Annotated in this window: 50 protein-coding genes, 1 tRNA gene and 1 pseudogene; 31 read left to right on the top strand and 21 right to left on the bottom strand. The window is 72.6% G+C overall.

Features of this window, described 5'->3' with window-relative positions; genetic code table 11:
• Positions 1 to 532: 532 nt before the first annotated feature.
• Positions 533 to 1180, bottom strand: coding sequence for a dTDP-4-dehydrorhamnose 3,5-epimerase family protein (locus ABT232_RS24385; protein ID WP_351843332.1), 648 nt, complete (start codon positions 1178 to 1180; stop codon positions 533 to 535).
• Positions 1181 to 1335: 155 nt separating this feature from the next.
• Here ABT232_RS24385 and ABT232_RS24380 point away from each other — a divergent pair, with 155 nt between their 5' ends.
• The gene (locus ABT232_RS24380; protein ID WP_351843330.1) at positions 1336 to 2754 is read left to right on the top strand and encodes an NDP-hexose 2,3-dehydratase family protein; all 1419 of its coding nucleotides are present in this window, start codon (positions 1336 to 1338) and stop codon (positions 2752 to 2754) included.
• 33 nt (positions 2755 to 2787) lie between these two features.
• Here ABT232_RS24380 and ABT232_RS24375 read toward each other — a convergent pair whose 3' ends face one another.
• The 3 genes from ABT232_RS24375 to ABT232_RS24365 all read right to left on the bottom strand — a co-directional run bounded on the left by ABT232_RS24375 (position 2788) and on the right by ABT232_RS24365 (position 4662).
• Positions 2788 to 3141 (bottom strand): antibiotic biosynthesis monooxygenase family protein, encoded by a 354-nt coding sequence (locus ABT232_RS24375; protein WP_351843328.1) that lies wholly within the window; start codon positions 3139 to 3141, stop codon positions 2788 to 2790.
• Between the two features lie 151 nt (positions 3142 to 3292).
• Positions 3293 to 4219, bottom strand: coding sequence for an NADP-dependent oxidoreductase (locus ABT232_RS24370; protein WP_351843326.1), 927 nt, complete (start codon positions 4217 to 4219; stop codon positions 3293 to 3295).
• The gene (locus tag ABT232_RS24365) at positions 4216 to 4662 is read right to left on the bottom strand and encodes an ester cyclase (protein WP_351843324.1); all 447 of its coding nucleotides are present in this window, start codon (positions 4660 to 4662) and stop codon (positions 4216 to 4218) included. The genes ABT232_RS24370 and ABT232_RS24365 overlap by 4 nt, the downstream gene beginning before the upstream one ends.
• Positions 4663 to 4859: 197 nt before the next feature.
• Between ABT232_RS24365 and ABT232_RS24360 the strand changes: the two genes are divergently transcribed.
• Positions 4860 to 5564, top strand: a complete 705-nt coding sequence (locus tag ABT232_RS24360) for a hemerythrin domain-containing protein (RefSeq protein ID WP_351843322.1) — start codon at positions 4860 to 4862, stop codon at positions 5562 to 5564.
• A gap of 81 nt (positions 5565 to 5645) precedes the next feature.
• Here ABT232_RS24360 and ABT232_RS24355 read toward each other — a convergent pair whose 3' ends face one another.
• Together ABT232_RS24355 and ABT232_RS24350 are read right to left on the bottom strand one after the other, a co-directional pair.
• Entirely contained in the window at positions 5646 to 6827 is a 1182-nt protein-coding gene (locus ABT232_RS24355) for a glycosyltransferase (RefSeq protein ID WP_351843320.1), read from the bottom strand.
• Positions 6828 to 6933: 106 nt separating this feature from the next.
• Positions 6934 to 8424 (bottom strand): DHA2 family efflux MFS transporter permease subunit, encoded by a 1491-nt coding sequence (locus tag ABT232_RS24350; RefSeq protein WP_351843319.1) that lies wholly within the window; start codon positions 8422 to 8424, stop codon positions 6934 to 6936.
• Between the two features lie 350 nt (positions 8425 to 8774).
• Between ABT232_RS24350 and ABT232_RS24345 the strand changes: the two genes are divergently transcribed.
• From ABT232_RS24345 to ABT232_RS24300, 10 genes are all read left to right on the top strand, one after another.
• Positions 8775 to 9770, top strand: coding sequence for an SDR family oxidoreductase (locus ABT232_RS24345; protein ID WP_351843317.1), 996 nt, complete (start codon positions 8775 to 8777; stop codon positions 9768 to 9770).
• A gap of 72 nt (positions 9771 to 9842) precedes the next feature.
• A complete protein-coding gene (locus ABT232_RS24340; protein WP_351843315.1) occupies positions 9843 to 10943 on the top strand; it encodes a DegT/DnrJ/EryC1/StrS family aminotransferase in 1101 nt (366 codons plus the stop codon).
• Positions 10943 to 11548 (top strand): dTDP-4-dehydrorhamnose 3,5-epimerase family protein, encoded by a 606-nt coding sequence (locus tag ABT232_RS24335; protein WP_351843313.1) that lies wholly within the window; start codon positions 10943 to 10945, stop codon positions 11546 to 11548. The genes ABT232_RS24340 and ABT232_RS24335 overlap by 1 nt, the downstream gene beginning before the upstream one ends.
• Position 11549: 1 nt before the next feature.
• Positions 11550 to 12446, top strand: a complete 897-nt coding sequence (gene rfbA / locus ABT232_RS24330) for a glucose-1-phosphate thymidylyltransferase RfbA (RefSeq protein ID WP_351843311.1) — start codon at positions 11550 to 11552, stop codon at positions 12444 to 12446.
• A gap of 174 nt (positions 12447 to 12620) precedes the next feature.
• A complete protein-coding gene (locus ABT232_RS24325; RefSeq protein WP_351843309.1) occupies positions 12621 to 13157 on the top strand; it encodes a GNAT family N-acetyltransferase in 537 nt (178 codons plus the stop codon).
• Positions 13154 to 14158, top strand: coding sequence for a dTDP-glucose 4,6-dehydratase (gene rfbB, locus ABT232_RS24320; protein WP_351843307.1), 1005 nt, complete (start codon positions 13154 to 13156; stop codon positions 14156 to 14158). Before ABT232_RS24325 ends, rfbB begins: the two co-directional genes overlap by 4 nt.
• Positions 14159 to 14330: 172 nt before the next feature.
• Positions 14331 to 14603 (top strand): hypothetical protein, encoded by a 273-nt coding sequence (locus ABT232_RS24315; RefSeq protein WP_351843305.1) that lies wholly within the window; start codon positions 14331 to 14333, stop codon positions 14601 to 14603.
• Entirely contained in the window at positions 14600 to 16909 is a 2310-nt protein-coding gene (locus ABT232_RS24310; RefSeq protein ID WP_351843303.1) for a TOMM precursor leader peptide-binding protein, read from the top strand. Before ABT232_RS24315 ends, ABT232_RS24310 begins: the two co-directional genes overlap by 4 nt.
• 223 nt (positions 16910 to 17132) lie before the next feature.
• On the top strand, positions 17133 to 18311 hold the full coding sequence (locus ABT232_RS24305) for a sensor histidine kinase (protein WP_351843301.1): 1179 nt from the start codon (positions 17133 to 17135) through the stop codon (positions 18309 to 18311).
• Between the two features lie 127 nt (positions 18312 to 18438).
• Entirely contained in the window at positions 18439 to 19047 is a 609-nt protein-coding gene (locus ABT232_RS24300) for a response regulator transcription factor (protein ID WP_351843299.1), read from the top strand.
• 22 nt (positions 19048 to 19069) lie between these two features.
• On the opposite strand, the gene ABT232_RS24295 is transcribed toward ABT232_RS24300, so the two are convergent.
• Positions 19070 to 19708: an NADH oxidase gene (locus ABT232_RS24295; RefSeq protein WP_351843297.1), complete on the bottom strand. Its 639-nt coding sequence runs from the start codon at positions 19706 to 19708 to the stop codon at positions 19070 to 19072.
• Between the two features lie 257 nt (positions 19709 to 19965).
• On the opposite strand from ABT232_RS24295, the gene ABT232_RS24290 reads away from it, so the two are divergent.
• Positions 19966 to 20937: an aromatase/cyclase gene (locus tag ABT232_RS24290; RefSeq protein ID WP_351843295.1), complete on the top strand. Its 972-nt coding sequence runs from the start codon at positions 19966 to 19968 to the stop codon at positions 20935 to 20937.
• A 79-nt stretch (positions 20938 to 21016) separates the two neighbouring features.
• Positions 21017 to 21955 (top strand): MBL fold metallo-hydrolase, encoded by a 939-nt coding sequence (locus ABT232_RS24285; protein WP_351843293.1) that lies wholly within the window; start codon positions 21017 to 21019, stop codon positions 21953 to 21955.
• A gap of 96 nt (positions 21956 to 22051) precedes the next feature.
• On the opposite strand, the gene ABT232_RS24280 is transcribed toward ABT232_RS24285, so the two are convergent.
• A tRNA-Thr gene (locus tag ABT232_RS24280) sits at positions 22052 to 22125 on the bottom strand.
• 214 nt (positions 22126 to 22339) lie between these two features.
• On the opposite strand from ABT232_RS24280, the gene ABT232_RS24275 reads away from it, so the two are divergent.
• The 3 genes from ABT232_RS24275 (at position 22340) to ABT232_RS24265 (ending at position 25010) form a co-directional block, all read left to right on the top strand.
• Entirely contained in the window at positions 22340 to 23428 is a 1089-nt protein-coding gene (locus tag ABT232_RS24275; protein ID WP_351843291.1) for an ABC transporter ATP-binding protein, read from the top strand.
• Positions 23429 to 23637: 209 nt separating this feature from the next.
• Entirely contained in the window at positions 23638 to 24093 is a 456-nt protein-coding gene (locus ABT232_RS24270; RefSeq protein WP_351843289.1) for a hypothetical protein, read from the top strand.
• A gap of 185 nt (positions 24094 to 24278) precedes the next feature.
• Complete coding sequence (locus ABT232_RS24265; RefSeq protein WP_351843287.1) at positions 24279 to 25010, top strand: nucleotidyltransferase family protein; 732 nt, start codon at positions 24279 to 24281, stop codon at positions 25008 to 25010.
• Positions 25011 to 25132: 122 nt separating this feature from the next.
• Here the strand turns inward: ABT232_RS24265 and ABT232_RS24260 are convergent, their stop codons facing one another.
• The 6 genes from ABT232_RS24260 to ABT232_RS24235 form a co-directional block, all read right to left on the bottom strand.
• A complete protein-coding gene (locus tag ABT232_RS24260; RefSeq protein ID WP_351843285.1) occupies positions 25133 to 26794 on the bottom strand; it encodes a DoxX family protein in 1662 nt (553 codons plus the stop codon).
• A gap of 127 nt (positions 26795 to 26921) precedes the next feature.
• The gene (gene rlmB / locus ABT232_RS24255; RefSeq protein WP_351843283.1) at positions 26922 to 27863 is read right to left on the bottom strand and encodes a 23S rRNA (guanosine(2251)-2'-O)-methyltransferase RlmB; all 942 of its coding nucleotides are present in this window, start codon (positions 27861 to 27863) and stop codon (positions 26922 to 26924) included.
• A 106-nt stretch (positions 27864 to 27969) separates the two neighbouring features.
• Entirely contained in the window at positions 27970 to 29370 is a 1401-nt protein-coding gene (gene cysS / locus ABT232_RS24250) for a cysteine--tRNA ligase (RefSeq protein WP_351843281.1), read from the bottom strand.
• Positions 29371 to 29434: 64 nt separating this feature from the next.
• Positions 29435 to 29932 (bottom strand): 2-C-methyl-D-erythritol 2,4-cyclodiphosphate synthase, encoded by a 498-nt coding sequence (gene ispF / locus ABT232_RS24245; protein WP_351843279.1) that lies wholly within the window; start codon positions 29930 to 29932, stop codon positions 29435 to 29437.
• Positions 29922 to 30674 carry a 2-C-methyl-D-erythritol 4-phosphate cytidylyltransferase gene (gene ispD / locus ABT232_RS24240; RefSeq protein ID WP_351843277.1) on the bottom strand — a complete coding sequence of 251 codons (753 nt, stop codon included), beginning with the start codon at positions 30672 to 30674 and terminating at the stop codon, positions 29922 to 29924. Before ispD ends, ispF begins: the two co-directional genes overlap by 11 nt.
• A gap of 333 nt (positions 30675 to 31007) precedes the next feature.
• Positions 31008 to 31490, bottom strand: a complete 483-nt coding sequence (locus ABT232_RS24235) for a CarD family transcriptional regulator (protein ID WP_003953493.1) — start codon at positions 31488 to 31490, stop codon at positions 31008 to 31010.
• A gap of 585 nt (positions 31491 to 32075) precedes the next feature.
• Between ABT232_RS24235 and ABT232_RS24230 the strand changes: the two genes are divergently transcribed.
• Positions 32076 to 32789, top strand: coding sequence for a copper chaperone PCu(A)C domain-containing protein (locus ABT232_RS24230; RefSeq protein WP_351843276.1), 714 nt, complete (start codon positions 32076 to 32078; stop codon positions 32787 to 32789).
• 73 nt (positions 32790 to 32862) lie between these two features.
• Here the strand turns inward: ABT232_RS24230 and phoP are convergent, their stop codons facing one another.
• Positions 32863 to 33534: a two-component system response regulator PhoP gene (gene phoP / locus ABT232_RS24225; protein ID WP_466214042.1), complete on the bottom strand. Its 672-nt coding sequence runs from the start codon at positions 33532 to 33534 to the stop codon at positions 32863 to 32865.
• Positions 33535 to 33539: 5 nt separating this feature from the next.
• A complete protein-coding gene (gene phoR, locus ABT232_RS24220; protein WP_351843275.1) occupies positions 33540 to 34805 on the bottom strand; it encodes a two-component system sensor histidine kinase PhoR in 1266 nt (421 codons plus the stop codon).
• 236 nt (positions 34806 to 35041) lie between these two features.
• Between phoR and phoU the strand changes: the two genes are divergently transcribed.
• From phoU to ABT232_RS24195, 5 genes are all read left to right on the top strand, one after another.
• Complete coding sequence (gene phoU / locus ABT232_RS24215; RefSeq protein ID WP_351843273.1) at positions 35042 to 35743, top strand: phosphate signaling complex protein PhoU; 702 nt, start codon at positions 35042 to 35044, stop codon at positions 35741 to 35743.
• Positions 35744 to 35876: 133 nt separating this feature from the next.
• Positions 35877 to 36032 carry a hypothetical protein gene (locus ABT232_RS24210; RefSeq protein WP_351843271.1) on the top strand — a complete coding sequence of 52 codons (156 nt, stop codon included), beginning with the start codon at positions 35877 to 35879 and terminating at the stop codon, positions 36030 to 36032.
• Positions 36033 to 36132: 100 nt separating this feature from the next.
• Positions 36133 to 36381: an SCO4226 family nickel-binding protein gene (locus ABT232_RS24205; protein WP_351843269.1), complete on the top strand. Its 249-nt coding sequence runs from the start codon at positions 36133 to 36135 to the stop codon at positions 36379 to 36381.
• 122 nt (positions 36382 to 36503) lie between these two features.
• A complete protein-coding gene (locus ABT232_RS24200; protein ID WP_351843267.1) occupies positions 36504 to 37952 on the top strand; it encodes an FG-GAP and VCBS repeat-containing protein in 1449 nt (482 codons plus the stop codon).
• 71 nt (positions 37953 to 38023) lie between these two features.
• The gene (locus ABT232_RS24195) at positions 38024 to 38305 is read left to right on the top strand and encodes a hypothetical protein (protein ID WP_351843265.1); all 282 of its coding nucleotides are present in this window, start codon (positions 38024 to 38026) and stop codon (positions 38303 to 38305) included.
• Positions 38306 to 38350: 45 nt separating this feature from the next.
• Here ABT232_RS24195 and ABT232_RS24190 read toward each other — a convergent pair whose 3' ends face one another.
• Together ABT232_RS24190 and ABT232_RS24185 are read right to left on the bottom strand one after the other, a co-directional pair.
• Positions 38351 to 38893, bottom strand: coding sequence for a flavoprotein (locus tag ABT232_RS24190; RefSeq protein ID WP_351843263.1), 543 nt, complete (start codon positions 38891 to 38893; stop codon positions 38351 to 38353).
• Positions 38890 to 40104 carry a helix-turn-helix domain-containing protein gene (locus ABT232_RS24185; protein WP_351843261.1) on the bottom strand — a complete coding sequence of 405 codons (1215 nt, stop codon included), beginning with the start codon at positions 40102 to 40104 and terminating at the stop codon, positions 38890 to 38892. Before ABT232_RS24185 ends, ABT232_RS24190 begins: the two co-directional genes overlap by 4 nt.
• Positions 40105 to 40987: 883 nt before the next feature.
• On the opposite strand from ABT232_RS24185, the pseudogene ABT232_RS24180 reads away from it, so the two are divergent.
• A pseudogene (locus tag ABT232_RS24180) lies at positions 40988 to 41367 on the top strand (tyrosine-type recombinase/integrase); the annotation flags it as partial.
• 662 nt (positions 41368 to 42029) lie between these two features.
• On the opposite strand, the gene ABT232_RS24175 reads toward ABT232_RS24180, so the two are convergent.
• Entirely contained in the window at positions 42030 to 42791 is a 762-nt protein-coding gene (locus ABT232_RS24175; protein ID WP_351843259.1) for a phosphoglyceromutase, read from the bottom strand.
• A gap of 312 nt (positions 42792 to 43103) precedes the next feature.
• Between ABT232_RS24175 and ABT232_RS24170 the strand changes: the two genes are divergently transcribed.
• The 4 genes from ABT232_RS24170 to fxsT all read left to right on the top strand — a co-directional run bounded on the left by ABT232_RS24170 (position 43104) and on the right by fxsT (position 50981).
• Entirely contained in the window at positions 43104 to 44975 is a 1872-nt protein-coding gene (locus ABT232_RS24170; RefSeq protein WP_351843257.1) for a stealth family protein, read from the top strand.
• 12 nt (positions 44976 to 44987) lie between these two features.
• A complete protein-coding gene (locus ABT232_RS24165; protein WP_351843255.1) occupies positions 44988 to 46772 on the top strand; it encodes a stealth family protein in 1785 nt (594 codons plus the stop codon).
• A gap of 73 nt (positions 46773 to 46845) precedes the next feature.
• Positions 46846 to 48117 carry an MDR family MFS transporter gene (locus ABT232_RS24160; protein ID WP_351843253.1) on the top strand — a complete coding sequence of 424 codons (1272 nt, stop codon included), beginning with the start codon at positions 46846 to 46848 and terminating at the stop codon, positions 48115 to 48117.
• 143 nt (positions 48118 to 48260) lie between these two features.
• A complete protein-coding gene (fxsT, locus tag ABT232_RS24155) occupies positions 48261 to 50981 on the top strand; it encodes an FxSxx-COOH system tetratricopeptide repeat protein (RefSeq protein ID WP_351843251.1) in 2721 nt (906 codons plus the stop codon).
• Positions 50982 to 50985: 4 nt separating this feature from the next.
• Here the strand turns inward: fxsT and ABT232_RS24150 are convergent, their stop codons facing one another.
• Complete coding sequence (locus tag ABT232_RS24150) at positions 50986 to 51486, bottom strand: type III secretion system chaperone family protein (protein WP_351843249.1); 501 nt, start codon at positions 51484 to 51486, stop codon at positions 50986 to 50988.
• Positions 51479 to 52816: a D-inositol-3-phosphate glycosyltransferase gene (mshA, locus tag ABT232_RS24145; protein WP_351843247.1), complete on the bottom strand. Its 1338-nt coding sequence runs from the start codon at positions 52814 to 52816 to the stop codon at positions 51479 to 51481. Before mshA ends, ABT232_RS24150 begins: the two co-directional genes overlap by 8 nt.
• Positions 52817 to 53078: 262 nt before the next feature.
• Between mshA and ABT232_RS24140 the strand changes: the two genes are divergently transcribed.
• From ABT232_RS24140 to ABT232_RS24130, 3 genes are all read left to right on the top strand, one after another.
• Positions 53079 to 53870: a class I SAM-dependent methyltransferase gene (locus tag ABT232_RS24140; protein WP_351843245.1), complete on the top strand. Its 792-nt coding sequence runs from the start codon at positions 53079 to 53081 to the stop codon at positions 53868 to 53870.
• A 247-nt stretch (positions 53871 to 54117) separates the two neighbouring features.
• Positions 54118 to 55200: a C40 family peptidase gene (locus tag ABT232_RS24135; RefSeq protein ID WP_351843243.1), complete on the top strand. Its 1083-nt coding sequence runs from the start codon at positions 54118 to 54120 to the stop codon at positions 55198 to 55200.
• A 277-nt stretch (positions 55201 to 55477) separates the two neighbouring features.
• Positions 55478 to 56815, top strand: coding sequence for a PP2C family protein-serine/threonine phosphatase (locus tag ABT232_RS24130; protein ID WP_351843241.1), 1338 nt, complete (start codon positions 55478 to 55480; stop codon positions 56813 to 56815).
• Positions 56816 to 56905: the final 90 nt, after the last annotated feature.

The raw sequence follows: 56905 nt of genomic DNA, 5'->3' as shown, positions 1-56905 counted from the left end.
CAGGCCCCGGAGCGGCCGGCGACGAGGGCCGGAAGCGACCACGGATGCGGGCCGGGACGCCGTCCGGAGGAACCGGCCGGCTGCGGCCGGGAACGGCCACGGAGCCGGCCCGGAAAGACGACGGACGCGGGCTGCGAGCGCCACGGACCGGGGACCGGAGCGGCCATGAGCGCGGTCCGGGACGCCGTCCGGAAGAGGCTGCGTACCGGGATCCGAAACGGCCACGGGCCCGGTCCGACCGCGGCCACGGACCGGAGGCGTCGGACGCGCTCCGGAAGAACCACGGACGCGGGCACCGGAGCGGACACGGGCGGGGCCCGGACGGGGTGCGGAAGAGGCCGCGGGCGGAGGTCCGGACCCTCCACGGACCCGGGCCGCGAGCGGCCACGCACCAGGAACCGGAGCGGCCACGGGCACGGGCGGGAACCGGGAGCGGGTCCCGGGGGGCCGGTGCGGCGGAGGCCCCGCGTCTCCCTCACAGGACGCGGGGCCTCCTGGTCCGGCCCTGGGGGAAGGGCCGTTCCCGTGGTGGTCAGTCGGACACGGCCGCCGGGCCGTGGCCCACCTCCGTCACGGGAGTCACGGAGCGGCCGTACAGCTCCAGGCAGTCCGCGTAGGACGGCAGGAGCCCCTTGGCCACCGCCTCCTCGGCGGTGGGGGCCGCGAGGTCGCGGTCGGACATCGCGGGGGCCTCGGTGAGCCCCCAGGGCAGCGCCAGCGCCGGGTCGAGGGCGCTGACGGTGTATCCGGCGCCGGCGGTCTGCGGCCGGGAGCCGTGGGCGCTCAGGACGGTGTCGTCGTCGAGGACGAGGACGGCGTGGCCCAGCCCCTCGGAGACGAGGACGGCGGCCGGGGACCGGTGGTCGAGCCAGACCGTCTCGTACCGTCCGAAGGCGGGCGACCCGGTGCGCAGGTCCACGACGGCGAGCAGCGCGGCCCCGCGCGCACAGCTCAGCAGCACGGCGCCGGCGGAGGTGCCGTGGATCCCGCGCAGTACGCCCCGGTCGACCACGGACAGCGCGCTCTCCCGGATCACGAACGGGCGCCCCGCGGCCTCCTCCACCCACTCCTGGCGGAACACCTCGTACCGGGCCCCGGTGCCGTCCGCCAGCCGCCTGGACGTCAGCAGGAACACGTCCGGCAGGGCGAGTTCGCGGATGTCCAGGCTGCGTAGGTCCATGGGCCGACGGTAGGCACCACCGCTCGAGCCCGGCCGGAGCGCGGCGGGGCCCGGCGTCTCAAGGACGTCTCCACCGGCAGCCCATCGCCGCCCGGCATGGTCGTGACTGCCGCGCGCGGACCCGGCGCGCGGGGCCCACCCGAAGGAGCAGACTCATGACGGTCACGGCCCACGCCACGGTCACGCAGGCGGAGCCCTTCCGCGCGGCCGGCGGCGCCGACCCGCGCTTCGCCCGGTCCGCCCGGGCCCTCGACAGCCCCGTCACCCCCAATGCCGTGTTCGACGAGTGGTTCGCCGCGCAGCGCCGCACCAACCGCTACGACGTCCGCCGCATACCGTTCGCCGACCTCGACGGCTGGCGCTTCGACGACGTCACCGGCAACCTCGTGCACGCCAGCGGGAAGTTCTTCTCGGTGGAGGGGCTGGAGGTGCGGACGGCCTGGGACGACCAGGACGCCGGCTGGTCGCAGCCGATCATCAACCAGCCCGAGGTGGGCATCCTGGGCATCGTCGTCAAGGAGTTCGACGGCGTGCTGCACCTGCTGATGCAGGCCAAGATGGAGCCCGGCAACCTCGACACGGTCCAGCTGTCGCCGACCGTGCAGGCCACCCGCAGCAACTTCACCCAAGTGCACCGGGGCGCGGCCGTGCGCCACCTCGAGTACTTCGCGCCGCCGCGCACCAGGAGCCGGCTCCTGTTCGACTCCCTCCAGTCCGAGCAGGGCGCCTGGTTCCTGCGCAAGCGGAACCGGAACATGGTCGTCGAGGCGATCGGGGAGGTGCCGCCGCACGAGGACTTCGTCTGGCTGACCCTGGGCCAGCTGCACCGGCTGCTGCTCCAGGACCACATGGTGAACATGGACGCGCGCACGGTCCTGTCCCTGTTCCCGTCCCTCACGGACCCCGGCGCCCGCTCCCTGCACGGCACCCACGACATCCTCAGCCGCCTCACCGAGGTCAAGGCGCGCCGCGAGCTGGTCCAGCGCACCGTCCCGCTGTCACAGGTCACGCGGTGGCACCGGACGGCCGACGAGATCGCGCACGACACGGGTCGCCACTTCAAGGTGATCGCCGCCGACATCCGCGCCGCCAACCGCGAGGTCACCCACTGGACGCAGCCGCTGCTGGCGCCCGTGGAGACCGGCCTGGCCGCGTTCCTGGTCCGTCGCATCGACGGCGTCCCCCATCTGCTGGCCCACGCCCGCACCGAGGCCGGCGTCCTGGACGTGGCCGAGCTGGCCCCCACGGTCCAGTGCCACCCGGCCCGCGCCCTCTCCCTGCCGGCCGCGCAGCGCCCCCGCTACCTGGACCTGGTCCTCTCCGCCCCCGAGCACCGCGTCCTCCTCGACACCGTGCAGTCCGAGGAGGGCGGCCGCTTCCACCACGCGGGCAACCGCTACGTCCTGGTCGCCGTCGACGACGACTTCCCGGTGACCGTCCCCGACGACTACACCTGGATCACGGAACCCCAGCTCACCGAACTGCTCCGGCACGGCAACTACGTCAACATCGAGGCCCGCACGCTGGTGTCGCTGCTGCGGGCGGCCTGGGGAGTGCGGGGGGAACTGGTCTGAGCCCCGGCCGGCGGCCCGCGCACTCCGCGGGCCCTACGCCCGTCTGAACCCGTGGCTCCGCTCCACCTTCGCCACGTGCAGCGTGTAGCTCTCGTACCACTCCGCCCGGCCGCGCTGCTGCGCCGCGCGGTGCTCGGCGTCGGTGCGCCACTGCGTCAGTGCGTCGGCGTCGCGGAAGTACCCGACGGTGATGCCCAGCCCGCCGGGGGTCTGCGCGTGGTCCATCCCCAGGTATCCGGGTATCTCCCTCACCAGCTCTTCCATGCGGGCGTTGGTCTCGCGGTAGCCGTCCTGCTCCGGGGTGCGCACCGTGCTGAAGACCGCGACGTAGTAGGGGGGTTCGAATGCCTCGACGGGCGCGACAGGCGCCTCGGAGTGATCGCTCATGACGTCACCGTAAGCCGCCGCGCGCCCGGCGCTCCAGCGTTTCGCGCCCGCCCGGCCCCAGGGGAGTCATGGGCCGCCGCGCCCCCCGCGCCGTCCACGGAGCCCGCCTCGCGTCGGGGCCGCGTCCGCCGTGCGCGGGGGGCGCGCCGGGTCAGTCCACCTCCACCACGATCTTCCCCCGCGCGTGCCCCTCCTGGCTCAGCCGGTGTGCCTCCGCCGTCTTCTCCAGCGGGAAGGTCGCCGCGATCGGGACGGTCAGCCGGCCGGTGGCCGCGAGCTCGCACAGGGCGGTGAGGTCGGTGGTGTCGGGCCGGGCGAAGACGTAGGTGCCGCCCTGGTCGGTGACGCTCGTCTCGACGACCGAGACCAGCCGGCCGCCCTCCTTCAGCAGGCCCTTCGACGTGCGCAGGGCCTTCTTTCCCACGGCGTCCAGCAGGACGTCGACGCCGTCCGGCGCCAGGGCCCGTACCCGCTCGTCCAGGCCGCGCCCGTAGGTCACCGGCTCCGCGCCGAGGGAGCGGACGAAGTCGTGGTTGTGCTCGCTCGCCGTGCCGACGACCCGCGCGCCGAGGGACACGGCGATCTGGACGGCGAGCGAGCCGACACCGCCGGCCGCGGCGTGCACCAGGACCGTCTCGCCCGCGGCCACCCGCGCCACCCGCACCAGCGACTGGTACGCCGCCAGCCCGGCCAGCGGCAGGCCGGCCGCCTCCGCCCAGCTCAGCGACGGCGGCTTGCGGGCGAGGAAGCGGACGTTGGCGGCGACCAGTTCGGCGAAGGTGCCGCGCGCCAGGGCGTCCTCGCGGACGTAGCCGACGACCTCGTCGCCGGGCGCGTACTCGGTGACGGCGATGCCCGTGCGCTCCACCACACCGGCCACGTCCCAGCCGGGGACGACCGGGAACCGGGAGTCGATCAGCCCCTCCAGGTAGCCCTCGCGGCCCTTCCAGTCGACCGGGTTGACCGCCGCCGCCCGCACGCGCAGGAGGACGGAGTCCGGGCCGAGGGCGGGGTCGGGCAGGTCGCCGTACTCCAGCACCTCCGCCCCGCCGTGGCGCTCGTAGTAGACCGCCTTCACGCCGCCGCTGCCTCTCCGGAGCTCTGGCCCGGGGTCCACGGGTCGGCGCCGAGCTGGCGGAAGATGTCGGTGAGGTCGATCTGGTCCCAGTGCTCGGCGAGCAGGCCGTCCTCGACCCGCCAGATGTCGATGGACTGGAAGTTCACCGGGCGGCCGGTCGCCGGTATGCCGAGGAAGGTGCCCTGGTGGGTGGCGGAGTACTCGAAGCGGCCGGCCACCCGGTCCTTGTCGACGACGAGGTCGTGCATGACGACCTTCATGTCGGGGAAGGCGGCGAAGACGCCCGTCCAGAACGCCGCGTTGGCCTCGATGCCGTCGGCCACCACCGGGTTGTGGTCGATGTGCCCGGGCGCGGTGTGCTCGGCCATGGTGCTGACGTCATGGTTGTTGATCATGTCGACGAAGTGCTGGATGAGTTCGCGGTGGTCGCTGTTTCCGGACATGTCCTCGGCCTCTCTCGGTAGCGGCTGCTGACAGCAGCATCGCCGCGGCCGGTCGAGCGGCCCTGGAGGCCAACTGACGTGAGCGGCAGCGGAATCCGGCCGCTCGACCGCGGCTCCAGCGGGGCTCGAGCCGTGGGGGGCCAAGCTGGGAACAATCCGGGACACCGGAACCAGGTCCTCCCGAAAGGAACGTGTCCATGGCTTCGACCACGCCTCGCCCGTCACCGGCCCCGCAGGGCGAGTCCGGCGGCTACGGCGGGTTCGATGCCCACGAGATGGTCATCGTGCACCGCGCCTTCCGAAGGGAGATGCGTCTTCTCGGCGAGCTGGTCGCCGCGGTCGCGCCCGGCGACACCGCCCGCGCCGGGATCCTCGCCGGGCACTTCGCGGACGTCCGCACCGGACTGCACAACCACCACCACGGCGAGGACGAGCTGCTGTGGCCGCCGATGCTGGAACGGGCCGGCGGCCGGCAGCGGGAGATCGTCCGGCTGATGGAGGAGCAGCACGAGCGGGTCGCCGCCACCCTCGCCGAGGTGGAGGCGCTGGTCGCCCGCTGGCGCACGACCGCCGCCGCGGCCGACCGGGACGCCCTGGTCGCCGCGCTCGCCGCCCATCACGCCGTACTGGTCGAGCACCTGGACGCCGAGGAGGCCGAACTGCTGCCGCTGGCCGAGCGGTTCCTCACGGCGAAGGAGTGGGCGGCGCAGGGCGAGCACTTCCTCACCTCCACGCCCAAGTCGAAGCTGCTGAAGTTCCTGGGCATGGTCCTGGAGGACGCCGACGAGCGGGAGCGCGCGGTGCTCCTGGGCGGCATGCCCGCCCCGGCCCGGCTGGTCTGGCACGTCGTGGGCCGGCCCCTGTACGCCCGGACGGTGCGCCGGGTCCGCGGGACCACCTGACAGGGACCGCGGACACGCCGCCGCCCCGTGCTCCGAGGAGCGCGGGGCGGCGGCGTGCGTACGGCGTCCCGGTACGGGCGCTCAGCCCGCGTACGTCGCGAACAGCGCGACCGTCTCCGCCGGCTCCGGCATCGCCGCCACCTCCGCGGCGACGGAGCGCGCCGCGTCCCGGTGGGCGTCGTCGGTGAGCAGCCGGCGCACCTCCTCCGTCACCGCGTCCACGGACACCTCCTCGGCGAGCAGCGTCCGGCCGGCGCCCGCGTCCCGCACGGCCGCCGCGTTGCCGGGACCGTCGCCCGGCTGGGGCAGGATCAGCTGGGGCAGGCCGGCGGCCAGCGAGGCGAGCGTGGTGCCCGCGCCGCCGTGGTGGACGACCGCGGTGGCGTGCGCCAGCGCCTCCGGCTGCGGGACCCAGGGCAGCGCGACGACCTGCTCGGGCAGCTCGCCGAGGTCCGCCACGTCGACGACCGGGCCGGTCGCGACCAGCACCCGCACGCCGAGCGGCAGCAGTGCGTCGACGGCGGTGCGCAGCAGCCGCGCGGAGCCGAGCACGGTGCCGAGGCTGACGTAGACCAGCGGGCCCTCGCCGGAGGTGACGGCGGCGGGCAGGTCGCCGGGCTCGGCGAACGGCACGACCCGCTGCGGGATCCGCTCGATGCCGGAGGCCAGGAACTCCGGGTTCTGCACGGCGGGCGGGCAGATGTCGATGTACGGGTTGCCGAAGGTGCGGCCCGCGTTCTCCGGCACGGTCAGGCCCAGTCCGGCCGCCGTGGCGCCGAGCGCCTCGGCGAACGCCGGGTCGTGGGTCTCGTCGTACGACACCCGGCCGATGCCGTGCGCCAGGGCCGGGACGCCGGCGAGGGCGGCGGCGAAGGCGGCGCCCGCGTTGGTGATCTCATGGACGACGAGGTCCGGGCGGACCGACGTCAGGACGGGCGCGAGGTCCGTGGCGACGCTGGTCGGCAGCACCGAGCCGAACGCCTTCACGCCGAGCGCGGCCAGCACCTCCGGCGGGACGTCGCTGGCCTTGACGGAGCCGCCGTTGGCCTCCAGGAAGGCCTGGCCGCCCGCGGCCTCGATGTACGCCCAGGGCACGGGTATGCCGGCGGCGACCGGGCGGACGCCCGCCTTGTCGAGGATGGGGTGGAAGTCCTCCGCGGTGGCGAACCACACGTCGTGGCCGGCGTCCCGCGCGGCCTGCGCGAGCGGCAGCAGGGGGAAGATGTGCCCGTAGTTTCCGAGGCTGGCGAAGAGAATCCTCATGGGTGTCCCACGGCCTTTCGATGGGTGACAGGCGATGCAGGTGGGCGCCGGCCCCGCGGGAGGCGTCCCGTGGGGCCGGCGACAGGCCGGGTGGCCTGGTGGGATGTCAGTGCGCGGCGGTGGTCGCCTCGCGCGGCGCGTTCTCGGCCGGCTCACCGGCGGTCGTGCCGGCCGCCGGGGCGCCGGCCGCGGCGCCCTCCGGCCGCGGCCGCACGGCGAAGGCCATCACGACCGCGGCGAGCGCGACGGCCGCCGAACCGATCCACAGCGCGGGCACGAAGCCGTCGACGAACTGCTGGGGCGAGCCGTAGCCACCCTGGCTGGTGAAGACGCCGGCCAGGGCGGCGACACCGAGCGCGGCGCCGAGTTCACGGGTGGCGGAGGTGGTGCCGGAGGCGATGCCCTGTTCGTGGACGTCGACGGAGGTCATGGTCAGGTTGAGCAGCGGCGCGAAGAAGCAGGCCACGCCGACACCGCCGAGGAGGTAGCCGGGCAGCTGGGCGACGTAGGACACGTCGGGGCTCATGGTGAGCGCCCAGTACCCGAACCCGGCGGACATCAGCGCCAGGCCCAGCACCACCACCGGCCGGCCGCCGATGCGGTCGGAGACGATGCCCGCGACCGGGGCCACCAGCATCGGCATGGCGGTCCAGGCGAGCATCCGCACGCCCGCCTCCGTCGGCGACAGCTGCTGGATGTTCTGCATGAACTGGGTGATGAGGAAGATGACGCCGTACATGCCGACGCTCATCAGCAGACCACCGCTGTTGATGGCGGTGAACGCCCGGTTGCCGAACATCCGCATCGGCAGCATCGGCGCACTGGTGCGCCGCTCCCAGACCACGAACAGCGCGACCACCAGGAGACCCGCGGCCAGCGTCGCCAGCACCGAGCTGTGGCCCCAGCCGTCCTCGGCGGCCTTGATCATGCCGTAGACGAGGCCGAACATACCGAGGCTGACCAGTGCCGTGCCGACCATGTCGAGGCGGTCGTTCGCGCCCTTGCTCTCGGCGAGCCCGCGCAGCGCGACCGGCGCGAGCAGCAGCCCCACCGGCACATTGATCCAGAAGATCCACTGCCAGGACAGCTGCTCCACCACGACCCCGCCTACCAGCGGGCCGCCGGCCACGGCGAGGCCGTTGAGCGCCCCGTAGATGCCGAGCGCGCCACCGCGCTTCTCCGGCGGCACGGCGGCCGTGAGCAGGGTCAGGGACAGCGGCATGACGAGGGCGGCGCCCGCGCCCTGCACCGCGCGGGCCGCGATCAGCTCGCCGACCCCCGGGGCGACGGCCGCGGCGGCGGAGGCCGCGGTGAACAGCAGCAGGCCCGCGACGAACATGCGGCGCCGTCCGAAGCGGTCACCCAGCGCCGCGCCGAGCATCATCAGCACGGCGAAGGACAGGGTGTACGCGTTGATCGTCCACTCCAGGTCCTGGAGGCTGCCGCCCAGCTCCTCGCGGATGGTGGGCAGCGCGGTCACGACGACGAGATTGTCGAGACCGGCCATGAACGCGGTCACGCCGGTGACCAGGATGGCCGTGCCCGGCGACTTCCGGCCCGGGGCCAGGTCGCCTCCGGCCGTGTTGACGGTACTCATGCAGGTTCCTTCCGACTTCACCGTGGGGGGCGGCCCGTTCGTCGCTCGCCTGCCGACCAGCAACCGGCGTAGCGGGGGCACGAGTGCATGGGCCGAGGCTAGGAAATGCCGCTCAAGACCCGGTCGAGCCGCCCGATCCGGTGCGCCCACCGGCGACTTGGGGCCCCGCTCCGCCTCCAGCGCTGCTCCGTCGGCGCCCGATCGGGGCGCAGCATCATCGGCTGGGCGTGCACCGCAGTCGGCTTCCGGCGTGCGAGCCCCGTCGTAAGGAGCGAGTCCATGACGAAGTTGTCCGCCACCCCCGACCCCACCTCCGACCCCACCGCCGTACCGCCGCAGGGAGGCACCGCATGACAGCGAACCCGGACACCGGCCGCCCGCTGGTCGTGATCCTCGGAGCCACCGGCTTCGTCGGCTCGGCGGTGCTCGCCGCGCTGGCCGGCCGGGACCTCGCGGTGCGGGCGGTGGCCCGCCGTCCCGCCGCCGTGCCGGAGGGCGCGCGCGCCCACGTCGAGGTGGTCACCGCCGACCTCACCGACCGGGACGCGCTCGCCGCGGCCGTGAAGGGCGCGGACGCGGTGATCCACGTACTGCTCTGCGAGGGCGGCTGGCGGGCGGCCGAGGAGCCGGGCGGCGAGCGGGTCAACGTAGGAGTGATGCGGGACCTGCTGGAGGTGGCCGGCGACACCGGCCGGCCGCCGCTGGTCGTCTACGCGGGCGCCGCCTCGCAGGTCGGGGTGCCGCCGCGGGAACCGCTGGACGGCACCGAGCCGGACGCGCCGGGCACGGTCTACGACGAGCAGAAGCTGGCCGCCGAGCGGCTGCTGCTCGCGGCGAGCGAGGCCGGCCTGGTGCGCGGGGTGTCGCTGCGGCTGCCGACCGTCTTCGGCGAGGGCACCGTGCCGGGCACCGCGGACCGCGGGGTGGTCGCGGCGATGGTCCGCCGGGCGCTGGCGGGCCAGGAGATCACGCTGTGGCACGACGGCACGGTCCGCCGCGACCTGGTGCACATCGCCGACATCGCCGCCGCGTTCGCCGCCGCCCTCGACCACCCGGAGGAACTGGCCGGACGGGCCTGGCCGCTGGGGGCGGGCCGGGGCGACGCGCTGGGCGACGTGTTCCGCACGGTGGCCCGTCTCGCGGCGGACCGCACCGGCGCCGACCCGGTGCCGGTGGTCTCCGTGACGCCGCCCGCGCACGCGCCGGAGACCGACTTCCGCAGCGTGACCATCGACTCCGCCGCGTTCCGCGCGGCCACCGGCTGGCAGCCCGCGGTCGGCCTCGACGAGGGCCTGGCGCGCACGGTGGCCACCCTCGCGGACGCTCCCGCACGGCACGACCGCTGACCTGACGGTCGGCGCTTTTCCCGGCGACGCTCCCCGGTTCCGGCGGAGCCGACAACACGAGAAGGAACGTGCATGACCACCTACGTATGGGACTACCTGCCCGAATACCACAGCGAGCGCGAGGACATCCTCGACGCCGTGGAGAAGGTCTTCTCCTCCGGCCAGCTGGTGCTGGGCGAGAGCGTCAAGGGGTTCGAGGAGGAGTTCGCCGCCTGGCACGGAGCCGGTCACGCCGTCGGCGTCGACAACGGCACCAACGCCCTCAAGCTCGCCCTCCAGGCGCTGGGCGTCGGCCCCGGCGACGAGGTGATCACGGTGTCCAACACCGCGGCGCCCACCGTCATCGCCATCGACGGCACCGGCGCCACGCCGGTCTTCGTCGACATCGACGAGGACGACTACCTCATCGACGTCTCCCAGGTCGAGGCCGCCATCACGCCGCGCACCAAGGCGCTGCTGCCGGTCCACCTGTACGGCCAGATCGTGGACCTGCCCGCGCTGAAGGCCATCGCCGACAAGCACGGCCTGGCCCTGCTGGAGGACTGCGCCCAGGCGCACGGCGCCCGGCAGCACGGCCGGCTCGCGGGCACCACCGGCGACGCCGCGGCGTTCTCCTTCTACCCGACGAAGGTGCTGGGCGCGTACGGCGACGGCGGCGCGGTCGTCACCTCCCGCGACGACATCGACGCCGCCCTGCGCAAGCTGCGCTACTACGGCATGGAGAAGGTCTACTACACGGTCCAGACGCCGGCCCACAACAGCCGGCTGGACGAGGTGCAGGCCGAGATCCTGCGCCGCAAGCTGACCCGCCTGGACGCCTATGTGGCCGGCCGCCAGGAGGTCGCCCGGCGCTACCAGGAGGGCCTCGGCGACACGGAACTGATCCTGCCGAAGGTCAACGAGGGCAACACCCACGTCTACTACGTGTACGTGGTCCGCCACCCCGAGCGGGACCGCATCATCGAGGCGCTGAAGGCGTACGACATCAGCCTGAACATCAGCTACCCGTGGCCGGTGCACACCATGACGGGCTTCGCGCACCTCGGGTACGGCAAGGGCTCGCTGCCGGTCACCGAGAGGCTGGCCGAGGAGATCTTCTCGCTGCCGATGTACCCGGCCCTCGACCCCGGTCTCCAGGACAAGGTCATCGCCGCCATCCGGGAGGTGCTGTGATGAAGGTGCGCGAACTGGCCGTCGCCGGAGCGCTGGAGTTCACCCCGAACGTCTTCCCCGACGAGCGCGGGCTGTTCCTCTCGCCGTTCCAGGGACCGGCGTTCACCGAGGCCACCGGGCACCGGCAGTTCCCGGTGCAGCAGACCAACCACAGCCGGTCCAGGAGGGGTGTGGTGCGCGGTGTGCACTACACGCTCACCCCGCCCGGCTGCGCCAAGTACGTGTACTGCCCGAAGGGTTCGGCCCTCGACATCGTCGTGGACATCCGCGTCGGCTCGCCCACCTTCGGGCAGTGGGACGCGGTGCTGATGGACCAGAACGACTTCCGCGCGATGTACTTCCCGGTCGGCCTCGGGCACGCCTTCATCGCGCTGGAGGACGACACGGTGATGTCGTACATGGTCACCAGCAGCTATGTCGCCGAGCACGAGCTGGCGATCTCGGTCACCGACCCGGCGCTGGACCTGCCCGTCCCGAAGGACGTCACGCCGATCTACTCCGAGCGCGACACGGTGGCCCCGACCCTCGCCGAGGCGAAGGAGCAGGGTCTGCTCCCCGACTACGCGCTCAGCCTGGAGATCGAGCGCCGGCAGGGCGGTGGCTGAGATGAAGGGCATCATCCTCGCGGGCGGCAGCGGCACCCGGCTGCGTCCGCTGACCGGGGCGCTGTCCAAGCAGATCCTGCCGGTCTACGACAAGCCGATGATCTACTACCCGCTGTCCGTGCTGATGCTGGCCGGCATCCGGGACATCCTGCTGATCTCCTCCCGCGACCACTCCGACAGCTTCCGCACCCTGCTCGGCGACGGCTCCCGGCTCGGCCTGGACATCTCCTACGCCGAGCAGGACGAGCCGCGCGGCATCGCCGAGGCGCTGCTCATCGGGGCGGACTTCATCGGGGACGAGCAGGTCGCGCTGGTGCTCGGCGACAACATCTTCCACGGCCCGCGCTTCTCGGTGCTCCTCGACGACGCGGTGCGGGGCCTCGACGGCTGCGGGCTGTTCGGCTACCGGGTCGGCGATCCGCAGCGGTACGGGATCGGCGAGATCGACGCCGACGGCAGGCTGCTGTCGCTGGAGGAGAAGCCGGCCGCGCCGCGCTCCAACCTCGCGGTGACCGGCCTGTACATGTACGACAGCGACGTCGTCGGCATCGCCAAGAACCTCACGCCGTCGGCGCGTGGCGAGCTGGAGATCACCGACGTCAACAAGGCCTACCTGGAACAGGGCCGGGCCCGGCTGACCGAACTGGGGCGCGGCTTCGCCTGGCTGGACATGGGCACGCACGACTCCCTCCTCCAGGCCGGCCAGTACGTCCAGCTCGTCGAGCAGCGCCAGGGCGAGTGGATCGCCTGTGTGGAGGAGGTGGCCCTCAACCGGGGCTTCATCACCCCCGAGCAGTGCCTGCGCCTGGGCGAGGAGATGGCGGGCACGGCCTACGGCACGTACGTCAAGGAGGTCGCGTCCCGCGCGGCGGGCCTGCCGACGGCCTTCGCGGCCTGACGCGATCCCGCCGGGACCGCCCCGTCCCGAGGCCGCGCTCCCCGGCGGGCCGGCACGCCGCCTGCCCGCCGGGGCCGCGGACCGCGGCACGGACGCCTGCCGGCGCCCGGCCCGGCACCCACCACCGGCACCCCCTCGCGGACGGCGCCCGTACCCCCGGAAGGAGTCCACCCCATGCTGCCGATACGCCCCGCGACCGTCGCCGACGCGGCCGTCCTGACCGAGTTGCGGCGGGTCATGCACGACACGATCAACGGGCCGCACCCCACCGACTGGATGAAGGCCTGCGAGGAGCACACCGCCGAGCGGCTCGCCCACGACCCGGGCTTCCACGCCTATGTGGCGCTGGACGGCGACACCGTGGTGGGCGCGGCGACCGGCGAGGTCCGGCCGCGTTTCCCGAGCCCGGAGTCCCCGGCGACGGTCGCCGGGTACGTCATCGCGGTGTCCACGCTGCCCGAGTACCGCCGCCGCGGCATCGGCGGCGGCCTGACGCACCACATGACCGAGCGTTTCCTCGCCCTGGGCTGCGACCGGGTGAGCCTCTTCGCCTCCCGCCAGGGCGCGCCCCTCTACCGCGAACTGGGCTACGAGGACCTGAGCGAGTCGATCGTCGCGATGAACCGCTACGCCGGACACCCGCTGCCCGGCAACCGCTACACCGCCCGCCCGACCCCCGCCGACCACAGTGAGGTACGGATACCGTCATGACCTCCCCCACCCGCATCCTGGTGACCGGCGGGGCCGGCTTCATCGGCTCCCACTACGTCCGCACCGTGCTGGGCCCCGAGGGCCCCGGCGACGTCACGGTGACCGTGCTGGACAAGCTGACCTACGCCGGCAACCTGGCCAACCTCGACGAGGTCCGCGACCATCCCGGCTTCGCCTTCGTGCGGGGCGACATCTGCGACGCGGAGCTGGTCGCCGGGCTGATGGCCGAGCACGACCAGGTGGTGCACTTCGCGGCCGAGTCCCACGTGGACCGCTCGATCGACGGCGGCGCCGAGTTCGTCCGCACCAACGTCGTCGGCACCCACACCCTGGTCGACGCCGCCCACCGGGCGGGGGTGCAGACCTTCGTGCACATCTCCACCGACGAGGTGTACGGCTCGATCGAGGTGGGCTCCTGGCCGGAGACGGACCCGCTGGCGCCCAACTCGCCGTACTCGGCGGCCAAGGCGTCCAGCGACCTGATCGCGCTGTCCTACCACCGCACCCACGGCCTGGACGTCCGGGTGACCCGCTGCTCCAACAACTACGGGCACCACCACTTCCCGGAGAAGGTCATCCCGCTGTTCATCACCAACCTCCTCGACGGCCGCAAGGTCCCGCTCTACGGCGACGGCGGCAACGTCCGGGACTGGCTGCACATCGACGACCATGTGCGGGGCATCGAGCTGGTGCGCACCGCTGGCCGGCCGGGCGAGATCTACAACATCGGCGGCGGTACGGAACTGTCCAACAAGGAGCTGACCGCGCTGCTGCTGGAGGCCTGCGGCGCGGGCTGGGAGAGCGTCGAGTACGTGACCGACCGTAAGGGTCATGACCGCCGCTACTCGGTGGACTGCTCCAAGATCCGCCGCGAGCTGGGCTACGAGCCCCGCAAGGACTTCGCCGCCGGGCTCGCCGAGACGGTGCGGTGGTACCGGGACAACCGGGCCTGGTGGGAGCCGCTGCGGGAGCGGGCCTCCTGGCGAGAAAGTGGTAGGTGAGAGTCCGCTTTGAGCGGGTACAGTCACACTATCCGACCGTAGGGACCGTTTCCGGATGGCGTGATAACTTCACCCGCCGCCCATGACGCGAACACTGTGCGTGATTCTCTGCCCTGGGAAGAATTCTCGTCGTTGGAGCACCACCCGACACGACGACGGGGGAACGAATCCGATGGGAACCACCCACGCACGTCCCGCAGGTCCGCTCCTCGTGGTCGAGCACCTCGACCACAGCACCGGCAGCACCGCGCTCTTCACCTTCTGCGCCGAGGGCCCGGCCGCCGAGGTGGCCTTCACCTTCTGCGCCGGCCCCGGCGGCGCCGCCCCGGTCACCGTGGACGCCCAGGCCGAGACCGCCTTCACCTTCTGCGCCGGCCCCGGCGGCGCCGCCCCGGCGACCGTCGGCGCCCAGGCCGCCCCCGCCGCGGGAGGCTCCTGGATATGACCGTCAGAGGGAGGCACGACCGGGGCCCCGGCCTCGTCACGCCGGCCGACGACTCGGCGCTCGTGGGCTTCAAGCCCCATCTGCACCCGGCGACCGTTCCCGGCGACGCGACCTACCTGGTGTCGCGGCGCGGAGTCACCGCCCTGCACGGCGCCAGCGCCGAGGTGCTGGTCCCGCTGCTCGACGGCACCCGCTCACTCGCCGAGATCCGCCGCCTGGCCTCCCCCGCCCTCACCGCCGACGAGACGGAAGAGTCCCTGCGGGCCCTCACCCGGGCCGGGCTGCTGCGCTTCCGCCCCCGGCACCCGCGGGACCCCGCCGCCCCCGGCGACCCGGCCGCCGAGGCCTACTGGACCCTCGCGGGCCTCGACGACGCCCGCGCCACCGCCGGCCTCGCCGGCTCCCGGCTGCGCGTCCTGGCCCTGCCCGGAGTGGACGCCGGCCCGGTCCTGCGGGCCGGGCGGGAGTCCGGCCTCACGGTCACCGACACCGCGGCCGACCTCACCCTGGTGCTGTGCGACGACTACCTGAGCCCCGAACTGGCCGAGGTGGACGCCGCCCAGCGCGCCGCGGGCCGGCCCTGGCTGCTCGCCCGGCTGTGCGGCGCCGAACCGTGGATCGGCCCGTTCTTCCAGCCGTCCGACGGCCCCTGCTGGACCTGTCTGGCCTCCCGGCTGCGCCGCCACCGCAGCTACGAGGGCAGCCTGCAGCAGGCCCTCGGCCTGGACCGGCCGCTCAGCCGCCCGGCCGCCTCACTGCCCGCCGGCCGCGCCGTCGCCGTACAGACCGCCGTCCTGGAGGCCGCCAAGTGGCTCGCCGGACTGCGCCACACCGAACAGGGCGCCCTGCACACCCTGGACACCCTCACCCTGCGCACCCACGCGCACGCGGTGGCCCGCGTCCCCCAGTGCCCGTCCTGCGGCGACCCCCAGCTGATGGCCCGCCAGGTGCGCGCCCCGTTCGTCCCCGTCTCCCGGCCCAAGGCCGCTCTGGACGGCGGCGGACACCGCGCGCTCACCGCCGACCAGCTGCTGGAGCGCTACGGCCACCTGGTCAGCCCGGTCACCGGCATCGTGCCCGAACTGCGCCGCGCCCCCGGCTCACCCGACTTCTCGGCCGCCTACCTGTCGGGCCGCAACCTGGCGATGGGCGGACCGGCCGGGACCCGCGCCGGACTGCGCTCGCTCAGCGGCGGCAAGGGCCGCACCGAGGCGGAGGCCCGCACCAGCGCGCTGTGCGAGGCGGTGGAGCGCTACAGCGGCACCCGGCACGGCGACGAACCTGTAGTCGTCGACAGCCACCGCGCGCTCGGCGAGGCGGCGATCCACCCCAACGACTGCCAGCTGTACGCCGAGCGGCAGTTCCGCGAGCGGGACCGCTGGAACCGCTCCGGCTCACCCTTCCACCACGTGCCCGAGCCCTTCGACGAGGACCGGCCGGTGGAGTGGACCCCGGTGTGGTCGCTGACCGGCGGACGCCACCGGCTGCTGCCCACCTCGATGCTGTACTTCCCCTCCGGCGCCCCGGCCCCGCACGGGCCGTACGCCGACTCCAACGGCAACGCGGCCGGCAGCAGCCCGGAGGACGCCCTGCTCCAGGGATTCCTGGAACTGGTCGAGCGGGACGCGGTGGCCCTGTGGTGGTACAACCGCACCGCCCAGCCCGGCATCGACCTGGACTCCTTCGACGAGCCCTACATCGCCCGGCTGCGCGACGGCTACCGCCGGATCGGCCGGGAGATCTGGGCCCTGGACCTGACCACCGACCTCGGCATCCCCGCGGTGGTGGCGCTGTCCCGGCGCACCGAAGGACCGGCCGAGGACATCATCTTCGGCTTCGGCGCCCACTTCGACCCGGCGCTCGCACTGCGCCGGGCGCTGATGGAGATGGGCCAGCTGCTGCCCGCGGTCGGTGGCGCGGACCCCGGCCGCGGCTACGGCATCACCGATCCGCTGCCGGTGCGCTGGTGGCAGCGGGCCACCGTCGCCAACCAGCCCTACCTCGCGCCCGATCCGCGGCTGCCGGCCCGGACTCCCGCCTCCTGGCGGTACGTTGCGCGCGGCGACCTCCGCGACGACGTCACCGCGGTGACCGAACTCGTCCGCGGCAAGGGCATGGAACTGCTGGTGCTCGACCAGACCCGCCCCGACGTCGGGCTCCCGGTGGTCAAGGTGATCGTGCCGGGACTGCGCCACTTCTGGGCCCGGTACGCGCCCGGCCGGCTCTTCGACGTGCCGGTGCGGCTGGGCCGACGGGCCGCTCCGACGCCGTACGAGGAGCTGAACCCGGTCCCGCTCTTCGTGTGAGGCGGAGATTTCCGCCGGGTCCGGCCGAGTCGAATCCCTGCACGGATCTCTCACCGGTGGTCTTGATTCCTGCCTAGTATGGCCGCCGGACGTTCATAACAGTCGCGACACGAGAAGAGGCTCGTGCACGGGGATGGACACGACTGACCAGAGCACGTCTGCTGCGCCTTCCGTACCACCGGACCGCAGTACCGCTGCCACCAGAACCGCCCGCGGCATCCTGGTGGCAGCGCTTCTGTGTTACCTCGGGATCACCGTTCTCAACCTGCTGTCCGCCCGCCCGGACGCCTACCACCTGTCCGTCGGGCTCGGCTGTCTGGTCCTGGTGTTCCTGCTCCAGCTCGTCCACTCGTCACCCTGCGCCCGGGACGCGCCCACCCCCCGCAAGGTGCTCACCCTGACCGCGCAGGGCGTGCTGTCGTATCTGCCGCTGATCTGGTTCGGCCTGTCCTGGGGCGCCATGGCGGGCTTCTTCGCGGGCTCCCTGCTGCTCCTGCTCCCGGCGCGCACGGGCTGGACGCTCTACGGGCTGACCGCGCTCAGCCTGCTGATCCCCGGCATCAGGGACGACCGCGGAGTCATCGACCTGGTGTACATGTGCCAGACCACCGCCCTGACCGGACTGGTCGTCTACGGCCTGACCCGGATGGAGAGCCTGGTCGGCGAGGTCCACCGGGCCCGCGCCGACCTGGCCCGGATGGCCGTCACCAAGGAGCAGCTGCGCTTCTCCCGGGACCTGCACGACCTGCTCGGCTACAGCCTCTCCGCGATCACCCTCAAGAACGAGCTGATCCACCGCCTCATCCCCGCCCATCCCGGCCGGGCCCGCGAGGAGGTCGACGAGGTGCTGCTCATCTCCCGCCAGGCACTGGCCGACGTGCGCCGGGTGGCCAGCGGCTACCGCGAGATGTCGCTCACCGCCGAACTCGCCTCCGCGCAGTCGGTGCTGGCCGCCGCGGAGGTGTCGGTCGAGGTGGACGTCGACGACTCGTTCGGCACGGTCGACTCGGCCGGCCGGCTCGGGGCACAGACCTCCACGGTGCTGGCGACGGTCGTCCGCGAGGGCGTCACCAATCTGCTCCGGCACACCAAGGCGACGTACTGCCGGATCTCCGTGCGGGTCGAGGACAGCTCGCTGCACCTCACGATCCTCAACGACGGCCTGGTCTCCGGCTACCAGGACCGGTCCCCGCACAGCGGCAGCGGACTGGGCAACCTCGGGCTGCGGCTGGAGTCCCTCGGCGGCGAGCTGACCGTGGACCGCTCCGCCGGCCGGCACGGCACCGACCAGTTCCGGCTGAGCGCGCGCGTGCCGATCGTCGAGCGCATCGATCCAGCCGCCACGAAGCTGCTGCGCCGCCCCGACGAGGAACCGTTCCCTCCGTCCGAGAACGTCGCGTGAAGGGCCCGCTGCCTGCTCGGAACCGGATTCCACGGGTCCTCAACTAGCCCATTTGCGGCGGCACTTGGGTAGGATCCGCAGACGGACTCCGCCAGGATTCCGCCATTTCGTGACGGGGGAACGGGAGATGATACGCATCCTGCTGGCCGAGGACATGCACATGGTCCGCGGTGCGCTGGTGGCCCTGCTGGATCTCGAGGACGATCTGAAGGTGGTCGTCGAACTGGAACGCGGTGACCAGATCCTGGCCGCCGCCCGCGAACACCGGCCCGACGTCGCCATCATCGACATCGACCTGCCCGGCCTGGACGGACTCAGCGCGGCGGAACTGCTGCACGAGCGGCTGCCCGAGTGCAGAACGCTCATCCTCACCAGCCTGGGCCGCCCGGGCACCCTGCGCCGCGCCATGGCCGCGCACGTCTCCGGCTACCTCCTCAAGGACGCCCCGCCCGGCGACCTCGCGCACGCCGTCCGCCGGGTCAGCTCCGGCCAGCGGGTCATCGACCCGCAGCTCGCCATGGCCGCCTGGGGCGGCAGCGAGAGCCCGCTGACGACCCGCGAGACCGAGGTGCTGCAACTGGCGGCCCAGGGCACCGAACCCCAGGAGATCGCCGAACGCCTGCACCTGTCGACCGGCACCGTGCGCAACTACCTCACCACGGCGGTCACCAAGCTCAACGCCCGCAACCGGGTCGACGCCATCCGCATCGCCCGGGAGTCCGGCTGGCTGCTGTGACCCGTCTGAGCCCGGCGGTCCGTCACGGCACGGCGACGACGGCCCCCGCGCCCGCGAGATAGCCGAGGATCTCCCGCGTCACCTCGGCGGGCAGCGGCAGCGCCTCCACCACCGCCTGCGGGGTCACCGGCCAGGCCAGCAGCGACACCACCCACATCGCCTCCGGGCGGTGGATCACCACCCGGTACTGCGCGCCCCGCGGCTGCACCGAGAACTCGGCCTCGGCGACCGTGATCGTCGCCCCGGCCGGCAGATGCACCGCCCGCTGCGCCGGCAGCCGCACCAGCGAGAAGCACGCCGTCCGCCCGATCGGCACCACCGACAGCAGGGGGCCGCGCAGATCCTCGAGACCGAGCGTGCGGGTCACCAGATGCGACAGCCGCCGCAGCACCGGCAGCAGCACCACATAGGTGTCACCGCCCTCGGCGCCGTCCGCGTCGGCCGTCTCCAGATTGGCGAGCAGCACCGGCCCCAGCTCCATCCGGCGCAGCGCCTCCGCCACCACCGGGGCCGGATCCTCCACCCGCTCGATGCCCAGCGGGCCGCTCAGCACCAGCGCCCGGCCCTCGTCGTCCCACCGCACGGCCACGTCCTCGCCCAGGGACCACAGGTGATGCACGCGTACGGCGGTCTCGTCCGTGCGGGTCTTCTTCACGGTCAACGGACCTCCTCGGGGCGCAGACAAGGACTCCGGCCATGCGGCTCCGCCCCCGGCCCGTTCGCACGCTGAGCCTGATTATGCGGCCACGGAAAGCGCCTTCGGCAGCGACGCGTTCACACCACACGCGTGAGGAATTCATGCGGCCGGTGAGCCCGCCCGGCCGCGGGCCGGAATCGAGCTTCCCTTGAGGCCGCTCTGGCCGACTGTCCGGCGTCCCGGCCACCGGCGCCCGGACCGTCTTCTCCGAGGAGGTCCCCATGACCACACGCCACGTCGAGCACGACATCACCGTCGCCGCCCCGGCGGCGGCCGTCTACCGGCTGCTCGCCGAGGTCGAGAACTGGCCGCGGATCTTCCCTCCCACGCTCCACGTCGACCACCTGGAACGCGCCGAGGGCGAGGAGCGCATCCGCATCTGGGCCACCGCCGGCGGCGAGGCGAAGAACTGGACCTCGCGCCGCACCCTCGACCCCCGGGGCCTGCGGATCACCTTCCGCCAGGAGGTCTCCGCCCCGCCGATCGCCGCCATGGGCGGCGCCTGGATCGTCGAGCCGCTGTCCGAGACCTCCGCCCGGATCCGGCTGCTGCACGACTACCGGGCCGTCGACGACGACCCGGCGAGCCTCGCCTGGATCGACGAGGCCGTCGACCGCAACTCCCGCACCGAACTGGCCGCCCTGCGCACCGGCGTCGAGCACGCCCACGCCGCCGCTGACCTCACCTTCTCCTTCGAGGACGGCGTGGAGATCGCCGGCTCCGCCAAGGACGCGTACGACTTCGTCGACCAGGCCGACCGCTGGCCGGAGCGGCTGCCGCACGTGGCCTCCGTCCGCTTCTCGGAGGACACCCCGGGACTCCAGACCCTGGAGATGGACAGCAGGGCCAAGGACGGCACCATCCACCTCACCAAGTCGTACCGCGTCACGTTCCCGTCCGACCGGATCGTCTACAAGCAGGTCACGCTGCCCGCGCTGATGACCCTGCACACCGGCGTCTGGACCTTCACCGAGACCCCGACGGGCACCCGGGCCACCTCCCGGCACACCGTCACGGTGGACGCCGCGGCCGTCGCCGGGATCCTGGGCCCCGACGCCACCGTGGCCGACGCCCGCGCACACCTGCGCACGGCACTCGGCACCAACAGCCTGACGACGCTGACCCACGCGAAGGCATACGCGGAGGCACAGGCGAAGGCGCACAGGGCGGCGTACGCGGAGAGCAGGCACTGAACCACCGGCCCGAGCCCCGGCCCGAGCCCCGCATGCACTCGCCGTCCCTGCCGACCGACCCACAGCACCCGGAGGACCCGTGACCACAGCGCCGCCGTCCGCAGCGGCCCGACACCTCGCCCCGCCCGCCCTGGAGGAGATCGCCGACCAGGTCCACGCCTACCTCCAGCCCCCGGGCGGCTGGTGCCTGAACAACGCGGGACTGGTGGCCGGCGCCACCGGCGCGGTCCTGGTGGACACCGCGGCGACCGAGCACCGCTCCCGCGCGCTGCGCGCCGCGGTACGGCGGCACGCGCCGGACGGCCCGGACCACGTCGTCAACACCCACTTCCACGGCGACCACACCTTCGGCAACGCCCTGTTCCTGCCGCGCGCCACGATCGTCGCCCACGAGCGCACCCGCGCGGACGCCGAGGCCGCGGGACTGGCCCTGTGCGGGCTGTGGCCGGACGTCGCCTGGGGCACCGTCGACGTGGCCCTGCCCACCCTGACCTTCCACGACGGCCTGACCCTGCGCACGGGCGGACCGACCGTGGAACTGCTCGCTCTCGCCCCCGCGCACACCGCGGGCGACGTGGTGGCGTGGGTGCCGGAGCGGCGGGTGCTGTTCGCCGGCGACCTCGTGTGGTCGGGGGTCACCCCGTACGTCCTGATGGGCTCGGTGGACGGCTCGCTGCGCGCCCTCGACGAACTGCGCGCCCTGCGCCCCCGGGTGGTCGTACCGGGCCACGGCGCCCCCGGCGGCCCGGAGCTGTTCGACGAGACCGAGGCGTACCTGCGCTGGCTGAAGGACCTCGCCCGACGCGGCCTCGCCGACGGCCGCCCGGCCCGCGAGGTCGCCCGCACCACCGACCCGGGCCCCTTCGCCCGCCTCCTGGACAGCGAACGCCTGGTCGGCAACCTGCACCGGGCCTACGCCGAACTGGAGGGCCTGCCGCCCGGGGCACCGCTGGACGTGATGGCGTCCTTCCGCGAGATGGTCGACCTCCACGGCGGCCTGCCGGCCTGCCACGCCTGACCCGGTGATCCGTGCGGTGGCCCGGTCGGCCGAGACCGGAATGCCGAACGCCCCGGCCGGATCACCGGCCGGGGCGTTCGCGCTGTCCAGCGTCAGAGCCCCCTGTCGGATTCGAACCGACGACCTTCGCTTTACAAGAGCGGCGCTCTGACCAGCTGAGCTAAGGAGGCGAGCCCCGCGCGACGCGGGTGCCCGTGCAGTGTACCCAGCTCTCGCGGGGCCCCGTCGAAAATTTCCGCGAAGTTCACAGCACTCGGAGTACTGACAGATCGGGTGAACGCCAGGTACCGTCCTGACCCAGTTCACTCGTGTGGACTACACCAACCACCTTCCTACAACGGATCGTCCGGCACGTTCCTGCCGGTAGAAGGGGGCCCATTCACCATGGCCACTGTTACGTTCGACAAGGCGACCCGTGTCTACCCGGGTTCGACCAAGCCCGCCGTCGACGCCCTCGACATCGAGATCGCGGACGGCGAGTTCCTCGTCCTGGTCGGCCCGTCCGGCTGCGGCAAGTCCACCTCCCTGCGCATGCTCGCCGGCCTGGAGGACGTCAACGGCGGCGCGATCCGCATCGGCGACCGCGACGTCACTCACCTGCCGCCCAAGGACCGGGACATCGCCATGGTGTTCCAGAACTACGCCCTCTACCCGCACATGACGGTCGCCGACAACATGGGCTTCGCGCTCAAGATCGCCGGCGTCAACAAGGCGGAGATCCGGCAGAAGGTCGAGGAGGCCGCGAAGATCCTCGACCTCACCGAGTACCTGGACCGCAAGCCGAAGGCGCTCTCCGGCGGTCAGCGTCAGCGTGTGGCGATGGGCCGCGCCATCGTGCGTGAGCCGCAGGTCTTCCTCATGGACGAGCCGCTGTCGAACCTCGACGCCAAGCTCCGCGTGTCGACCCGTACGCAGATCGCCTCGCTCCAGCGCCGCCTCGGCATCACCACCGTCTACGTCACCCACGACCAGGTCGAGGCGCTGACGATGGGTGACCGCGTCGCGGTCCTGAAGGACGGTCTGCTCCAGCAGGTCGACACCCCGCGCAACATGTACGACAAGCCCGCGAACCTCTTCGTCGCCGGCTTCATCGGCTCGCCTGCCATGAACCTCATCGAGGTGCCGATCACCGACGGCGGTGTGAAGTTCGGCAACTCGGTCGTGCCGGTCCAGCGTGACGCGCTCTCCGCCGCCACCGACAAGACGGTCACCGTCGGTGTCCGCCCCGAGCACTTCGACGTCGCCGGTCCCGACTCCGACCTCGGTGTCGCGGTCACCGTGAACGTCGTCGAGGAGCTGGGCTCCGACGCGTACGTCTACGGCTCCGCCACGGTCGGCGGCGAGACCAAGGACATCGTGGTCCGCGTCGGCGGCCGTGAGGTCCCGGAGAAGGGCAGCCAGCTGCACGTCGTCCCGCGCTCCGGCGAGACGCACGTCTTCTCCACCTCGACCGGCGCCCGCCTGTCGGACTGAAACACCGGAAACACCCGGAACTCCACCGGTTGACGAAGAGGGCCCCGCGGACCGCCGCGGGGCCCTCTTCGCTGTCCGCGGATACCCCGGCACACCCGCACATTTCGAGCAGCGTGCGTCAACCCGCTACCCCGAAAACGGCACCTTCCCATCCCCCGAACCGGTGACCAAATGTCGCCAAATCATTACCGGGCGCTACCCTCCAGAACGTGAAGCACTCCACCACCCCACAGACGCGACGCGGCCGGGGCCCCGCCCGCCGGATCGGCCGCTCCCTCGCCCTCGTACTGCCCGTCGTCCTGGTGCTCTCCGGGACCCTCGCGGTGACGCACGTCAACTGGTCGGGGAACCCCGAGGGCTCCGTGCTCGCCGCCTCGGACGTCACCGCCGCCGACGCCTCCACCCGCGCCCACCGCAAGGCCGCCCACGAGCTGCTGCGCGACGAGCTGCTGACCGAGCTGCAGCGGAAGAACCCGGGCGTCGCCCTCACCCACCTCCAGGAGGCCGTGAACGAACGCCCCTCGCTCGCCCGGCACTGCGTCTCCATCGCCCGTGCCCTCGGCCGCGCCGCGGTGGCCGCCTACGGCCCGACCCGCGCCCAGTCCTACGCCCGCCCGGTCTGCGACACCTCCTTCGCCTCAGGCGTCCTGGCCGCCCACGGCTGACCCTCCCGTGTCGGGGGAGCCACGGACCCGTCACGGGCCGTCCCCCGTCACGGGCCGTCCCCCGGCACCCCAGCCCCAGCCCCAGCCGCGGAGCCGACGGCACAGAGCCGGCAGCCCAGCGCCCGCGGTCCTGAGCCGGCAGCCGGTCCCGGCGCCCCCGCCGGTGCCCGCGTACAGTGCGACCCATGACTGATCCGAACGCCGCGACCCGCCCCGTCCAGGCGGTCATCCTCGCCGGCGGCCAGGGGTCCCGGCTGCGCCCCTACACCGACGACCGGCCCAAGCCGATGGTCGAGATCCCCGGCACGGGGACGCCGATCATCGGTCATCAGCTCGCCTGGCTCGCCGAGGAGGGCGTGACCGACGTCGTGGTCAGCTGCGGCCACCTCGCCGACGTCCTCAAGGACTGGCTGGACTCGGCCGACATCCCGGTCTCCGTCACCACCGTCGTGGAGAAGGAACCGCTCGGCCGCGGCGGCGGCCTCAAGTACGCCGCCGCCCACCTGCCCCACCCCGACCGCCCCTGGTACGCCACCAACGGCGACATCTGGACCCGTTTCTCGCTGCGCGAGATGGCCGACTTCCACACCGAGCGGGACGCCGTCGCGACCCTCGCCCTGGCCCGGCCGCGCATCCCCTGGGGCGCCGTCCGCACCGACGGCTTCGGCCACATCACCGACTTCATCGAGTCTCCGCCGTCGACCTTCGAGATCAACGCGGGCGTCTACGTCTTCTCCCCCGGCTTCGCCGATCTGCTCCCCGGCCGCGGCGACCACGAGCGCACCACGTTCCCGCACCTGGCCCGCGAACGCCGGCTGGCCGGCTTCCCCATCCCGCACGGCGCCTACTGGCGCGCCATCGACACCGCCAAGGACCTCACGGAGGCGGCGAAGGAACTGGCCGCCCTGAGCCGCTGACACAGCGGCGACGAGGCCGTCACGGCGTACGACGGCTGACGGCGTACGACGGCTTCCCGCATACGACGGCGGGGCCCCGCGCATGGTGCGCGGGGCCCCGCCGTCGTCGTACCCGGCAGCCGCTACCCGAGCAGCCCGCCGACCAGTCCGGGCTGGCCGGACGAGGTCTCGCCCCCGCCGGTGCCGCCCGAGGACCCGGTCCCGCCGGTCGCGGTGCCTCCGCTGGAGGTCGGGCCGGTGGTGGTGCTCGGCGCCTGCTGCGCCGGCTGGGTCTGCTGCGGCGGCGCCTGTCCGGCGGTGCCCTGCGTCTGGCTGGGCATGCCTCCGGTGGTGGCGTCCTGGGTGGCCGCCCCCGGCGGGGTCGCGGCACCCGCGCTGGGCGCGGCCGAGGTGGCGCCCTGGGTCGGCGAGGAGGTGGCGGCCGACGGGCTGGTGCTGGCCCGGCGCTCGCCGGGCTCCTGCGGCAGCGGCGAGCCGGGCAGCTCGTTGCGCGGCGGCTCGCCGGGGCCGGGGACGACCACCCGGTCGGCGTCCCGGACGGCACCGCCCAGCAGCGAGCCGACCAGCAGCGTGAGGCCCACGATGATCGCGGTGACCAGCGCGCCGCGGCGCAGCACGTACCGGCGCAGGTCCCAGAGGTCGGCGCGCGGGCCGAGCCGCCGCCAGGCGAGCCCGGCGAGCCGCCCGTCCACGGAGTAGACCGGGGCACCGGCGATGATCAGCGGCGACCAGGCGGCGAGGTAGATGATGTCGGGCGTGTCGTAGACGGGGACGCTCTTCCAGCTGACCGTGACGAGCAGCGCGGCCGACAGCAGCACACCGCCGACCGCGGCGATCCGCTGCCAGCAGCCCGCGATGGTCAGCACGCCCACGATGACCTGGGCGAAGGCGATGACGAGCCCGGAGCCGACGGGGTGCTCCAGGGCGAACTGCCGCAGCGGCTCGGCGACTTCCCACGGGTGCAGGGTGTTGAGCCACTTCACCATGGAGCCGCGGCTGCCGCCGTCGAAGTAGACAGGGTCGCAGAGCTTGCCCATGCCGGCGTAGATGGAGACGAAGCCGAGGAAGATCCGCAGCGGCAGCAGGACGACCCCGAGGTTCATCCGGCGGCCGGGGAAGTAGGCGTGCCGCGCGGGGTCGTCGGCGTGCCGCCTGCCGCGCGGCTCGGTCCGGGCGGCTGCCGTGTCCTCGTCGTCGTCGAACGACGGCTCCGCGTAGGGGAGTTCGTCGTACGCCCCCTCGACGGTGCGCATGTGCGGCAGCAGCCGGGCGGCGTCGGCGGGGGTGCGCTGGGGGCCGACGACCGGTGTCTCGACGGTCTGGTCGAGGTAGGCGTCGGCGCCGTACCCGTCCCCGTCGTAGCCGCCGACGTCGACGCGCGGGATGACCTGGGTGGCTCCGGCGTCGGCCGGGGCCTCCTCGGCGGGCCGGACCCCCGCACCGCGCACGGCCTGGAGCAGGCGGTGGGCGCCGGTGTCGTCGGGGGCGGACCTGCCGCTCCAGACCACCGGGCGGCGGCGGCCGCCGGCCGGGGCGGCTCTGCCCGCCGCCGTGCCCACGACGGGGATGCGGGCGGTGTCCTCGCCGGCGGTCAAGTGCCGTGCGACCCGCGGGGATTGCGCGGGTCGCGAGGAGGCGCCCAGCTGCACGCGGAAGCTCGCGTGATTGACGATGATCTGCGCCGGATCGCTCGGCACCTTCACCATGCTCAGCGCGGGAGCGTCGTCGAAGCCCGACGAGCGGTCCCCCGTGGGTGTGCGGGGTGTTCTGGTGTCCACACTCATCTAACCGAGTGACGTCTGCTTAGGACACTGCTTTGACCCGCCGGATCTGTCCGGACCGCGTCAAGCCCGTCCGGACAGCCCCGATTACCCCGTACGGGTGCGGAATCCGCACACCCGTTCACACCGCTCAGGCCCGGCGGCGCGCCGCCTCGTAGAGCACGACACCCGCCGCGACACCGGCGTTCAGCGACTCGGCGCCGCCCGGCATCGGGATCCGCACCCGGAAGTCGCACGTCTCGCCGACCAGGCGGGACAGGCCCTTGCCCTCGCTGCCGACGACGATGACGACCGGACCCGCCAGCGCCTCCAGCTCGCCCAGCTCGACCTCGCCGTCCGCGGCGAGCCCGACGACCAGGACACCGGCCTTCTGGTACTGCTCCAGCGCCCGCGTCAGGTTGGTGGCCCGGGCGACCGGCGTACGGGCGGCCGTACCGGCGGACGTCTTCCACGCGCCGGCGGTCATACCGGCCGCGCGCCGCTCCGGCACCACCACGCCGTGCCCGCCGAAGGCGGAGACGGAGCGCACCACAGCACCCAGGTTGCGCGGATCGGTCACCCCGTCCAGGGCGACGATCAGCGCGTCCTCGCCCGCGTCGGCGGCGGCGTTCAGCAGGTCCTCGGGGTGGGCGTACTCGTAGGGCGGCACCTGGAGGACCAGGCCCTGGTGGTTGAGCCCGTTCGTCATCCGGTCCAGCTCGGGCCGCGGCGCCTCCATGAGGTTGATGCCGCCGCGCTCGGCGGCCAGCTGCAGCGCCTCGCGGACCCGCTCGTCGTTGTCGATGAACTGCTGGACGTACAGCGTCGAGGCGGGCACGCCCTCGCGCAGCGCCTCGACGACCGGGTTGCGCCCGACGACCAGCTCGGAGGCGGACTTGCCGCCCCGGCCGCGCGGCACGGGCCGACGGGCGGCCTGCTTCGCCTTGGCGCCGGCGAGACGGTTCTTCTTGTGTCCCTTGCGCATCTCGGCAGGAGGCGTCGGCCCCTTGCCCTCCAGGCCCCGGCGCCGCTGGCCGCCACTGCCGACCTGCGCGCCCTTCTTGCCGGACATGCGACGGTTGTTCGCGGCCATGAGCTACCTGTCTCCGTGTGTCTTCCAGCCGACTTGGCGACTGCGTACGTACGTCTATGAAGTGTGCCGCCCGGAGCCCCGGGCGGCACAGTCGATCTTGGCGAGGTCAGCGGGAGCCGAGGCTCCAGCGCGGCCCCTGCGGGCTGTCCTCGATGACCAGGCCGGCCTGGCCCAGCTGGTCGCGGATGGCGTCCGCGGTGGCCCAGTCCTTGCGGGCGCGGGCCGACTCGCGCTGGTCCAGGACCAGGCGCACCAGGCTGTCGACGACCCCGTGCAGATCCTCGCCGCGGTCGTTCTCACCGGCCCACTGCGGGTCGAGCGGGTCGAGGCCCAGGACGCCGAGCATGGCCCGCACCTCGGCGAGCCTGGCCACGGCGGCCTCCTTGTCGTCGGCGGCCAGCGCGGAGTTGCCCTGCCGGACGGTGGTGTGCACGACGGCGAGCGCCTGCGGCACGCCCAGGTCGTCGTCCATCGCCTCGGCGAAGGCGGGCGGCACGTCGGCGGCCGGCTCCACCACGCCGCCGGTCAGCTCCACCACGCGCTGCACGAAGCCCTCGATCCGCGCGAACGCGGATTCGGCCTCCCGCAGGGCCTCCTCGCTGTACTCGATCATCGAGCGGTAGTGCGGGGTGCCCAGGTAGTAGCGGAGCACGATGGGCCGCCACTTCTTGACCATCTCGCTCACCAGCACCGAGTTGCCGAGCGACTTGGACATCTTCTCGCCGCTCATGGTGACCCAGGCGTTGTGCACCCAGTACCGGGCGAACTCGTCGCCGTAGGCCTTGGCCTGGGCGATCTCGTTCTCGTGGTGCGGGAAGATCAGGTCGAGACCGCCGCCGTGGATGTCGAAGGCGCTGCCGAGGTACTTGTGCGCCATGGCGGAGCACTCCAGGTGCCAGCCGGGCCGCCCGCGGCCCCACGGCGTCTCCCAGCTCGGCTCGCCCGGCTTGGCCGCCTTCCACATCGCGAAGTCCCGCGGGTCCCTCTTGCCCGTCTCGCCCTCGCCGGAGGGCTGGAGCAGGTTCTCCAACTCCTGGTTGGACAGCCGGAGGTACCCGGGGAACGACTTCACGTCGAAGTAGACGTTGCCGTCGGCCTCGTAGGCGTGCCCGCGCTCGATGAGCCCGCGCATCATCTCGACCATCTCGGTCACGTGCCCGGTGGCCCGCGGCTCGTACGTCGGCGGCAGGCAGCCGAGCACGCTGTAGCCGTCGTTGAAGGCGCGCTCGTTCTCGTACCCGATCGCCCACCAGGGGCGGCCCTGGTCGGCGGACTTGACGATGATCTTGTCGTCGATGTCGGTGACGTTGCGGATGAACGTCACCTCGTAGCCGCGGTGGGCGAACCAGCGGCGCATGATGTCGAAGTTCAGGCCCGACCGGATGTGCCCGATGTGCGGCGCGGCCTGCACGGTGGCACCACACAGGTAGATCGAGACACAACCCGGCTTGAGCGGGGCGAAGTCACGGATCTGCCGGGCGCTGGTGTCGTACAGGCGAATAGTCACCACTCCAGGGTAGTGGTCCCCGGCCGGTGCGGTGCGCCGTCCGGGGGGTTTGCAGGGGTTCCGGTCAGGCGGTACGGACCACCAGTGCCGTGGCGACCGCCATCAGGCCCTCCTCGCGGCCCGGGAAACCCAGCCCGTCGGTGGTGGCCCCGGACACCGACACCGGCGCCCCGACCGCCTCGGAGAGGATCTTCTCCGCCTCGTCGCGCCGCTTGCCGATCTTCGGCCGGGGGCCGACGACCTGCACGGCGACGTTGCCGATCCGGAACCCGGCCGCGCGCACGATCCGCGCCGCCTCCGTCAGCAGCGTCACCCCGGAGGCACCGGACCACTCCGGCCGCCCGGTCCCGAAGTGCTGCCCGAGGTCACCGAGTCCGGCTGCGGAGAACAGCGCGTTGCACGCCGCGTGCGCGACCACGTCCGCGTCGGAGTGCCCGGCCAGCCCCGGCCCCTGGCCCTCCCACTTCAGCCCGGCGCACCACAGCTCCCGGCCCTCCTCGAAGGCGTGGATGTCGGTGCCGATACCGACCTGCGGCAACACCACCGGCGTCTCAGAACCCATCGTTGAGCCTCCTGCGCGCGAGCACCGCCTCGGCGAGCACCAGATCCAGCGGCCGGGTCACCTTGAACGCCTCCTCGTGCCCGGGCACGACGACGACCTGGACGCCCAGCCGCTCGGCCATGCTCGCGTCGTCGGTGACGTCCTCCGTGACCGTCTCGTGCGCCCGCGCCAGCGTCGCCCGCGCGAAACCCTGCGGCGTCTGCACCGCGCGCAGCCGCGCGCGCGACGGCGTGGCCAGCACCGGCTCCGGCTCGCCGGGCACGGCCGCCGGCTCGACCTCCTTGACGGTGTCGGCGAGCGGCAGCGCCGGGACCACGGCCGCCGCCCCGGCGCGCACCGCGTCGATCACGGCGTCGACCGTGTCCACCGGCACCAGCGGGCGGGCGGCGTCGTGCACCAGCACGATGTCGTGGCCGGGCGGCACCGCGACGAGGCCGAGCCGCACCGACTCCTGCCGCGACTCGCCGCCGGGGACGACCAGGAAGTCGGTCCGCTCGGGCAGCGCGTGCGCGTCGAGCAGCGACCTCACCTCGGCGGCCCCCTCCGGAGGCGCCACCACGACCACGAGGGAGACGGCGCGGGAGGCGGCCATCGCGCGTACCGCGTGGACCAGCATGGGAGTGCCGTTCAGCGCGCGCAGCGCCTTGGGAGCGCCCGGGCCGAGGCGTACGCCCCGTCCGGCGGCCGGAATCACGGCGGCGACGGAGGCCGCCGGCGGCGAAGGTCGCGAAACGTCAGACATCGTTTCCTGTCAGGTTTGTGTGCTCGGCCCGGTTGGGTATGGCCTGGGGGTACCCCCCGCTCACCGAGCGTGGGGAGTGCCGGGCGCGACGCCTTGACCGGACCCTTCCGTGACACCGGTCGAGCCGGCAGCCGGGGCCCGGCACGCACAGTACCGGGGGGTTCACCCTCCGGCGTACGAGGCGTGTCGGACCGCGAGGCCGACGAGCGCGCCGCGATACGAACATGCCGCAGCGCCCGGCAACGTGAGGTACGTCATCGGGCACCGCGGCATTTCGGTGTGCTGCTCCGGTGAACTACTGGATGTTCGGGCTGAGCGGGCTGCCGCCACGCGTCAGGAGGCGAGCACCTCGTCGAGCAGGGCCTCGGCCTTGTCCTCGTTCGTGTTCTCCGCGAGCGCGAGCTCGCTCACCAGGATCTGGCGGGCCTTGGCGAGCATGCGCTTCTCACCGGCGGAGAGTCCGCGCTCGCGCTCACGACGCCACAGGTCACGCACGACTTCCGCGACCTTGATGACATCGCCGGAGGCGAGCTTCTCCAGATTTGCCTTGTAGCGACGGGACCAGTTCGTGGGCTCCTCGGCGTACGGCGCGCGCAGCACCTCGAAGACCCGGTCCAGTCCGTCCTGACCGACCACATCACGCACGCCGACGAACTCCGCATTGTCCGCTGGCACACGTACCGTCAGGTCACCCTGGGCGACCTTCAGCACCAAGTAGGTCTTGTCCACGCCTTTGATCTGGCGAGTTTCGATAGCCTCGATCAGCGCGGCCCCGTGATGGGGATAGACCACGGTGTCGCCAACCTTGAACGTCATGTGACAGGTACCCCTTCCGTGGCTATCCAGGGTAACACGGAAACGGCGGGTTCTGAATGGCGTTTTCGCAGGTCAGGGCATATCTCGGGGCTTGACAACAGCGACAGGAACGTGCTGCGCGGGCTCGGCGGAAGCAGGTATTCGCAGGTGGGAGCCGCTGTCCGGGGCGGACGAAACAGGCACGTCACATACCGCCGACACCCCCTCCAGGCGGCTGAACATCCCCATATGTCCGGTTCCAAGTGATCGACTTCCGCTACTCCGTTCGGTGCGTGGAGGCGGGTCCCGGACGATTCCGAAATTGATCACGCCGTACTCACCGGAGCACGCCGTGATCAATTCCGGAGGCGATCGCGCATTCCTTCACGGAAATTTCGCGCGGCGCTGTAGGCCGTATGCCGAACCGTTTGACCGGGGTACTTATCCGAATGCCGCGCGGTACCCCCCCGGCTGAGCGAACCACGGCCCAGGGGGAGGGTCGGGTGCGGCGGCGCGGGAACGGCTCGGTAACCTGAGGCCGCTGACAGCCACTTAGGGCGGCTTTACAAGGACAGCTGCCCCTGCGTTCAAGGAGTTGCCGCCGCCGTGAGCAGCAGCCTTCGACGGGGCGCCCTCGCCGCCTCCGCCATCGCGTTCTCGATCGCCTCGCTCGCCGCCTGCGGCGCCGGCAACAACGCCCAGACGTTGGAGATCCAGCCGGACAACGCCGCCACCAGCGTCGGCGACATCAAGATCCAGAACGCCGTCGTCGTCATCCAGCCCGAGCCGGACGCCCCCGGCCCGGCCACCGTCTCCGCCACCGTCTTCAACGCCGGCGACACCGCCCAGACGCTGGAGTCCATCACCGTGGACGGCCTGAACGAGCCGGTCGAGCTCACCGCCGCCGGCGGCAAGGGCGACCTGACCGTCCCGGCCGGCGGTTCCGTCGTGATCGGCGGCAAGGACAACGCCTCCGCCGTCCTGAACAACGGCGAGGCCCTCACCGACGGCAACGTCCAGAAGGTCACCTTCGCCTTCAGCGAGACCGGCGATGTGAGCGTCGAGGCGTTCGTCGTCCCGGGCCAGGGCTACTTCGCCTCCTGGGGCCCGTCCCAGACCGCCGCCGCCCCCGAGGCCTCCGCCGAGGCCACGCCGAGCGCCGAGGCCACCGGTGAGCCCGCCGAGGGCGCCGAGGCCACCGGCGCGGCCACCACCGGCGCCACGGGCACGCCCGCCGCGGGCACCACCCCGAGCGGCGCGGCCACCGCGTCCGCGACGGCCGGCGAGTCGGCCGCGGGCCACGACACCGCCGGTCACTGAGCACCGCCGCACCACACACGAAGGGCGGGGCCCAAGAGGAGGCCCCGCCCTTCGTTCGTGTACCGGATCCGGCCTACGGCTCGAACTTGTAGCCGAGGCCGCGCACCGTGACCAGATAGCGCGGCGCGCCCGGGTCGGGCTCGATCTTGGCGCGCAGACGCTTGACGTGGACGTCCAGCGTCTTGGTGTCACCGACGTAGTCGGCGCCCCAGACGCGGTCGATGAGCTGCATCCGGGTCAGCACCCGGCCGGCGTTGCGCAGCAGCATCTCCAGCAGGTCGAACTCCTTGAGCGGGAGGTCGACCTTGGAGCCGGAGACCGTGACGACGTGCCGGTCGACGTCCATCCGGACCGGGCCGGCCTCCAGCGCCGCCGGGGCCACCTCCTCCGGCTCGCCGCGGCGGCGCAGCACCGCGCGGATGCGGGCCACCAGCTCGCGCGAGGAGAACGGCTTGGTGACGTAGTCGTCGGCTCCTATCTCCAGGCCGACCACCTTGTCGATCTCGCTGTCCTTGGCGGTCACCATGATCACGGGAACGTTGGAGCGGCCGCGCAGCTGACGGCACACCTCGGTACCGGGCAGACCCGGCAGCATCAGGTCGAGGAGCACGAGGTCGGCGCCGTTGCGCTCGAACTCGTCGAGTCCGTCGGGCCCGGTGGTCGCGACCGCGACCTCGAAGCCCTCCTTGCGGAGCATGTACGACAGGGCGTCGGAGAAGGACTCCTCGTCCTCGACGACGAGCACTCGGGTCACGGAAGGACCTCCGGGGAGGGAAGTGTTTCTTCGTACGGGGGTGCGTCAGGGAACGTGCTGCGGGAGCGGCCGCCGTCCCCGCCGCCGGCGGGGTGACGGTGCGCCCGTTCGCGGGCGGCGGCCTCGGGCAGCCGCAGGGTGAAGGTGGAGCCCTGTCCCTCCGAGCTCCACACCGTGACCTCCCCGCCGTGCGAGGCGGCCACGTGCTTGACGATGGCCAGCCCGAGCCCGGTACCGCCGGTGGCGCGGGAGCGGGCCGGGTCGACGCGGTAGAAGCGCTCGAAGATGCGCTCCTTGTCCTTGTCGGAGATGCCGATGCCCTGGTCGGTGACGGCGATCTCCAGCATGTCACCGCCCGGCGCGGTGACCCGGCGGGCGGCGATGCCGACGCGGGTGCGGGCGGGCGAGTAGTTGACGGCGTTCTCGACGAGGTTGCCGAGGGCCGCGGCGAGCTGGCCGCGGTTGCCCCAGACCCGCAGGTCGGCGGCGCCTCCGGCGGCCATGGTGATCTGCTTGGTGGAGGCCGCGTGCCGGCAGCGGTCGACGGCCTCGGCGACCAGTTCGTCGACCCGGACCGGCTCGGCGTCCTCCAGCGGGTCGTCGTTCTGCACCCGGGAGAGGTCGATCAGCTCCTGCACCAGGTTGGTGAGCCGGGTCGCCTCGATCTGCATCCGGCCGGCGAAGCGCTGCACCGCCTCCGGGTCGTCGGAGGCGTCCATGACAGCCTCGGAGAGAAGGGAGAGCGCGCCGACGGGGGTCTTCAGCTCATGGCTCACGTTCGCGACGAAGTCGCGTCGTACCGCTTCGATACGGCGGGCCTCGGTCAGGTCCTCGACCAGCAGCAGCACCAGGCGGGAGCCGAGCGGGGCGACCCGGGCGGACACCGCCAGCGCCTCGCCGCGGCCGGTGCCGCGCCGGGGCAGGTCCAGCTCCACCTGGCGTATCTCGCCGTCGCGGCGGGTGTCGCGGGCCATCTGGAGCATCGGCTCCACGGCCAGCTTGCCGCCGCGGACCAGGCCGAGGGCGTACGCCGCCGAGCTGGCCTTGACCACGCCGTCCGCCTCGTCGAGCACGACGGCGGAGGAGCGCAGCACCGACAGGACGGTGTCCACGCCGGGCGGGAGCACCGGGTCGGTGTGCAGGGAGGTACGGGTGGGCCGCTTCAGGTCGCGTTCACTCCAGCGGAACGCCAGCATGGCGATGACACCGGTGAGCACACCGGCGATCGCTGCCGCTGCGGCGACCGCCGCGTTCACGTCCATGCCCCCAGGTTAGGCATGGCGCGAGGCGTGGCCACAGCCATCCGTGTGCGAGCTCGAACACTCGTCGCCCAGAGTTCACCTAGGAGCCAGTGCTGATTCATTTGGGGTGGCGGAAACGGACGCGTACAGGGCGGAACGTGGGAGCGTGGGGTGCGGAGCGCGGGTTTCGGCAAGGCGCCCGACGGCCCCGGACCACCCGGACCTCCGGAAGAACGCACGTACGAGAGGGAACCCTGATGCGGGACGCGTACCACGAGGAACTTGATTCGATCGGCGACGGTCTGGTCGAGATGGCCCGGCTGGTCGGATCGGCGATCGGGCGCGCCACGACGGCCATCCTCGACGCCGACCTGAAGCTCGCCGAGAGCGTGATCGAGGCCGACCAGAAGGTCGACGACCTCCACCACGACCTGGAGGCCCGCGCCATAGCCCTGCTCGCCCGGCAGCAGCCGGTCGCCACCGATCTGCGCATCGTGGTGACCTCGCTGCGCATGTCGGCCGACCTGGAACGCTCCGGCGACCTCGCCCAGCACGTGGCGAAGCTGGCCCGGCTGCGCTTCCCGCAGCGCGCGGTCCCGCACGACCTGCACGCCACCATCCTGGAGATGGGCCAGCTCGCCCAGCGGCTGATGGCGAAGGCCGCGGAGGTGCTGGTCACCAAGGACGTCGACCTCGCGCTCCAGCTGGAGCAGGACGACGACGCGATGGACCTGCTGCACCGCACCCTCTTCCAGCACCTGATGGACGACCGCTGGAAGCACGGCATCGAGACCGCCGTCGACGTCACGCTGCTCGGCCGCTACTACGAGCGGTTCGCCGACCACGCGGTCGCGGTCGCCAAGCGGGTGGTGTTCCTGGTGACCGGCGAGCACGCGGACGAGCTCCAGCAGGAGCTTCAGACGGAGATCCAGCCGGCGTCGGGCACCGAAGGGTCCTGAACCGGCCCGCACCCGGCGCCTCGCACCCGGCGCCCCGCGGGCGGCAGGGGCGCGTACGAGCCACTGTGCGCCGTTGATGCGCCCAGGGAACCGGGCATGGAATGGGCACAGGCACCAGCCTCTAGGAGGACCCATGGCCGAATCCCCCAGCACCACGCCCGACCCCACGCAGGACCGCCCGACCGAGCAGCCCGCCGAGATCAGGAACCTGATGCTGATCGGCGCGTGCGGCTGCGGCTCGGGCTGCGGCTGCGGGTGCCAGTCGGGCAACCCCTGCCAGTGCGGCTGACCGCGACTCCCGGCCGACCAGGAGAAGGGGCCCCCGGCACGCCGCCGGGGGCCCCTTCGGCGCAGTATGGAAAGGGAGTAAGGGGAAGGAGGTGGGGGCCGTGCCCGAGTTCATGGACGTCCACCACAACATGAAGGGCATCACCGCCGACCAGCTGCTCGAGGCCCACCGGGCGGACCTCGCCGTCGAGCAGGACGAGCGGGTCCACTTCAAGCAGGCGTGGGCCGACCCGGAGTCCGGCGTCGTCTACTGCCTCTCCGAGGCCCCGTCGGCCGAGGCGGTCCAGCGCGTCCACGAACGCGCCGGCCACCTCGCGGACGAGGTGCATCCGGTACCGCTGACGGTCTGACGCCGACGGTTCGAGACCGAAGTTCTCCGTGTCCGGGACGTACAACCATTCGATCGTCTGACGAGTCGACGTACGGCAAGAGCACAACCCGCTCACCGCCAGCTCTCGGACTACGGAGAACCATGCGCGTCCCTCGTACCGCCCTCGCCGCCGCCGTGGCGATCGCGGCAGCGGTCGGCACCCCGCTCCTGGCCGCCCCCGCGGCGACCGCGGCCCCCGCCAAGCTCGCCGACGACTTCAACGGCGACGGCTACCGCGACCTCGTCATGCTCGGCGGCACGCACGGCAAGGACGGCCGGGTCACCGTCGTCTACGGCACCTCGTCCGGTCCCGGCACCCGCGTCCAGGTCCTCCACCAGGACTCGCCCGGCATCCCCGGCGGCGTGGAGACGGGAGACCAGTGGGGCACCGCCGCCACCACCGCCGACCTCGACCGCGACGGCTACGCCGACCTGGTCGTCTCCTCGCCCGGCGAGGCCGTCGGCGACATCGCGTCCCGCGGCGGCCTGACCGTCGTCTGGGGCGGCGCCAAGGGCCTCGGCTCCGGCACCGGCTTCAACTCGCCCGTCCCGCAGGAGTACCCGCACTCCGGTGACTCCTTCGGCGAGGACGTCGTCACCGGTGACTTCGACGGCGACGGCGACGCGGACCTGGCCGTGACCAGCAACAGCCGGGCCGGTGTCGTCCTGCTCAAGGGCCCCTTCACCCGCACCGGCGGGTACCAGGGCTCGCAGAACCTCGGTGACGGCTACGGCTATCTGCACGCCCCCAACCTGGTCGCGGGCCGTGTCACCGCCGACTCCGCCACCGACCTGTACATGCTCGGCTGGGACCTCCAGGCGAACGACGACGTCAACCTGCGGGCGTACTTCCACCGGGGCGGCGCCGGCTTCGGGCAGCGCGCGGGCACGATCGTCGTCCCGGACGACGGCGGCCACCAGGGCGGCGACATCCTCACCATCGGCGACTTCGACAAGGACGGCTACGGCGACCTCGCCATCGGCCGCGGCTACGAGGAGCCCGACCAGTGGAAGGGCTACGTCACCGTCCAGTACGGCGGCTCCACCGGCCCGGACACCGCCCGCAAGCCGGTCAGGTTCACCCAGGACACCGCCGGTGTGCCCGGCTCCTCCGAGAAGGAGGACTACTTCGGCTCCGCCGTCGCCGCCGGTGACATCAACGGCGACGGCTACGCGGACCTCGCCATCGGCGCCCGCGGCGAAGCCCTCGGCACCAAGGACGACGCCGGCTCGGTCACCGTCCTGCTGGGCCGCGCCGGCGGCCTGAGCGCCACCGGCGCCAAGACCTACAGCCAGGACACCGCCGGCATCGCGGGCACCGCCGAGTCCAACGACCAGTTCGGCGCCCACCTCAAGCTCACCGACCACACCCGCGACGGCCGCGCCGACCTGCTGGTCGACACCAACGAGCAGGTCGACAACACCCGCTGGGGCCTGGTGCACCTGCTGAAGGGCTCGGCGTCGGGCGTCACGACGACCGGCTCGAAGACGTACACCGTCACCTCGCTGAAGCTGTCGTACCTCACGATGGGCGGACCGTTCTCCCGCTGACACCGCGACCGGACGGCGGCACACTCAGCCGCCGTCCGGCGCCGAGCGGCTAGATTCCGGGGATGCCTGACATGGATCCCCTCGTACCGATGCTCGCGGGACTGGTCGTCGACGTCGTCTGGTTCCTCGACTCCTGCGGTGACGACGAGGTCGATCCCGACTCCGCGGTGAAGGTGACGGAGGGCGTGGCGGCAGAGCTGCTGCGACTGCCCCCGGACCAGCGGGACAGGTTCCTGCGAGCCCTCTCCGACCTGGCCGCGGCCGAGCCCCATCCCGCCCGCCGGGAGTTCCTGGAGGAGTTCCCCTTCTCCTGCGGGTTGACCGAGGAGCGGGGGGACGCCGGGCGGGCGTGAGGTCACGTCACACGCCGCGGCTCGCCGTGAGCGCGTCCCGCCAGGTCAGGCGCCGACCCTGCGCCGTACACCGGCGAGCGCGTTTCCCCAGGGATACGCCTTCGGGTTCCCCCGCTTCGGAGGATGCGACGCGTAGCCGTCCGGGCCGTCCAGGACGACAACGCCCTGCTCACGCAGCGCGGCGACGGACCGAGCCACCGCCGGCTGAGCCCCCTGCGCCTGATTGAAGTACGGCATCGCCACGACCGGCACACCCAGGTGCACCGCCTCCGACGGAATGCCGATCGCCAGGGTGTCGGCGATCCCCGCGCCCCACTTGTTCAGCGTGGTGCACGACATCGGCGCCACCAGCATCGCGTCGGCTCGGGGCAACTGGTCCTTCTCCCAGGGCAGCTTGTACCGCGAGCGCACCGGGTGCCCGGTCAGTTCGACGAGCTCCCGCATTCGCGGCTCCCACCAACTGGCGGCGGAAGGCGTGAGGATCAGACACACGTCCCAGCCGTCGGCCTGCGCGGCACGCACGCCGTCGTCGACGTACTGGGTGGGCCCGGCGGCGCAGGCGATCAGGTAGAGAACCGGGTTGGTCATGCGCGGAGTCCACAGCGTTCGGCCAACGCACGCAACCCCGGACCCGGCTCTGCCGACGCCCCGACGACGTCCTTGACCAACCGCACGGCGTCCGGCCTGCTGCGAACCTCCTCGGGCGCCAGCCGGTCGGCCTCCAGCAGTTCCCTCGCGGCGTCGTCCTTCCGCCGTGTCAGCATCGAAGCGCGCGCCATCGCGACATGGTGTCCGGCCCGCCGCTCCCTGGTCATGCTGCGCAGCGCCTCCGGATCGACGCGGGCGGCTGCCCGAAGCGCCGACCAGCCGTCCTCGAAGCGGATCAGCATGTCCACCCGGTGCAGTCCGACGTTGGTCGGACCGAACATCGTCCAGTCCTCGTTGAGGTCGCTTCCCTGCCGATCCGCGATGTCCGCCGCCTCGTCGACGAAGTCGGTGGCCGCGCGCACGCGCGTGGTGGTGCGTTCCTGGGAGGACGCAGCGAGAGCGGCGGACAGGTGGAGCATGCCGAGGGTGGACAGCCCGAGCGGGCCCCGCTCGACAAGCCCGTCCTCCAACCGGCGCGCCGCCGTCGTCGCGAACTGGACAGCCGTCCGGGGCCGATTCTGGAGGACGAGGCTCTTCACCACTCTGCGGGCCGCTGCGCCGATCTGGACCGGGTCGCCGGACCGTTCCGCGGCGAGGAGCGCCCGGTCCGCGGCTAGAGCGGCCTGCACCGTCGTCACCCGCCCGTACTTGTGCAGGAACGACGTCGTCAATTGGTAGACGCGGGAGAGCAGTGCCTGGGCATCCGTCTGCGCGCCGACAGAGGCACTGTGCGCGGATCGCCCGGCACCGGCGATCAGTGCGGGCAGCTCACGGGCGAGCGTGGCGTAGTGGCAGGTCTGGAACGCTTCACAGCAGTAGGCGAGCCGTCGCCGTAAGACGGCCGACGCGGGCGGCTCAACGGAGTCGACGCTGCCGTACAGAGCATCGATGACACCAAGAACATCAGTCGGCGGGGTGCTGTCCGCGGGCGGTGGGGGCGAGGTGTCGGTCAACAACTGCTCCAAGGGAATGCGCAGGATGTCCGCCGCACGCACCAGTACCGACAGGCGAGGGTCTTGCTGCCGCTTGCCGCCCTCGACGTCCTGCACCCAGCGTTTCGACTGCCCCATGAGCTGTCCGAAGTCGCTCTGGGTGAAGCCGCGCCGTTCACGCCAGTACGCGATGCGGCGACCGATGCCGGAAGTGTCCATTGCGCGCCCCCGAACCAAGGCACGCACTTCGCGTGCCCGCCTCTGTTGTATCGCGTCCTACGGTCTGGCTCGTCAAGCAGATCATTGTGGTCGTGGAGGCGTAGGGACGATGGAAGAAGTCAGCGACACCGGCCAAGGAACCGTTGGTGCGCTCGGTCAGCTGCCCTTACCGCCGCCGGACAGCCTGTCGCAGCAGCAGGTCCGCGGTGTCACGTGTGTCTGGGACGGGGTCGCCCTCGCACCCGAGACAGCCGTCGATCTCGGGCAGCGACACATGAAGCCCGCCGACGGCGAGCACCGCTGGTTCCCCCGCGCATGCGTCCAGTGCGTGACAGCCCGGGCCCTGAGGGCCCTCTACGACCACACCGACACCTGCGGGCAGTGCCGCAGCCCGCGTAGGGGCTCTGCATGCCCGGAGGGACGGGCATTGCTGCGTCTGTCGATCCGAGGAGGCCGCTGATGCTGATCTGCGGACGCTGCGACGAGCCGATCCGGCTGGGGCAGGGATACACGATCGAGCGCGTGCACGGCGCTACGGGACCCGGAGGCACGGTGCACCTGCACACAGATCTGTGCAGGAGGACACCACGCGGGAACGTCCGGCGCGAGCCGGCTCCCCGCCGCGACGCCAATGATGACGGGAGCCGCACGAAACGCCCATGACCGGGCTGAACGACCCGCTGGCTCAGCGAAGCGAGCGGGCCTCTGTCCGCGGAGCGCCCCACGGCTGGGAGCGGCTGAGGACCGATCGGACAGGCCGGTCCGGGGACGGCCCAGCCGTGGATCACAGGGCCGGCCTCAGCCGGCGGACGCAGCCCGCCACTGGGCAGTGACGCACCCCTCTTCCATGTCCCACCACTCCTCGGCCACCCCGTGGTTGAGGCCGGTCGAGATCACGCTGCCGTGGAAGGTCGCCGACGGGCCTCTAGTGACGAAGCGGCTGATCTTCACCGGGCCGCGTAGTGGGCACGTCTGGCGGACGTCCCTCAACGAGGAGGTGTGGAAGCGGGCACTCGCGTCGGCCGGGGTGATCCCCGAGCGCAAGCCTGGCGGGTCGTACGTCGAGTCACGGGAGAACGCATGCATCCGCTGAGGCACTTCTACGCATCGGTGCTCCTGGACGCCGGCGAGAACATCAAGGCCCTCGCCGAGTACCTGGGCCACTCGGACCCTGGCCTGACGCTCCGGGTCTACGCGCACCTGATGCCGTCGAGTCAGGAACGGACTCGTAAGGCTGTAGCTACGGTCTTCGATCAACTCTGACTGATACGCGCACCGCGGTTGCACGCACGGGTACTGCAGTAGCCGTTTGGACATTTTGGTGGAGAAGTTCGCGGAAGAAGCGGCTGAGCAAAGTTCGCGGGCACGCTCGCAAAGTTGATTCGAGATTTCACGCGTGAGAGATTGGAGTCTAGAAAGACTGCGGACCTGGATCCGGTTGCCGCCGGACCCAGGCCCTCATGCAGTCAGCGAGCCCGGTCGCCTACTAGCAGACCGGGCTCGCTGCATGTGCAGCTCCCGGTCGCGACCGTCCTCGCGCGTGCTTCGCTCATCGAGCGAACTGCAGCACGCCGGTAGCGATGGCCACCACGAGACCCGCCCCCGTAAGCCAGACCTGCCACCTCTCGGCGCTGGTCCACCTACGAGGCTCGTCCTTCTCTAGGCTCACCTCTACCGCCTCCCTTCTCCTCCAACCGACCCGCTTCTCGGGCCGGGGCCTTGGAACTCACGCACGGGGAGGCGGAGTTCAGGGAAGGATCAGGTAAGGCGCGACAAGCATACCGGTCACATCGCTGATCACCGAGGCGCGCGGGAACCCTTGACACCCGCCCGGAATCCCTTTCCCGGCCCAGAGACGGCCCCGGCACAGCAAAGAGCCCCCTGCCCACGGGAAACTCGCAGGCAGGGGGCTTGATCCGTACCGCTTACTTCTTCTTGCCCTGGTTCTTGACCGCCTCGATCGCCGCCGCCGCCGCGTCCGGGTCGAGGTAGGTGCCGCCGGGGTTCACGGGCTTGAAGTCCGCGTCCAGCTCGTAGGACAGCGGGATGCCCGTCGGGATGTTCAGGCCGGCGATGTCCGCGTCGGAGATGCCGTCGAGGTGCTTGACCAGGGCGCGCAGGCTGTTGCCGTGGGCGGCGATCAGGACGGTGCGGCCGGTCAGGAGGTCGGGGACGATGCTGTCGAACCAGTACGGCAGCATGCGGTTGACGACGTCCTTGAGGCACTCCGTCTGCGGGCGCAGCTCCGGCGGGAGGGTCGCGTAGCGCGGGTCGGAGAACTGGGAGTACTCGGCGTCGCGGTCGAGCGCCGGCGGCGGGGTGTCGTAGGAGCGGCGCCACAGCATGAACTGCTCCTCGCCGAACTCGGCGAGGGTCTGGGCCTTGTCCTTGCCCTGGAGGGCGCCGTAGTGGCGCTCGTTCAGGCGCCAGCTGCGGTGGACGGGGATCCAGAGGCGGTCCGCGGACTCCAGGGCGAGCTGCGCGGTGCGGATGGCGCGCTTCTGGAGGGAGGTGTGGACGACGTCGGGGAGCAGGCCGGCGTCCTTCAGCAGCTCACCGCCGCGCGTCGCCTCCTTCTCGCCCTTCGCGGTCAGGTTGACGTCCACCCAGCCGGTGAACAGGTTCTTCTCGTTCCACTCGCTCTCGCCGTGGCGGAGGAGGATCAGCTTGTACGGTGCGTCGGCCATGGCTTCGAGCCTACCTAAGCGGCACGGGGCTCGCGGACCGCTCTCGCCTCGTGAGAAGGCGCTCAGAAGGGCGTGGGGACGCTCAGTGGGAGGGGTGCGGGGAAGGGCTTCCGGAGGGGTGCGGGAAACGGCTCGGGGAGGGGTTCGGTTCCGGGCGGTTCGGGATCGTTCGGACGGGTTCTTCGTCGCCTCCCTCGGCACCTGCCATCACCTCGGCACCAACAGCCGGTGAACTGTTCCACAACCTTTCGCCACATTCGCCTGTCTGGTTAGCGCAGGACGATGTCAGGTTCGTGATGAGGAGTCCCCAACGTGACCGTGCGTTCCTTTGCGCGGCGGATGCGACCGCGCGTCGAGCGGAAGGCCGCCGAGCGCGTGTGGCAGCTGCGCACCATGCGGCGGCGCCGCAGAGCCGCGGTCACGGACCCGGTGCTGCGTCCGGTGGCGGTGCGCGGCCAGCAGCTGTACGGCAGGGTGGTGAGCGAGTTCAGCGCCGCCGGGGCCGCCGCCGCCAACCTGGACATCGTGGTCGCCGCGCTGGAGCAGGAAGGCATCTCCTACTTCCTCGTGCCGACCTCCCGCACCCGCCACACGGTCGGCGTGAACGCCGCCGACCGGGAGCGCCTGCTCGCCGCCCTGGAGGCGCGCAACGCCGGGAAGGCCGTGTTCATCGGCCGCCCGCTGCCCGGCGGGAAGCTCAAGCACCCCGCGATGTTCCTCGACGGTGTGCTGCCGACACCGCTGCGCACGGCGCCCGTGCTGCGGGTCGGGGAGAACCACCTCGGGCCGGCGGGCCAGCTGCTCGCCGGACCGGAGCTCGCCTGTGACGTGGAGTTCTGGGAGGACGGCGCGGAGCTGCTGGCCTCCGCCGACGGGCCGCGCCGGCTGGCCAAGGTGCAGCCGCAGGCCTCGGAGGACGTCTTCCGCGAGTCCCTGGTCACGCCGCGCAACAACGGCGTCACCGACGTGCTGCCGGCGGCCGAGCAGCAGCCCGTCACGGTGCGGGTCGGCGACCGGGAACTGCCGAGCTTCGCGCCGCTCACCCTGCCGACCGTGAACTCGGTGACCTTCCCGGTCGACGTCGTCTACACCTGGGTGGACGGCGAGGAGCCGGAGATGCGGGCCAAGCGGGCCCGGTACCAGGAGCGCGGCACCGCCGACATCCTGGACAAGGAGACCAACGCCTCCCGCTACACCAGCCACGACGAGCTGAAGTACTCGCTGCGCTCGCTGGCGATGTACGCCGACTTCGTGCGGCACATCTACATCGTGACCGACGGGCAGAAGCCGCACTGGCTGGACGACCGGGCCGAGGGCATCACGGTCGTCGACCACCGCGACATCTTCCCCGAGGGCGTGCTGCCGGTCTTCAACTCGCACGCCATCGAGACCCGGCTGCACCACATACCGGGCCTGTCGGAGCACTACCTCTACTTCAACGACGACGTCTTCGTCGGCCGCCGGATCACCCCCGAGCACTTCTTCCACGGCAGCGGCCTGATGAAGATCCCGGTCTCCCCGCTGAAGATCGGTGTCGGCGAGCCGCACGCCGAGGAGACGGCCACCAACTCGGCCAGCAAGAACGTCCGCCGGCTGCTGCTGGAGCGGTTCGGGCGGATGACGACGAACAACTTCATGCACACCCCGCTGCCGCAGCAGCGCGGGGCGCTGCGGGCGCTGGAGGAGCTGTTCCCGCAGGACATCGCCCGCACCACCGCGTCCCGCTTCCGCGCGCCGACGGACATCGCGATGACGGCGCCGCTGCTCTACCAGTACGCGCTGATGACCGGCCGCGGAGTGCCCGGGAAGTTCAGCTTCCGGTACGTCAACATCAGCCGTCCGGACGCCGACCGCCGGCTGGCCGATCTGCGCCGCAACCGCCGCTTCGACTTCTTCTGCCTGAACGACGTCGACGTGCCGCCGGAGGAGCGGGAGCAGGTCGGCGTCCGGATGAACGCCTTCCTGGAGAACTACTTCCCGTTCCCCAGCCCTTACGAGAAGCGGCCCGCTCCCGGCGAGCGGTCCCCCGGCCTCGGCGAGCAGCCCTCCGACGAGCGGTCCCCGGGCCTCGGCGAGCGGTCCTCCGCCCTCGGCGAGCGGCGGCCCGGCTCCGGCGGGACGCTGGCCGGCTCCGGCGAGAAGCGGTACGAGGCCTCGGACCGCCCCTTCGAGACGCAGGGCTGACGGGGGCCCGCCATGGACATCCGCCACCGTTTCGCGGCTCCCGCGGCGCCCGCGGGCCTGCGGGCCGCCCGGGATCTGCTGGTGCGCCTGCGGGTCTGGCTCACGGCCCGGCTGTGGGTGCTGGGCGCGGCCCGTGCCCGCCGGCGGCTGCGGGCCGCCGTGCCGGGGCTGCGCCGGGTCGCCTTCGGCCCGGTGCGGCTGTACGGGCGTACGGTGGCGGGCTACACGGCGGCGGATGCCGTGGCCGGTGATCTGGAGCGGGTCCGCGCGCTGCTGGAGACGGCGGGCGTCCCGTACTTCCTGGTCCCGGTCGAGCCCGGGTCCGGGGCGCCGCGGCAGGTGCTCGGCGTCGAGGAGACGTACCGCGGCACGGTCCTCGACCGGGCTGCGCGGCACTTCGCCGGCGGCCCGGGCTGGGTCGGCGCCGTGGGCCGGGACGGCGCGGTGACCGGCGCGGTGCTGTGGGCCGACGGACGGCTGCCGCGGGCGCTGCGGCGGGCCGCGGTGCTGCGGACCGGTGTGGTGCGGCTCGGCCCCGAGGGGCAGGTGCTCGGCGGGCTGGAGACCGGGTGCGACATCGAGTTCTGGCGGCTCGGCCGGGAGGTGGGCGCGGATCCGTCCTGGCTCACCGTGCCCGGCGCCCGGCTGCCGGACGTCTTCGGCGCGGCGCTGGTCGCGCCGCGCGCCAATCCGGTGTCCGAGGTGCTGCCGGCGGCGGCGCGGCGGCCGGCCGCGGCGGCGGGTGCCCGCCGTGCCGTGCCGACGTTCGCCCCGTTCGCCGAGCCGGGCGTCGACGAGGTGTGCTTCCCGGTCGACGCCGTCTACACCTGGGTCGACGGGGACGACCCGGCGATGGCCGCGAAGCGGCTGGCCCATCAGCGGGTCTCCGACCAGGTGATCGCCGCGCGCGAGACCGGCGCCTCCCGCTACACCAGCCATGACGAACTGCGGTACGCGCTGCGCTCGCTGGACATGTACGCCGGGTTCGTCCGGCACGTCTACCTGGTGACCGACTCGCAGGTCCCGGCCTGGCTGGACCCGGACGCGGAGGGCCTGACGGTCGTCGACCACCGGGACATCCTCCCGGCGGACGCGCTCCCGGTCTTCAACTCGCACGCGATAGAGAGCCGGCTGCACCACATACCGGGCCTGTCGGAGCGCTACCTCTACTTCAACGACGACGTCTTCGTGAACCGCCCGGTGCGGGCCGAGCACTTCTTCCACGGCAACGGCATCGCCCGCATCCCGCTGTCCCCGCTGAAGCTGGGCGTCGGCGACCCGCATCCGCTGGAGCCGGCGCCGAACTCCGCCGGGAAGAACGCCCGTGAGGTGGTCCGGCGCTTCCACGGCCGCCAGATCACGCACAAGTCGCTGCACACCCCGCATCCGCAGCTGCTGTCGGTGATGCGGGAGATGGAGAGCCTCGGGATCACGGAGCTGGAGCGGACCTCGTACTCGCGTTTCCGCTCCACCACCGACGTGGCGCCGGCGTCCACGCTGCACCACCACTGGGCGATCGTGACCGGCCGGGCCGTCCCGGCGGACTACCGCTTCCGCTATGTGCAGCTGGGCGCGCCGGACATGCGGCGGCGGCTGGCCCGGCTGGCGGCCGGTGAGGACGTCGACTTCTTCTGCCTGAACGACGTGGACACCGACCCGGCGGACCGGGCGGCGGCCCAGGCGGCCATCGGCGCGTTCCTGCGGCGGAAGTATCCGTTCCCGAGCCGCTTCGAGCGGACGCTCCCGGCGGCCCCCGCACCAGGCCCGCGCCGACGATTGACGCTTCCCGTCAAATGAGTGGCGCCCCCCGAAGCGGCGTTTGTAAGTTGTGGCCACCGCTTGAGCCGCTTACCGCACTGGGGGATCCCCGATGTCACCAGCCACCCTGAGACGTGCCGTCCAAGAGACCGTCTCCGGACTCCCCCGCGCGTTCTGGTGGCTGTGGACCAGCACCCTGGTCAACCGGCTCGGCGCGTTCGTCGCCACCTTCATGGCGCTGTACCTCACCCTCGAACGCGGCTACTCCGCCTCCTACGCCGGTCTCGTCGCCGCCCTGCACGGCCTCGGCGGGGTGATCTCCTCGCTCGGCGCGGGCGTGATGACGGACCGGCTGGGGCGCCGGCCCACCCTGCTGATCGCGCAGGTGGCGACCGCGCTGTCCGTCGCGCTGCTCGGCTTCATGCACCACCCGGTCGCCATCGCGGCCGTCGCCTTCCTGGTCGGCATGGCCTCCAACGCCTCCCGTCCGGCCGTGCAGGCGATGATGGCGGACATCGTGCGCCCCGAGGACCGGGTGCGGGCGTTCTCGCTCAACTACTGGGCGATCAACCTCGGCTTCGCCGTCTCCTCCGTGGCGGCCGGCCTCATCGCCGAGTACAGCTACCTGGCCGGCTTCCTGATCGAGGCCGCGATGACCATGGTCTGCGCGATCGTCGTCTTCCTGAAGCTGCCCGAGTCCCGGCCGGAGCGCACCGCCGTCGAGAAGGCGCGGGAGGAGGTCGGCCTCGGGACCGTGCTGCGCGACGGGCGGTTCATGAGCGTCGTGGGGCTGTCCTTCGTGGTCGCGCTGATCTTCCAGCAGGGCTTCATCGGCCTGCCGGTCGCGATGGGCACGGCCGGGTTCTCGCCCGCCGACTACGGCATGGCGATCGCGATCAACGGCGTCCTGATCGTCGTCCTCCAGATCCCGGTCACCCGGTTCATCCAGGACCGCGATCCGCGCCGGCTGCTGGTCGTCTCGTCCGTCCTCGCCGGCTACGGCTTCGGCCTGACCGCCTTCGCCGGATCGGTCGCCGCCATCGCCCTCACCGTCTGCGTGTGGACCCTCGCCGAGATCGTGAACGCGCCGACCCAGACGGGACTCGTCGTCCGGCTGTCGCCGACGCACGGACGCGGCCGCTACCAGGGCATGTACACCATGTCGTGGTCCGTCGCCGCGCTCGTCGCGCCGCTGATGTCCGGAGTCGTCATCGACCGGTTCGGGACCGAGTGGCTGTGGGCGTCGTGCGCGGTCCTCGGTACGGTCGCGGGCCTCGGCTACGGACTGCTGATGCGGCGCCTGCCCGACGAGGAACAGCCCGACCCCGCACCCGCGCCCGCCGCTCCCCGGGGCACGGCGGAGACGGCGGCGGAGGCCGCCTGACCCCGACGCCACCGGAACCGCGCACGTCTGCGCCCACGGACAACACCTCGTACGGCACGTCGTACGGCACCTCGTACGGCACGATGGACAAGTAGTCGCCGTACAGGTGCCCTTGGGGCCGCCGGGGTGGGTGGGAGACGCGGATGTCCGACGAGTCCGAGCTGATCTTCGTCAGCCATGCCGGGCGGGACGACCAGTGGGCGGAGTGGATCGCCTGGCACCTCCAGGAGGCCGGGTACCGGGTCGAACTGGCGCTGTGGCACTGGCGGGCCGGCGACGACTTCGTGGCCAGGATGAACGAGGCGCTGGAGCGGGCTTCCGCCGTCGTCGCCGTGCTCTCCCCGCACTACTTCGAGCCCGGCCGGTACACCGAGGACGAGTGGCGGTCCGCCGTCGCCCGCGGCGGCCGGTTCATCCCGGTCGTGGTGCAGCCGCTGGAGAAGGACCGGCTGCCGGCGGTGCTCGCCTCGCGGATCGCCGTGAACCTGCACGAACTCGCCGACGAGGACGCGGCGGTCAAGGCGCTCACCGAGGCGGTCCGGGGCCCCGCCCTGCCCGAACAGCCCCCCGCCTTCCCGCCCGCCGCCGCACCCGGCACACAGCCCCGCTTCCCCGCCACCGCCTCCACCGCGGCCGTCTTCGAGGTACGGCGGCGGCGCAACCCGCACTTCACCGGCCGCGACGGCGTCATCGCCGACGTACGCCGCAAGCTGCTCACCGAGCGCCACGCCGCCGTGCGGGCGCTGCACGGCACGGGCGGCATCGGCAAGACGCAGGTGGCGCTGGAGTACGTCTACCGGTTCGCCGCGCAGTACGACGTCGTCTGGTGGATCGACGCCGAGCGGACCGAGCAGATCCCGGTCCGCTACGCGGAACTGGCCGCCCGCGTCGGCGTCGCCAAACCGGACGCCGGTGTCGAGGCCAACGCCCGGTACGCGCTGGACCATCTGCGCACCCGGGAACGGTGGCTGATCGTCCTCGACAACGCGGAGGACCCGGAACGGCTGGAGCCGCTGCTGCCGGACGGCCCCGGACATGTGCTGATCACCTCCCGCAACCCGGCCTGGGGCAAGATCGTGCCGGGACTCCAGCTCGGCGTCTTCAGCCGCGAGGAATCACTGGCCCACCTCACCGGCCAGCTCCCCACCCTCAGCGAGGCGCAGGCCGCCGCGCTGGCCGAGGCGCTCGGCGATCTGCCGCTGGCGCTGGCGCAGGCGGCCGGTGTGCTGAGCGACGGCATGCCGGTCGACCAGTACCTGCGGGTGCTGGAGACCAACACGGCCCAACTCCTCGACCACGGCAAGGCGCACGGCTATCCGGCGTCGCTGGCGGCGAGCGTCACCATCGCCCAGGACCGGCTGAAGGCGGAACACGAGGAGGCCGCCGCCGTCCTGCGGCTCGCGTCCCTGCTCGGGCCGGAGCCGGTCCCGACGGGCTGGCTGGTCGCCGCGCGCCCCCGCCTGGCCACCGTGCCCGGCGACCCGGCCGACTTCCGCTGGCCCCAGAACGCGCTGACGCCGCTGGCCCGTTACGGACTGGCGGTGGTGGGCCCGGACGCCTTCCAGGTGCACCGGCTGACCCAGGCGGTCGTCCGCCGGCAGGACGCCGGGGCGCTGTGGCAGGACGTGGCGGCGCTGCTGACCGCGGTGGATCCGGGCGATCCGGAACTGCCGGACACCTGGCCGGGCTGGGCGGCCCTGACACCGCATCTGACCGCGGGGCTGGAGGAACTGAGCGAGCGGCCCGAGCTGCGGCCGACCCTGCTGAAGGCCGCCGCCTACCTGGTCCGCAGCGCCCAGCCGCACGCGGCCCGGCAGCTCGCGGAGACCCTGCACACGCGGTGGACCGAGACGCTGGGCGAGGACGACCCGGACACGCTGAACGCGGCGCACATGGTGACGTGGGCGATGGACGGCCTCGCCGCCCATGTCGAGGTGCTGCCGCTGGTCGAGGATCTGCTGGAGCGGCGCCGGAGGGTGCTGGGCGAGGACCATCCGGACACCCTGAAATCGGCGCACGACCTGGGCGTCACGCTCGGGAACCTGGGGCGGTACGGCGAGGCGTACGAGGTCCACCGGGACGTGCTGGCGCGCCAGCGGGCCCGGCTGGGCGACGACGCCCGCGAGACGCTGCGCGCGGCCCATGCCTACTCCGCCGCCCTGAACGACGTCGGACGCCCCGAGGAGGCCCACCGCACCAGCGTCGAGACGACACGGCGGATGCGGTCGGTCCTGGGCGAGAACCATCCCGACACCCTCCGCGCCCGGCTGAGCCTCGGCTCCTCGCTCAACGCGCTGGGCCGGTACGCCGAGGGCTACGAGGTCGTCGTGGACGTGGTGGAGCGGCGCCGGCAGTCCCTGGGCGACGAACATCCGGACACCCTGATCGCCTCGCACCGGCTGGCGACCGCGCTCAGCAAGCGCGGGGACCACGAGGAATCCCACCGGTCGTGCACCGAGGTGCTCGAACGCTGCCGCAAGGTGCTCGGCGACCTCCACCCCGAGACCCTCGACGTGATGGACAGTCTCGGTCTGGCGCTGATCCGCCTGGGCCGGCACGAGGAAGCCCATCGCGTCCTGGCGGACACCCTGGAGCGCCGTCGGAGGGTGCTCGGCGACGACCACCCGCTGACCTTCGACTCGATGGACAGCCTGGCGCGGGCGCTGTCCCGTCTCGGGCGGCTCGCCGAGGCCGAGAAGCTGCTGCGGGAGGCGCGCCCGCACATCCGGCGGCTGCTCGGCGGCAGGCATCCGATGGCCGTCAACATGACCCTGAACCTGGCCGCCGTCCTGGAGGCAAGGGGCAAGCTCCACGACGCCCAGAAGCTCAGGGCCGCCGCCAAGCCGGGTAAGAACAAGCGCTGACGGCTCAGCTCGGCCGCTGGAGCAGATGCGTGAACGCGTCCAGGTTCCGCGTCGACTCGCCGCGCGACACCCGCCACTCGTACTCGCGGCGGATCGCGCTCGCGAAGCCCAGCTGGAGGAGGGTGTTGAAGTCGCCGTCGGCGGCCTCCAGGACCTGCCCGAGGAGGCGGTCGACCTCGTCGGGGGTGACGGCGGCCAGCGGCAGCTTGCCGGTGACGTAGATGTCGCCGAGCGGGTCGACGGCGTAACCGACGCCGTAGAGCTTGAGGTTGCGCTCCAGGAGCCAGCGGTGGACGGCGGCCTCGTTCTCGTCGGGGTGGCGGATGACGAACGCGTTCAGGGACAGGGAGTGCCGGCCGACGATCAGCGAGACGGTCGTGGAGAGCTTGCGGGTGCCGGGGAGCTTGACCACGTAGTGGCCGGGTCCGGGGCCCTCCCACTCCAGTTCGGCGTCCTTGAGGGCGTCCTCGATGATCTGCGCGGCCCGCTGCTGTGCATCACCCATGGGGCGAGCGTACGCGACGCCGGTGGGCGGCCACGGCGGCCGTGTAGACCTCGGCGGTGGCCGCGGCGGAGGCCTGCCAGCCGAAGGAGCGGGCGTGGGCCGCGGCGGCGGCACCCATCCGGTCCGTGAGGCCGGGCTCGGCGGCGAAGTCGCCCAGGACGCGCGCGTAGGCGGCCGGGTCGTGGCCCCGCACCAGGACGCCGGTGCGGCCGTCGCGCACCGCCACCGGCAGGCCGCCGACCGCGGCCGCGAGGACCGGTGTGCCGGACGCCTGGGCCTCTATGGCGACCAGGCCGAAGGACTCGCTGTAGGACGGCATGACGAGCACGGACGCGGCCCGGAACCAGTCGGCGAGGCGGTCCTGGGCGACGGGCGGGTGGAACCGGACGACGTCGGCGACGCCGAGGCGGGCGGCGAGCTTCTGGAGGCCTTCCGGCTTGGCGAGGCCGCTGCCGCTGGGGCCGCCGACGACGGGGACGACGATGCGGGAGCGCAGCTCGGGGTGCTCGTCGAGGAGCACGGCGACCGCGCGGAGCAGGATGTCCGGCGCCTTCAGGGGCTGGATGCGGCCCGCGAAGAGGGGGATCAGCGCGTCCTGGGGCAGGCCGAGGCGGGCGCGGGCGGCGGCGCGGCCGTCGGCCGGGGTGAAGCGCTCCAGATTCACGCCGGGGTGGACGACGGCGACCCGGCCGGGGTCGGCGTCGTAGTGCCGGACGAGTTCGTCGGCCTCCTCGTCGGTGTTGGCGATCAGCCGGTCCGCGGCGGCGACGATCTGGGTCTCGCCGATGACCCGCGCGGCGGGCTCGGGGGTGTCGCCGTCGGCGAGGTTGGCGTTCTTGACCTTGGCCATGGTGTGCATGGCGTGCACCAGCGGGACGCCCCAGCGCTGGGCGGCCAGCCAGCCGACGTGCCCGGAGAGCCAGTAGTGGGAGTGGACGAGGTCGTAGTGGCCGGGGCGGTGGCCGGCCCAGGCCTGCATCACGCCGTGGGTGAAGGCGCACAGCTGGGCGGGCAGCTCTTCCTTGGCCAGGCCCTCGTAGGGGCCGGCGTCGACGTGCCGGACGAGGACGCCGGGGGCGAGCTCGACGGTGGGCGGGAGGGCGGCGGTGGTGGCCCGGGTGAAGATCTCGACCTCGATGTTGATCGCGGCGAGGCGCTGGGCGAGCTCCACGATGTAGACGTTCATGCCGCCGGCGTCGCCGGTGCCGGGCTGGTGCAGCGGCGAGGTGTGCACGGAGAGCATGGCGACGCGGCGCGGCCTGCGGTGCAGCCTGAGGCGCGGGGGCGTGGCCGTGGAGCGCCGGCCGAGCCTGGCGATGTACTGGCTCACGTGCCGTTCCTCCTTGCTGCGGGCATGCCTGCGGGAGGACGTGCGGGGCCCTCCAGGAAGGGGAACACCCGATTCGGCCACTCCATTTCCACCCACCCCTCCTTTGCCGAATCATTACCGGACATCGCTCAACCGTTCGAGCGCCTGGTGCGTGCACCAGGCCTCCGGGTACCCCGCGCGGCCCCCTACCCTCGTACGTATGGCATCCCGCGCAGCGACCCTCCCCCACGCTCGACCCCGTTCGAGCGGCGGGAGCGCCGTGGTGGGAACGGCCACGCGGGGGACCACCAACCCGAACCGGCTCCGCCGCATGGACCGCTGGATCGCCGCCACCCACGGCGCCGAGCTGCGCCGCGCCGCCGAGCCGCTCGCCGTCGACCTCGGCTACGGCGCGGCCCCCTGGACGGCCGTCGAGCTGCTGCTGCGGCTGCGCACCGCGGCGCCCCGCACCCGGCTGGCCGGCATCGAGATCGAACCGGCCCGGGTCGCGGCCGCGAAGCCGTACGAGCGGGAGGGGCTGGTCTTCCGGCACGGCGGCTTCGAGGTGCCGGTCTCCCGGCGCCCGCACCTGATCCGCGCGGCGAACGTGCTGCGCCAGTACGAGGAGGCCGAGGTCGCCGCCGTCTGGGAGCGGCTGTGCGCCCGGCTCGCCCCGGCCGACCCGGCGACCGGTTCGCGCGGCGGGCTGCTGGTCGAGGGCACCTGCGACGAGATCGGCCGGCGGCACGTATGGGTCGCGCTCGGCCCCGAGGGTCCGCGCACGGTCACCTTCGCCACCCGGCTCGGCTCCCTGGAGCGCCCCTCGGACCTGGCCGAACGGCTCCCCAAGGCGCTGATCCACCGCAATGTCCCCGGCGAGCCGGTGCACGCCTTCCTGCGCGACTTCGACCGCGCCTGGGCCGCCGCCGCGCCCTACGCCTCCTACGGCGCCCGGCAGCGCTGGATCCGCGCGGTCCGCGACCTGACGGCCGACTGGCCGGTGACGGACGGTCCGGCGCGCTGGCGGCAGGGCGAAGTGACCGTGCGCTGGGCGGCGTTGGCCCCGCGCGGCTGACCACGCGGCAGGCCTCATCCCCAGGCCCCACCCCTGACCGGTCCGCGCGGAGGACCAACGCGGGCCGCGGGCGCGCCGGTTGCCGGAACGATCTCCCCGAGCCGTTCGTCACAAACGCGGGGGGATCGTCGTGCGACGGCCGAAATCGGGGAGGGATTCACAGCCTCTGTCGTTTTGCGCCACGGCATGGCACGATCCCTCAGGCGCCCGTAAGTTACTGACGGTAAATCAGTTTGGGGGAAGAGGTATGCCAAGGGGCAAGCGCGGCCTGATCTCGGCGGCCGTGACCGTCGTCTGCGCGGTCACCGCTCTGGCGACACCCGGACTCGCGTTCGCGGCCCCCGGCCCGACGCCCACCCCCACCTCCAGCGCGGCCCCGGCCGCCACGCCCGGCAAGGACCTCGAGGAGGTCCGCGAGCGGCTGGACAAGCTCTACCGCGAGGCGGCCGCCGCCACCGACGCCTACAACGCCGCCGAGGAGCGGGCGAAGGAGCAGTCGGCGCAGCTCGTCGAGCTGGCGAAGAAGATCGTCGAGGGCAAGGAGAAGCTGGCCGGGCTGAAGGACCGCGCGGGCGCCGCCGCCCGCGCCCAGTACCGCACCGGCGGTCTGCCGCCCGAGGCCCAGCTGATGCTCAGCGACGACCCGGACGAGTTCCTGGACGGCTCCGGCCGGGTCCTCCAGGGCGAGCGCGCCACCAAGCACCTGATCGAGGAAACCACCCGCACCCAGCAGGACTTGGAGCAGTACTCCGCGGACGCCTCCGCCCAGTGGAAGAAGCTGGAGGCCAACCGGAAGGCCAAGGCCACCGCCCAGAAGAAGATCGAGAAGCAGATCGCGGCGGCCGAGAAGCTGGAGTCCCAGCTGGAGGAGGAGGAGAAGGAGCGGCTGGCCGAACTGGAGCGGGAGGCCGCCCGCAAGGCGCAGAGCGACTGGCTCGGCACCGGCATCCTCGACGACCTCGACGGCAAGGCCACCGCCCAGGGCAAACAGGCCGTGAAGTACGCCACCGCGCAGATCGGCAAGCCGTACGTGTGGGGCGCCGAGGGCCCCGAGTCGTACGACTGCTCCGGACTGACCTCGCAGGCCTGGGCGAGCGCCGGCCGCGGCATCCCGCGCACCTCGCAGCAGCAGTGGCAGCAGCTGGAGCGCGTCGCCGTCCAGGACATGCGCCCCGGCGACCTCGTCATCTACTTCGACGACGCCAGCCACGTGGGGATGTACGTCGGCGACGGCACGATCGTGCACGCCCCGCGTCCCGGCCGCACGATCACCGTCGCGGGCGCCGGTTCGATGCCGATCCTGGGGGTCGTACGGCCGGACGCGGGCTGATCCCGACGCGGGCCGCGCAGTTGGTGACCTGGGCCACGTGACCCACTCCACGCGCGGCCCGCCGCCGAACCGCCCGCCGACGTGACGTTCGTCATCCCCGCCGGTCGGGCACCGTGTCCAACTGCGCCACCAAACGCGGCATATGACAGCGGCCCGCGATCATCCGGCGTGCCGTACACCATTCCGCTGCGCCGCCGACACCCGCTATGGTCCCCGTCGGTGGGTCGAGGTCCCTCGCCCCGCCGTGCCCTCGGGGGGAGGGAAGGAAACCAGGACAATGCCCGTACCCGTACCGCGGCAGAGAGCGATCCCGGCCGTGGAGAGTGGTCAGGCGCCCGCCGCGTCCACCGGCGGCCCCTCCGGAGACCCCGGTGCCGTGGCCCCGCGCAAGGAAGACACGGCCGAGAACACCACCGGCACCACCGCCGCCGTCAACCACACCAACCTGACGCTGCTGCTGATCGAGGACGATCCCGGCGGCTCGCCGTTCGTGCCCGAACTGCTCGACCAGGCCGGCAAGCCCATCCGGGTGCGCACCGCCCGCAACCTCACCGAGGCCGAGCGGCTGCTCACCGACGACGTCCACTGCATCCTGCTGGACCTCGCGCTGCCCGCCCCCGGCCGGGCCGGCGAGGGCGACGACGACGAGCTGGCCGTGCTCCGCCATGTGCTGGAGCTCGCGCCCCGGCACGCCGTGCTCGCCCTCACCTCGCGCGGGGACGCCGAGCGCGGCGCCGAGGCGGTGCGCGTGGGCGCCCAGGACTACCTCTTCCGAGACGAGCTGGACAGCCGGCTGCTGAACCGGGCCATCCGGTACGCCGTCGAGCGCAAGCGCTCCGACACGGCCGAGCGGCGGCTCGCCGAGGGCCGGCTGCGGGCCCAGGAGAACGCCCGCCTGGAGCGCGGTCTGCTGCCCACGCCTCTGCTGGAGGGCTCCGCGCTGCGGTTCGCCGCCCGCTACCGGCCCGGCCGCTCGCGCGCGCTGCTCGGCGGCGACTTCTACGACGTCGTCCGCACCCCGGACGGCACCGTGCACGCCATGATCGGCGACGTCTGCGGGCACGGCCCGGACGAGGCCGCGCTCGGTGTCGAGCTGCGGATCGCCTGGCGCGCGCTGACGCTGGCCGGACTGTGCGGGGACGAGCTGCTGAACACCCTCCAGCAGGTGCTGGAGCACGAGCGCTCGGACGAGGAGATCTTCGCGACGCTGTGCACGGTGGACATAGCGCCCGACGGCCGCCGCGCGGGCCTGTGCCTGGCCGGCCACCCGGCGCCGCTGGTGGCCCGCCCCGGACGCCCGCCGCGGCTGCTGCCGTACGACAACAACGGCCCCGCACTAGGTCTGCTGCCCGGGGCCCGCTGGCCGCGGATGCAGGTGGAGCTGGGGGCCGAGTGGAGCCTGATGCTCTACACCGACGGTCTGATCGAGGGCCGCGTCGGCGAGGGCCGGGAACGGCTCGGCCAGGACGGCATGGTCGACATGATCAGCCGCCAGCTGGCCTCCGGCCTCAGCGGCGAGCAGCTGCTGCGGGCCGCGGTGAACGAGGTCCGCGAGCTGAACGGCGGCGAGCTGACGGACGACGTGGCGGTGCTGCTGCTGGACCGCGTGCCCTAGGGGGTGTCTCGTCGATCAGGCCGGATCAGCGAGCGGCGTCTGGTGCCGTGCATCGCAAGGCGGAGGAGGGCGGCATGGCGGAGCCATGGC

The sequence above is a fragment of the Streptomyces sp. NPDC001532 genome, assembly GCF_040298625.1.
Classification (GTDB): domain Bacteria; phylum Actinomycetota; class Actinomycetes; order Streptomycetales; family Streptomycetaceae; genus Streptomyces.
Note: the sequence above shows the minus strand (reverse complement) of the source record. Positions and strands in the feature narration are given on the sequence as shown.

Coding starts and splice junctions, on each gene's coding strand:
- ABT232_RS24135 (WP_351843243.1), top strand. CDS start 54,118: ATGCCAAGGGGCAAGCGCGGCCTGATCTCGGCGGCCGTGACCGTCGTC.
- ABT232_RS24360 (WP_351843322.1), top strand. CDS start 4,860: ATGGCTTCGACCACGCCTCGCCCGTCACCGGCCCCGCAGGGCGAGTCC.
- ABT232_RS24315 (WP_351843305.1), top strand. CDS start 14,331: ATGGGAACCACCCACGCACGTCCCGCAGGTCCGCTCCTCGTGGTCGAG.
- ABT232_RS24150 (WP_351843249.1), bottom strand. CDS start 51,486: ATGGGTGATGCACAGCAGCGGGCCGCGCAGATCATCGAGGACGCCCTC.
- phoU (WP_351843273.1), top strand. CDS start 35,042: ATGCGGGACGCGTACCACGAGGAACTTGATTCGATCGGCGACGGTCTG.
- ABT232_RS24365 (WP_351843324.1), bottom strand. CDS start 4,662: ATGTCCGGAAACAGCGACCACCGCGAACTCATCCAGCACTTCGTCGAC.
- ispD (WP_351843277.1), bottom strand. CDS start 30,674: ATGTCTGACGTTTCGCGACCTTCGCCGCCGGCGGCCTCCGTCGCCGCC.
- ABT232_RS24200 (WP_351843267.1), top strand. CDS start 36,504: ATGCGCGTCCCTCGTACCGCCCTCGCCGCCGCCGTGGCGATCGCGGCA.
- fxsT (WP_351843251.1), top strand. CDS start 48,261: ATGTCCGACGAGTCCGAGCTGATCTTCGTCAGCCATGCCGGGCGGGAC.
- rfbB (WP_351843307.1), top strand. CDS start 13,154: ATGACCTCCCCCACCCGCATCCTGGTGACCGGCGGGGCCGGCTTCATC.
- rlmB (WP_351843283.1), bottom strand. CDS start 27,863: ATGGCCGCGAACAACCGTCGCATGTCCGGCAAGAAGGGCGCGCAGGTC.
- ABT232_RS24380 (WP_351843330.1), top strand. CDS start 1,336: ATGACGGTCACGGCCCACGCCACGGTCACGCAGGCGGAGCCCTTCCGC.
- ABT232_RS24375 (WP_351843328.1), bottom strand. CDS start 3,141: ATGAGCGATCACTCCGAGGCGCCTGTCGCGCCCGTCGAGGCATTCGAA.
- ABT232_RS24175 (WP_351843259.1), bottom strand. CDS start 42,791: ATGGCCGACGCACCGTACAAGCTGATCCTCCTCCGCCACGGCGAGAGC.
- phoR (WP_351843275.1), bottom strand. CDS start 34,805: ATGGACGTGAACGCGGCGGTCGCCGCAGCGGCAGCGATCGCCGGTGTG.
- ABT232_RS24310 (WP_351843303.1), top strand. CDS start 14,600: ATGACCGTCAGAGGGAGGCACGACCGGGGCCCCGGCCTCGTCACGCCG.
- ABT232_RS24275 (WP_351843291.1), top strand. CDS start 22,340: ATGGCCACTGTTACGTTCGACAAGGCGACCCGTGTCTACCCGGGTTCG.
- ABT232_RS24130 (WP_351843241.1), top strand. CDS start 55,478: ATGCCCGTACCCGTACCGCGGCAGAGAGCGATCCCGGCCGTGGAGAGT.
- ABT232_RS24325 (WP_351843309.1), top strand. CDS start 12,621: ATGCTGCCGATACGCCCCGCGACCGTCGCCGACGCGGCCGTCCTGACC.
- ABT232_RS24165 (WP_351843255.1), top strand. CDS start 44,988: ATGGACATCCGCCACCGTTTCGCGGCTCCCGCGGCGCCCGCGGGCCTG.
- ispF (WP_351843279.1), bottom strand. CDS start 29,932: ATGGGTTCTGAGACGCCGGTGGTGTTGCCGCAGGTCGGTATCGGCACC.
- ABT232_RS24195 (WP_351843265.1), top strand. CDS start 38,024: ATGGATCCCCTCGTACCGATGCTCGCGGGACTGGTCGTCGACGTCGTC.
- ABT232_RS24190 (WP_351843263.1), bottom strand. CDS start 38,893: ATGACCAACCCGGTTCTCTACCTGATCGCCTGCGCCGCCGGGCCCACC.
- ABT232_RS24160 (WP_351843253.1), top strand. CDS start 46,846: ATGTCACCAGCCACCCTGAGACGTGCCGTCCAAGAGACCGTCTCCGGA.
- ABT232_RS24345 (WP_351843317.1), top strand. CDS start 8,775: ATGACAGCGAACCCGGACACCGGCCGCCCGCTGGTCGTGATCCTCGGA.
- ABT232_RS24265 (WP_351843287.1), top strand. CDS start 24,279: ATGACTGATCCGAACGCCGCGACCCGCCCCGTCCAGGCGGTCATCCTC.
- ABT232_RS24185 (WP_351843261.1), bottom strand. CDS start 40,104: ATGGACACTTCCGGCATCGGTCGCCGCATCGCGTACTGGCGTGAACGG.
- ABT232_RS24385 (WP_351843332.1), bottom strand. CDS start 1,180: ATGGACCTACGCAGCCTGGACATCCGCGAACTCGCCCTGCCGGACGTG.
- ABT232_RS24210 (WP_351843271.1), top strand. CDS start 35,877: ATGGCCGAATCCCCCAGCACCACGCCCGACCCCACGCAGGACCGCCCG.
- ABT232_RS24340 (WP_351843315.1), top strand. CDS start 9,843: ATGACCACCTACGTATGGGACTACCTGCCCGAATACCACAGCGAGCGC.
- ABT232_RS24260 (WP_351843285.1), bottom strand. CDS start 26,794: ATGAGTGTGGACACCAGAACACCCCGCACACCCACGGGGGACCGCTCG.
- ABT232_RS24350 (WP_351843319.1), bottom strand. CDS start 8,424: ATGAGTACCGTCAACACGGCCGGAGGCGACCTGGCCCCGGGCCGGAAG.
- rfbA (WP_351843311.1), top strand. CDS start 11,550: ATGAAGGGCATCATCCTCGCGGGCGGCAGCGGCACCCGGCTGCGTCCG.
- ABT232_RS24335 (WP_351843313.1), top strand. CDS start 10,943: ATGAAGGTGCGCGAACTGGCCGTCGCCGGAGCGCTGGAGTTCACCCCG.
- ABT232_RS24235 (WP_003953493.1), bottom strand. CDS start 31,490: ATGACGTTCAAGGTTGGCGACACCGTGGTCTATCCCCATCACGGGGCC.
- ABT232_RS24355 (WP_351843320.1), bottom strand. CDS start 6,827: ATGAGGATTCTCTTCGCCAGCCTCGGAAACTACGGGCACATCTTCCCC.
- ABT232_RS24300 (WP_351843299.1), top strand. CDS start 18,439: ATGATACGCATCCTGCTGGCCGAGGACATGCACATGGTCCGCGGTGCG.
- ABT232_RS24290 (WP_351843295.1), top strand. CDS start 19,966: ATGACCACACGCCACGTCGAGCACGACATCACCGTCGCCGCCCCGGCG.